This is a genomic window from Agrobacterium rubi TR3 = NBRC 13261 (assembly GCF_000739935.1).
In the GTDB taxonomy this organism is placed as follows: domain Bacteria; phylum Pseudomonadota; class Alphaproteobacteria; order Rhizobiales; family Rhizobiaceae; genus Agrobacterium; species Agrobacterium rubi.
On the sequence record NZ_BBJU01000030.1, the window covers coordinates 1 to 57671 of the forward strand.

The 57671-nt window shown below is 57.6% G+C and carries 52 protein-coding genes, 1 tRNA gene and 1 pseudogene (1 of these 54 running past the window's edge); 31 read left to right on the forward strand and 23 right to left on the reverse strand.

Features of this window, described 5'->3' with window-relative positions; translation table 11 throughout:
• Positions 1–763: 763 nt before the first annotated feature.
• The 4 genes and pseudogenes from RRU01S_RS26785 to RRU01S_RS22325 all read left to right on the forward strand — a co-directional run.
• Positions 764–937: pseudogene (locus tag RRU01S_RS26785) on the forward strand (GntR family transcriptional regulator); the annotation flags it as partial.
• Positions 938–1034: 97 nt separating this feature from the next.
• Positions 1035–1457, forward strand: coding sequence for a GntR family transcriptional regulator (locus RRU01S_RS26790; RefSeq protein WP_234936209.1), 423 nt, complete (start codon positions 1035–1037; stop codon positions 1455–1457).
• A gap of 8 nt (positions 1458–1465) precedes the next feature.
• Positions 1466–2377, forward strand: coding sequence for a dihydrodipicolinate synthase family protein (locus tag RRU01S_RS22320; RefSeq protein WP_045232491.1), 912 nt, complete (start codon positions 1466–1468; stop codon positions 2375–2377).
• A 36-nt stretch (positions 2378–2413) separates the two neighbouring features.
• Positions 2414–4060 (forward strand): acyltransferase, encoded by a 1647-nt coding sequence (locus RRU01S_RS22325; protein ID WP_045232442.1) that lies wholly within the window; start codon positions 2414–2416, stop codon positions 4058–4060.
• Positions 4061–4069: 9 nt separating this feature from the next.
• Here the strand turns inward: RRU01S_RS22325 and RRU01S_RS22330 are convergent, their stop codons facing one another.
• The 6 genes from RRU01S_RS22330 to RRU01S_RS22355 all read right to left on the reverse strand — a co-directional run bounded on the left by RRU01S_RS22330 (position 4070) and on the right by RRU01S_RS22355 (position 12080).
• Positions 4070–4948 carry an aldose epimerase family protein gene (locus RRU01S_RS22330; RefSeq protein WP_045232443.1) on the reverse strand — a complete coding sequence of 293 codons (879 nt, stop codon included), beginning with the start codon at positions 4946–4948 and terminating at the stop codon, positions 4070–4072.
• The gene (locus RRU01S_RS22335) at positions 4935–6122 is read right to left on the reverse strand and encodes a galactarate dehydratase (RefSeq protein ID WP_045232444.1); all 1188 of its coding nucleotides are present in this window, start codon (positions 6120–6122) and stop codon (positions 4935–4937) included. Before RRU01S_RS22335 ends, RRU01S_RS22330 begins: the two co-directional genes overlap by 14 nt.
• A 38-nt stretch (positions 6123–6160) precedes the next feature.
• Positions 6161–7888 carry an ABC transporter ATP-binding protein gene (locus RRU01S_RS22340; RefSeq protein WP_045232492.1) on the reverse strand — a complete coding sequence of 576 codons (1728 nt, stop codon included), beginning with the start codon at positions 7886–7888 and terminating at the stop codon, positions 6161–6163.
• Positions 7889–7896: 8 nt separating this feature from the next.
• Positions 7897–9021, reverse strand: a complete 1125-nt coding sequence (locus RRU01S_RS22345) for an ABC transporter permease (protein WP_045232445.1) — start codon at positions 9019–9021, stop codon at positions 7897–7899.
• 9 nt (positions 9022–9030) lie between these two features.
• Positions 9031–10017: an ABC transporter permease gene (locus RRU01S_RS22350; protein ID WP_045232446.1), complete on the reverse strand. Its 987-nt coding sequence runs from the start codon at positions 10015–10017 to the stop codon at positions 9031–9033.
• Positions 10018–10130: 113 nt separating this feature from the next.
• Positions 10131–12080 carry an ABC transporter substrate-binding protein gene (locus RRU01S_RS22355; RefSeq protein ID WP_045232447.1) on the reverse strand — a complete coding sequence of 650 codons (1950 nt, stop codon included), beginning with the start codon at positions 12078–12080 and terminating at the stop codon, positions 10131–10133.
• Positions 12081–12308: 228 nt separating this feature from the next.
• On the opposite strand from RRU01S_RS22355, the gene RRU01S_RS22360 reads away from it, so the two are divergent.
• On the forward strand, positions 12309–13028 hold the full coding sequence (locus RRU01S_RS22360) for a FadR/GntR family transcriptional regulator (RefSeq protein WP_045232448.1): 720 nt from the start codon (positions 12309–12311) through the stop codon (positions 13026–13028).
• 2 nt (positions 13029–13030) lie between these two features.
• Complete coding sequence (locus RRU01S_RS22365; protein ID WP_045232449.1) at positions 13031–13912, forward strand: SMP-30/gluconolactonase/LRE family protein; 882 nt, start codon at positions 13031–13033, stop codon at positions 13910–13912.
• A 34-nt stretch (positions 13913–13946) separates the two neighbouring features.
• On the opposite strand, the gene RRU01S_RS26265 is transcribed toward RRU01S_RS22365, so the two are convergent.
• The 3 genes from RRU01S_RS26265 to RRU01S_RS22375 form a co-directional block, all read right to left on the reverse strand.
• A complete protein-coding gene (locus RRU01S_RS26265) occupies positions 13947–14105 on the reverse strand; it encodes a hypothetical protein (RefSeq protein ID WP_165572264.1) in 159 nt (52 codons plus the stop codon).
• Positions 14106–14270: 165 nt separating this feature from the next.
• Positions 14271–14462: a hypothetical protein gene (locus RRU01S_RS22370; RefSeq protein ID WP_045232450.1), complete on the reverse strand. Its 192-nt coding sequence runs from the start codon at positions 14460–14462 to the stop codon at positions 14271–14273.
• A gap of 141 nt (positions 14463–14603) precedes the next feature.
• Positions 14604–15620 carry a substrate-binding domain-containing protein gene (locus tag RRU01S_RS22375; RefSeq protein WP_045232493.1) on the reverse strand — a complete coding sequence of 339 codons (1017 nt, stop codon included), beginning with the start codon at positions 15618–15620 and terminating at the stop codon, positions 14604–14606.
• A gap of 262 nt (positions 15621–15882) precedes the next feature.
• Between RRU01S_RS22375 and RRU01S_RS22380 the strand changes: the two genes are divergently transcribed.
• The 7 genes from RRU01S_RS22380 to RRU01S_RS22410 all read left to right on the forward strand — a co-directional run bounded on the left by RRU01S_RS22380 (position 15883) and on the right by RRU01S_RS22410 (position 23467).
• The gene (locus tag RRU01S_RS22380) at positions 15883–17148 is read left to right on the forward strand and encodes an ABC transporter substrate-binding protein (protein WP_045232451.1); all 1266 of its coding nucleotides are present in this window, start codon (positions 15883–15885) and stop codon (positions 17146–17148) included.
• Positions 17149–17214: 66 nt separating this feature from the next.
• Positions 17215–18186 (forward strand): carbohydrate ABC transporter permease, encoded by a 972-nt coding sequence (locus RRU01S_RS22385; protein ID WP_045232452.1) that lies wholly within the window; start codon positions 17215–17217, stop codon positions 18184–18186.
• Positions 18183–19016 carry a carbohydrate ABC transporter permease gene (locus RRU01S_RS22390; RefSeq protein WP_045232453.1) on the forward strand — a complete coding sequence of 278 codons (834 nt, stop codon included), beginning with the start codon at positions 18183–18185 and terminating at the stop codon, positions 19014–19016. The genes RRU01S_RS22385 and RRU01S_RS22390 overlap by 4 nt, the downstream gene beginning before the upstream one ends.
• Before the next feature lie 10 nt (positions 19017–19026).
• On the forward strand, positions 19027–20052 hold the full coding sequence (locus tag RRU01S_RS22395; RefSeq protein ID WP_045232454.1) for an ABC transporter ATP-binding protein: 1026 nt from the start codon (positions 19027–19029) through the stop codon (positions 20050–20052).
• 63 nt (positions 20053–20115) lie between these two features.
• Complete coding sequence (locus RRU01S_RS22400; RefSeq protein WP_045232455.1) at positions 20116–20901, forward strand: ThuA domain-containing protein; 786 nt, start codon at positions 20116–20118, stop codon at positions 20899–20901.
• 6 nt (positions 20902–20907) lie between these two features.
• The gene (locus RRU01S_RS22405) at positions 20908–21957 is read left to right on the forward strand and encodes a Gfo/Idh/MocA family protein (protein WP_045232456.1); all 1050 of its coding nucleotides are present in this window, start codon (positions 20908–20910) and stop codon (positions 21955–21957) included.
• A 220-nt stretch (positions 21958–22177) separates the two neighbouring features.
• Complete coding sequence (locus RRU01S_RS22410) at positions 22178–23467, forward strand: Gfo/Idh/MocA family protein (protein WP_052816209.1); 1290 nt, start codon at positions 22178–22180, stop codon at positions 23465–23467.
• Positions 23468–23785: 318 nt separating this feature from the next.
• On the opposite strand, the gene RRU01S_RS22415 is transcribed toward RRU01S_RS22410, so the two are convergent.
• Both RRU01S_RS22415 and RRU01S_RS22420 read right to left on the reverse strand, forming a co-directional pair.
• Complete coding sequence (locus RRU01S_RS22415) at positions 23786–24535, reverse strand: SDR family oxidoreductase (protein WP_045232458.1); 750 nt, start codon at positions 24533–24535, stop codon at positions 23786–23788.
• Between the two features lie 18 nt (positions 24536–24553).
• The gene (locus RRU01S_RS22420) at positions 24554–25135 is read right to left on the reverse strand and encodes a nucleoside 2-deoxyribosyltransferase (RefSeq protein ID WP_045232459.1); all 582 of its coding nucleotides are present in this window, start codon (positions 25133–25135) and stop codon (positions 24554–24556) included.
• Positions 25136–25295: 160 nt separating this feature from the next.
• Here RRU01S_RS22420 and RRU01S_RS22425 point away from each other — a divergent pair, with 160 nt between their 5' ends.
• Positions 25296–25922 (forward strand): ribonuclease D, encoded by a 627-nt coding sequence (locus tag RRU01S_RS22425; RefSeq protein ID WP_045232494.1) that lies wholly within the window; start codon positions 25296–25298, stop codon positions 25920–25922.
• Between the two features lie 280 nt (positions 25923–26202).
• Positions 26203–27795, forward strand: coding sequence for a hypothetical protein (locus tag RRU01S_RS22430; RefSeq protein ID WP_045232460.1), 1593 nt, complete (start codon positions 26203–26205; stop codon positions 27793–27795).
• Positions 27796–27872: 77 nt separating this feature from the next.
• Here RRU01S_RS22430 and rpsA read toward each other — a convergent pair whose 3' ends face one another.
• Positions 27873–29573: a 30S ribosomal protein S1 gene (gene rpsA, locus RRU01S_RS22435; RefSeq protein ID WP_045232461.1), complete on the reverse strand. Its 1701-nt coding sequence runs from the start codon at positions 29571–29573 to the stop codon at positions 27873–27875.
• Positions 29574–29739: 166 nt separating this feature from the next.
• On the reverse strand, positions 29740–30372 hold the full coding sequence (gene cmk / locus RRU01S_RS22440) for a (d)CMP kinase (protein WP_045232462.1): 633 nt from the start codon (positions 30370–30372) through the stop codon (positions 29740–29742).
• 228 nt (positions 30373–30600) lie between these two features.
• Between cmk and RRU01S_RS22445 the strand changes: the two genes are divergently transcribed.
• Entirely contained in the window at positions 30601–30990 is a 390-nt protein-coding gene (locus RRU01S_RS22445; protein WP_045232463.1) for a TIGR02300 family protein, read from the forward strand.
• Between the two features lie 151 nt (positions 30991–31141).
• Positions 31142–31217: transfer RNA gene (locus RRU01S_RS22450), tRNA-Ala, on the forward strand.
• A gap of 76 nt (positions 31218–31293) precedes the next feature.
• Here RRU01S_RS22450 and RRU01S_RS22455 read toward each other — a convergent pair.
• Positions 31294–32499: a low temperature requirement protein A gene (locus RRU01S_RS22455; RefSeq protein WP_045232495.1), complete on the reverse strand. Its 1206-nt coding sequence runs from the start codon at positions 32497–32499 to the stop codon at positions 31294–31296.
• A gap of 33 nt (positions 32500–32532) precedes the next feature.
• Positions 32533–32817 (reverse strand): hypothetical protein, encoded by a 285-nt coding sequence (locus RRU01S_RS22460; protein WP_052816211.1) that lies wholly within the window; start codon positions 32815–32817, stop codon positions 32533–32535.
• A gap of 276 nt (positions 32818–33093) precedes the next feature.
• Here RRU01S_RS22460 and RRU01S_RS22465 point away from each other — a divergent pair, with 276 nt between their 5' ends.
• Positions 33094–33765 carry a CHASE3 domain-containing protein gene (locus tag RRU01S_RS22465; protein ID WP_045232464.1) on the forward strand — a complete coding sequence of 224 codons (672 nt, stop codon included), beginning with the start codon at positions 33094–33096 and terminating at the stop codon, positions 33763–33765.
• Positions 33766–33769: 4 nt separating this feature from the next.
• Here RRU01S_RS22465 and RRU01S_RS22470 read toward each other — a convergent pair whose 3' ends face one another.
• From RRU01S_RS22470 to RRU01S_RS22505, 8 genes are all read right to left on the reverse strand, one after another.
• Positions 33770–34234, reverse strand: coding sequence for a heme-degrading domain-containing protein (locus tag RRU01S_RS22470; RefSeq protein ID WP_045232497.1), 465 nt, complete (start codon positions 34232–34234; stop codon positions 33770–33772).
• A gap of 181 nt (positions 34235–34415) precedes the next feature.
• Positions 34416–35828, reverse strand: a complete 1413-nt coding sequence (locus tag RRU01S_RS22475) for a coniferyl aldehyde dehydrogenase (protein ID WP_234936210.1) — start codon at positions 35826–35828, stop codon at positions 34416–34418.
• A gap of 148 nt (positions 35829–35976) precedes the next feature.
• Positions 35977–36777: an inositol monophosphatase family protein gene (locus tag RRU01S_RS22480; RefSeq protein ID WP_174447698.1), complete on the reverse strand. Its 801-nt coding sequence runs from the start codon at positions 36775–36777 to the stop codon at positions 35977–35979.
• A complete protein-coding gene (locus RRU01S_RS22485; RefSeq protein ID WP_045232465.1) occupies positions 36777–37661 on the reverse strand; it encodes a glycerophosphodiester phosphodiesterase family protein in 885 nt (294 codons plus the stop codon). Before RRU01S_RS22485 ends, RRU01S_RS22480 begins: the two co-directional genes overlap by 1 nt.
• Before the next feature lie 48 nt (positions 37662–37709).
• Positions 37710–38573 carry an ABC transporter permease gene (locus tag RRU01S_RS22490; RefSeq protein ID WP_045232466.1) on the reverse strand — a complete coding sequence of 288 codons (864 nt, stop codon included), beginning with the start codon at positions 38571–38573 and terminating at the stop codon, positions 37710–37712.
• Positions 38574–39428, reverse strand: coding sequence for an ABC transporter permease (locus RRU01S_RS22495; RefSeq protein WP_108722715.1), 855 nt, complete (start codon positions 39426–39428; stop codon positions 38574–38576).
• Positions 39428–40471 carry an ABC transporter ATP-binding protein gene (locus RRU01S_RS22500; RefSeq protein ID WP_045232468.1) on the reverse strand — a complete coding sequence of 348 codons (1044 nt, stop codon included), beginning with the start codon at positions 40469–40471 and terminating at the stop codon, positions 39428–39430. Before RRU01S_RS22500 ends, RRU01S_RS22495 begins: the two co-directional genes overlap by 1 nt.
• Before the next feature lie 62 nt (positions 40472–40533).
• Positions 40534–41763 carry an extracellular solute-binding protein gene (locus RRU01S_RS22505; RefSeq protein WP_045232469.1) on the reverse strand — a complete coding sequence of 410 codons (1230 nt, stop codon included), beginning with the start codon at positions 41761–41763 and terminating at the stop codon, positions 40534–40536.
• A 142-nt stretch (positions 41764–41905) separates the two neighbouring features.
• On the opposite strand from RRU01S_RS22505, the gene RRU01S_RS22510 reads away from it, so the two are divergent.
• The 13 genes from RRU01S_RS22510 to RRU01S_RS22570 all read left to right on the forward strand — a co-directional run.
• Entirely contained in the window at positions 41906–43054 is a 1149-nt protein-coding gene (locus RRU01S_RS22510; RefSeq protein ID WP_045232500.1) for an ROK family transcriptional regulator, read from the forward strand.
• Between the two features lie 140 nt (positions 43055–43194).
• On the forward strand, positions 43195–44106 hold the full coding sequence (locus tag RRU01S_RS22515) for a helix-turn-helix domain-containing protein (RefSeq protein ID WP_108722712.1): 912 nt from the start codon (positions 43195–43197) through the stop codon (positions 44104–44106).
• A gap of 216 nt (positions 44107–44322) precedes the next feature.
• Entirely contained in the window at positions 44323–45351 is a 1029-nt protein-coding gene (locus tag RRU01S_RS22520) for a ketopantoate reductase family protein (RefSeq protein ID WP_045232471.1), read from the forward strand.
• On the forward strand, positions 45348–47642 hold the full coding sequence (locus RRU01S_RS22525; protein WP_045232472.1) for a molybdopterin guanine dinucleotide-containing S/N-oxide reductase: 2295 nt from the start codon (positions 45348–45350) through the stop codon (positions 47640–47642). The genes RRU01S_RS22520 and RRU01S_RS22525 overlap by 4 nt, the downstream gene beginning before the upstream one ends.
• 377 nt (positions 47643–48019) lie before the next feature.
• Entirely contained in the window at positions 48020–49663 is a 1644-nt protein-coding gene (locus RRU01S_RS22530; protein WP_045232473.1) for an ABC transporter substrate-binding protein, read from the forward strand.
• Positions 49664–49697: 34 nt separating this feature from the next.
• Positions 49698–50708, forward strand: a complete 1011-nt coding sequence (locus RRU01S_RS22535) for an ABC transporter permease (RefSeq protein WP_045232474.1) — start codon at positions 49698–49700, stop codon at positions 50706–50708.
• Positions 50705–51553 carry an ABC transporter permease gene (locus tag RRU01S_RS22540; protein WP_045232475.1) on the forward strand — a complete coding sequence of 283 codons (849 nt, stop codon included), beginning with the start codon at positions 50705–50707 and terminating at the stop codon, positions 51551–51553. The genes RRU01S_RS22535 and RRU01S_RS22540 overlap by 4 nt, the downstream gene beginning before the upstream one ends.
• Positions 51532–53259 (forward strand): dipeptide ABC transporter ATP-binding protein, encoded by a 1728-nt coding sequence (locus RRU01S_RS22545; RefSeq protein ID WP_045232476.1) that lies wholly within the window; start codon positions 51532–51534, stop codon positions 53257–53259. The genes RRU01S_RS22540 and RRU01S_RS22545 overlap by 22 nt, the downstream gene beginning before the upstream one ends.
• A 171-nt stretch (positions 53260–53430) precedes the next feature.
• Positions 53431–54534 (forward strand): LLM class flavin-dependent oxidoreductase, encoded by a 1104-nt coding sequence (locus RRU01S_RS22550; RefSeq protein WP_045232477.1) that lies wholly within the window; start codon positions 53431–53433, stop codon positions 54532–54534.
• Positions 54535–54637: 103 nt separating this feature from the next.
• On the forward strand, positions 54638–55816 hold the full coding sequence (locus RRU01S_RS22555) for an acyl-CoA dehydrogenase family protein (RefSeq protein WP_045232478.1): 1179 nt from the start codon (positions 54638–54640) through the stop codon (positions 55814–55816).
• 206 nt (positions 55817–56022) lie between these two features.
• Complete coding sequence (locus RRU01S_RS22560) at positions 56023–56289, forward strand: DUF1488 family protein (RefSeq protein WP_045232479.1); 267 nt, start codon at positions 56023–56025, stop codon at positions 56287–56289.
• A gap of 291 nt (positions 56290–56580) precedes the next feature.
• Positions 56581–56952: an ArsR/SmtB family transcription factor gene (locus RRU01S_RS22565; RefSeq protein WP_065700429.1), complete on the forward strand. Its 372-nt coding sequence runs from the start codon at positions 56581–56583 to the stop codon at positions 56950–56952.
• 446 nt (positions 56953–57398) lie between these two features.
• Positions 57399–57671 carry the start of a Crp/Fnr family transcriptional regulator gene (locus RRU01S_RS22570; RefSeq protein WP_234936211.1) on the forward strand. The gene runs 477 nt beyond the window's last position, so only the first 273 of its 750 coding nucleotides appear in the window; its start codon is at positions 57399–57401; its stop codon lies off the right edge, out of view.

Below are 57671 nucleotides of genomic sequence, written 5' to 3' on the forward strand. Positions count from 1 at the left end.
CAAGTTGAGAATTCAATCATTGACTTAAATCACGTTATTCTGAATCGACGAGAACTTCACACCAATCCTTAAAACCAACCAAACGCTTCACAGCGCTCAATCAATCCAGCAATCCGAAGATCGCCAAAAGGACCAGGTGTATTCTCATTAAAACGTGACCGTCAAAGTCTCTTTCAAAGAACAGGCATCTCTACCCGTCCCGCAAGCCTCGCCGCCCACGTTTCTCTTTCTTCCATATTCAATTGTCAAAAAACAGACACACATCAGTGTCAAAAAAACCTAACCAAAACCAACCAAGGCCCTGATCCAAAAGACAAAACTCGTAAGCCTAATCTTCAGTTTTCTCAAGAACGAAGGACATCGTCGCTAGCAGCGCCGCCGCCCTCGTCAGTGAGCGGACTTATAGAGGAACACCCCGAAACAAGTCAACAGCCACCAAACAAGAAAAATCAGAAAATATCTAACTGTATGTTTTAATAAAGCTATTTTCCCTTTCTGCCAAAAACACCCCTTCGACTGCACAAGTTCCCCCCAAATCGCTAAAACGCAAGATGCCCACACCTTTGCTGGAGAGGTGGGGGTAGAGGTTGCTTCTGATATTAACGCTGCTGGTTCAAATAGCCCTCCTCCCGTCTGATCAAGGACCGTCCTCAAATCTCCATGTTTCTTCCATTGAGGATCGACACCAATCTGAAATCTGATATATCAGATTGGTGTTGCTGGCAGCGTATGTGGTATCGTGCAGGACAATAAAGGCTTGGCCATGGAGGCAAACAGGATATCGCGGATCGATCCGCAATTACTGACGAGTTTGCGTGACCATGTGCATCGCAACTTGAGAACAGCGATCCTGTCTAGGAGCTTTGCGCCGGATGAGCGGTTGAACGAGCGCCAGCTTGCGCAACAGCTCGGCGTGAGCACGACACCGATCAAAGAAGCCCTGCGGCAACTGGAAGCGGAAGGCCTGGTCGAGACGCTGTCACGGCGTGGCGTGATCATTCGTTTCAACGTCGATTGGGCCGAGGAAAACGATTTTGGCGCGTGCTGCGCTGGAATCAATGATCGCGCATCTCGCGGCCAAACGATTAGTGCCAGAGGCACGAGATGCGCTGGAGCGAACCATCGAGAAAATGCAGAGCGCGACGGCCGAAGGTGGTGTCGATGAGCTCATTGCCCTTAATGAGACATTTCACGACCAAATCCACGTCGCTTCGCAATGCCGGTACCTTGCCAAAATGATCGAGCGGCAGCGTTTCTATGATGCGAGTATTCGGCGCGTCATTCATCTGGACCCCAGCGAGTGCACCAAGGCGCTGGAAGAACATACACATATCGCACAAGCCATTATCGCCGGGGAAAGCGACTGTGCGGAAAGAGCTATGCGCGACCACGTTATGCGTTCGGGTGCGACATATTTGAAGATGATTTTTGATAAAACGGGAGGAGATCAGACGTGAACGAAGCAATGGAAAAAGTTCGCACCGCATTGAAGGGCATATCCGGTGTTCCGGTGACGCCCTATGGTGCCGACGGGAACATCGATACCGACAAACTCTCCGCACTCATCACAAAAATGGCCGATGCCGGCGTGCACAATCTGATGGTGGCGGGAAACACAGGTGAGTTCTTTACATTGACGCTGGATGAGGTTCGGGTGGTCCACCGCACAGCGATAAAGGCGGCGAACGGTAAATCTCTCGTCAGTGCGGCTGTCGGCCGTTCCCTGACCGAGGCCAAAGCACTTGCGCGCGATGCCATTTCCGAAGGCGCCGACGCCATTATGGGACATCACCCGATGGACCCGTTTGCAGGGCCGAGCTATCAGGCGAAATACTTCCTTGAACTGGCCGAGGCGTCGACCGTGCCCGTTATCGCCTATGTGCGTAGCGACAGTTTCTCCGTCCAGGACTTTCGCACGTTGGCGCTGCATCCCAATATCGCCGGCATCAAATTCGCCTCCGGCAATCTGATGCTGTTGGCCGAAGTCATCAGAGCGACAAAGGATGCACCCGCCATCTGGGTTTGCGGACTGGCAGAAGGCTGGGCACCGGCCTTTTATGCGATGGGCGCGCGTGGTTTCACCTCTGGTCTCGTCAATGTCTTTCCAGAGCGTTCGCACGCCATTCACCGGGCTTTGGAAATGGGCGATTACGAGACCGCACGCGGGCTGATCGATGGTATTGCCAGTTTCGAAGCCATGCGGACGAAGTATCACAATGGTGCCAATGTCACCGTCGTCAAGGAAGCGATCGGGATGTTGGGGACCGATGTGGGGCCTGTTCGCACCCCTGGCGTCGAGACGTTGAACGAGGCCGAGCGTTCAGAACTTCGACACATTGTCGAGCGTGTGAAGCGTGAGATTGCATCAATCGCTTGAGGCCGCCTGGATCACCTGTTGCCTTTGAGGTTTACAATGGACAATGACCCGGACCTTGAGGCCGAGCGTGAAAAGCGGCTTCAGGTTTTGACATGGGAGCGCCGACACGATGACATCAATGCCCCGGCGCAGGTGGCGTTCAAGAAACGTCTGACCGACATCGCCGGTGCTGATCTTGCTGACACCGCTTATATCGCCCGAGAGGCGCATGTGTTTGCCGCGCAATTGAGGCTCGGGGAGAACTCATGGATTGCGGGTCATGCCATCGTGCGCGGCGATGTGGAGTTTGGTGCCAATTGCACGGTCAATCCTTATGCCTGCATTTCCGGTAAGGTGCGATGCGGCAATGGTGTCCGCATTGCGTCTCTCGTCTCGATCGTCGGCTTCAACCACGGGTTCGATGATCCCGACGTGCCGATCTACCAGCAAAAGCACGAGACGTTAGGAATTACCATTGGCGACGATGTCTGGATCGGTGCCAATGCCGTGGTGCTGGATGGTGTGACCATCGGCAAAGGCGCGGTCATCGCCGCCGGTTCGGTTGTCGTGAAAGACATCCCGGACATGGCGATTGCCGCAGGCGTGCCTGCCAAGGTCATTCGCAAGCGTGGCGAAAAGGCTGCCACCGTCAAATCGCGTCGGGGCGAGGTATCGCAGTCATTGCAGCGGATCGGTAAGGTTGGGTCCGCGCAGTGGCGCGGCATTCTTGAGCGCGCGAAACGCGATGGCCGCTACGTCTCGGCTGGGGCCGATGGTGTGCCACAGACCAGCCTCAGACATGAATGTGACGCCATCGAAATCGCGGCCGGTTTTGGCGAGGTACCGGCGGGAGAAGAGGCAGCAGGTATCGCCACGCGTCTGCGCGCATTTCAGGACCCGGCCAGCGCGTTCTTTCCCGATCCATTTTTGCCGCCCCTGCCCGGCACCGATATTCGCGAGGATTATCCCGCTCTCTATAACGTGCTGGCAATTGGCTACGCGTTGGAAATCCTGGGGTCTCATCCACAACACCCGATATCGGGCGCGCAGATGGACACGCCATCTCTTTGCGCGTGGCTCGATCGCCTGCCCTGGAGCACCCGCGCGTGGCGGTGCGGAGACCGGATCGATGCCATCGGCACGGCGCTTTACTTCAACGCCCGCTACTTTGGCGCGGGTTCGGGACGGGAGGCCCTGTTTGGATGGCTGACGATGCATGCCGACCGCACCACCGGGCTCTGGGGTAAACCGACAGCGCAGGATGGTCTGCTGCAACCCGTCAACGGTTTTTACCGCCTGACACGCGGGACCTATGCCCAGTTCGGCCTGCCGGTCCCCTTCCCGGACGCTGCCATCAACTCCGTCATCACTCACTATCGAAACTATGCTGGTTTTTCGGGTGAGACCTATACGGCCTGCAATCTGCTCGACACGGTCCATCCGCTCTGGTTGTGCCTGAAGCAAACAGATGCGAGGCGCAAAGAGGCGGAAATAATGGCCGAAACCATTATCTTGCAATGCGCTGACCAGTGGCAGGAGAATGAAGGCTTTGCCTTTGCCGCAGGTCAACAACCAAGCCTGCAAGGCACGGAGATGTGGCTGTCGACCCTGCACATTGCGGCAGATTTGCTGGGATTTGCCGACGAATTTGCTTTCGTGCCCAAAGGCATCCACCGGACGCAGGCTGTCGGCATGGGATTGTGACGTGAGGTCTTAATCAGAAGAATTGTGAATGTGCAGGCATATTGTGCCGGTCAGGCTGTCTCCCGGTGACAGGATCGTGAGCCCCCAATCGGCCCGATGCTGTTCCGGCTGGTGCAGAGCACCGGCTGCCATGGAAACCGGCTCGAGGCAGACATAGTTTTCCGTGCGGTGCGCAGCCAGATGGTGGAAGACCGGATCTGCCTCTAAGACCAGATGGAAGCCTCCGTCCAAGCGAATCCCTGCCTTGGACCAGTTCGCCAGATGCTGGGTATAGCCTGCCGCGGCGGGGAGCGTCGACGCTGCGCGGGCGCAAGGCGGACTGCCGGTGGGGACGTCATGCGCATCCAGCGGATAGGCAAGAGACGCATCTGTCCAAACATCGTCCTCCAGCCCGACGGCGAAATAGGGATGCCAGCCGATACCAACGGGTGCCGGAACGGCTGCGCGGTTCGTGATGGTGAGCTTCACTGAAAGCTCCTGCCCGTTTAATGAGAATGACTGTTGGGCTTCGAAAGCAAACGGCCATTCGGCATCGGCTGCATATTCGAGAGACAGCGTGGCCTGATTGGCTTTGTGGCTTGCAATGCGCCATGGGCGACGATGCGCGGGGCCGTGCATGGCATCAGGACCGAGTGCTGGGTGCGGCATCACATGATACTCAACGCCGGCATGGTCGAAAGATGCACGGTAGAGCCTGTTATGGTAAGGAAAGAGCGGATAAGCCCCGGCCTTCGGCCAGTCCAATGGCTCGAACACCTCTGCTGTAGTCGGCACAAGCAGATCGCCAACATCCGCATGAGCGAGATGCATCATGCGTCCACCCCATTCAGGGCAGATGCGGGCCGAGAACGGCCCGCTGGCGATCGAAATCACATTAGGCGAAGGCATAGGAACCGTCTGGCCGTTTCGGGACGCGGCGCTGCCAGTGGACGTAACCATCCTCTTGCATCGCCTTCTCATCCATCTCGACACCCCAGCCGGGGCGGTCTGGCCGCAATTCGAGGTAACCGTCCTTGGGCAGATAGGGATCGACGACGTAACGGGTCTCGTCCTCGCGTTTTTCCAGATCCGTGCCACCATAGACATAGCATTGGCCCTTGGGCAGGCGGTATTCCAGAATGCGGAAATTCTGCTGGGCGGCAGAGAAATGGACGTTGGCGGCAGTGGCGAGCGGCCCCATGGGATTGTGCGGCGCGATGCTGACGAAATGTGCTTCCGCCAGCGTTGCGATGCGGCGCATTTCCGATATGCCGCCGACGACGCAAATATCCGGCTGAATGATATCGGCACCCTTGACCTGCAAGAGCCGCAGAAATTCATTGCGGTTATACAGGCTTTCGCCGGTGGCCAGCGTGCAGTTCAGCCCCTGCTTCAAGTCGCCCCACATCTCGATATTCTCAGGACGCAAGGGCTCTTCGAAAAACAGCGGATCATATGGCGCCAGCGCATTACCAAGCTGACGGGCCGCGGCGGGTTCAAAAATCTTGGCGTGGGCATCGAAGGCGATATCGTAATCCGAGCGCACGGTTTCGCGAAGCGACCGGAAATAGTCTGCCGAACTTTTGACGACCTCGCCCCAGCGATGGGCGTGGATATCGAGACGCCATGGGCTGAGCTTGAAGGCGGTGAAGCCCCACTCTTCGTTCAGACGGTCGAACTCCTCCTTCGCCGCCGGTGCATCCGGGGCGGTGTAGACACCGGCATAGACCTTGATGCGGTCACGAACTTCCCCGCCAAGCAACTTGTAGACCGGCACGCCAGCGGCCTTGGCGGCTAGATCCCACAGGCAATGGTCGAGCGCCGAAATGGCGGAAAGCCCCAGTGCGCCCGGAGGAAAACGGTTCTGCTGAAGCATGAGGTTATAGAGATATTCCACCCGCGTCGGGTCTTCGCCCGCAAGGAAGTTGTAGAGGTAATCGAGGATCGGCGGCAAAGCGAGATCGGGGCCGTGATTGTAGCATTCGCCCCAGCCGGTCAGCCCGTCATCGGTATCCAGCGCCACGACAACCCGCGGACGGTCCTTGTCGCGGGTAACGAATACCCGCATGCGATCGATTTTCATGCTCTTGTCTTCCTCATGAATTTCAGCCGGCGCACCGTTTATCCGGCTTTGCTTTCTGTCGTGATGGCAGGTGCGACGTAACGGAAACGGCGGGTGCGATCCCGGTCACGCGGATCGGGTCGTGGAATGGCGGAGAGAAGCGCCTGCGTGTAGGGATGATCCGGCGCGTTGCAGACCTTCTCCGCATCACCTACCTCCACCAGCTTGCCGCGATACATGACGCCGACGCGGTCACACATATATCTGATGACGCCGATATCGTGGGAAATGAAGATGTAGGCGAGACCAAGTTCGTCCTGAAGTCGCATCAGCAAATCCAGAACTTGGAAGCGAACGGAGACGTCAAGCGCTGAGGTCGCCTCATCGGCAACGATGATGCGCGGTCGAAGCGTGATGGCGCGGGCGATGCCGATGCGCTGGCGCTGGCCGCCAGAAAAGGCGTGCGGGTAGCGTTCACGCCCGGCAGGGTCTAGCCCGACCTGATCCATCAGCGCGCAAACGCGCTCGTCCAGTTCCTTGCCCTTGGCGATGCCATTGACAAGAAGCGGTTCACCGATGACCTGCGCCACCGTCATGCGCGGGTTGAGCGAACCGAACGGGTCCTGAAACACCATGCGCAATTCGCGCCGGGCGGTTTTGAGTTCAGCGCCTTCGATCTTGGCCAGATCGACAACCGTACCATCCACCTTACGATAGAGCATCTCGCCGCCAGTCGGGTCATAGAGACGCATGATGGAGCGGCCCATGGTGGTCTTGCCGGAACCGCTTTCCCCGACGATGCCGAGTGTTTCGCCGGGTAAAAGCTTGATGGACACACCGTCCAGCGCCTTCATATCGCCGAAGTGCATGGAGAGATCCTTGACCTCGAGAATGGGTGCGGCTGTCAGATCGAGCGGCGGCCGGGCGAGCCGTATTTCGGCTTTCTGCTCCAGCTTTAAAACGGAGCCGATCAGCATGCGGGTGTAAGGGTCCTGCGGGCTGTGGAAGATTTGCTCGACTGTGCCATATTCCTTGGCAACGCCGTGGTGCATGACAAGCACGTCATCGGCAATCTGCGCCACCACACCCATGTCATGGGTGATGAACAACACGGCCATGCCTTGCGCCTTTTGCAGACGGGCGATGAGATCGAGGATTTCTGCCTGTGTGGTGACGTCGAGTGCTGTCGTCGGCTCATCCGCGATCAGCAATTGCGGTTTGCAGGCAAGCGCCATGGCAATCATGGCGCGCTGGCGCATGCCGCCCGAATATTGAAAGGCATATTTGTCCAGCGCCGTTTCCGGATTGGGAATCTCGACCTGCCGCAGCAGTTCGATAGCTTCCGCGCGCGCCTGTGCCTTGCTCATCTTCAAATGCAGTCGCAGCACTTCGGTGATCTGATCGCCAACTGTGTGAACCGGCGACAGCGACGACATCGGCTCTTGAAAGATCATCGCAATGTCCGCACCGCGCACCGAGCGAATGGCGCGGCTACGCGGGTCGAGCTTCGCCAGATCCAGCGTCGTGCCGTTGGCGCGGTTGAGGATAATGGCGCCGGACGCGATATGGCCGGGGCTGTCGATGATTTGCAGGATGGATCGGGCGGTGACGGATTTGCCGGAACCGCTTTCGCCCACAACACACAATGTCTTGCCGGGTTCTATGGAAAACGAGAGATCGTTGACGGCGCGGAAGACACCATTGCGCACCGGAAACTCGGTGACCAGATTGCGGACTTCCAAAAGCGGCTTGGCATTGGCAGGCTTGATTGCGTGGATATCGCTCATCTGTGGCCTCACTTGTTGTAGGGGTCGGCTGCGTCGCGCAGACCGTCACCCAGCAGGTTGAGCGCCATGACGGCGACGACCACGGCAACACCGGGCAGGAACAGCCAAGGTGCAGTTGCGATGGAGCGAATATTCTGGGCTTCGCGTAGCAGCACGCCCCACGAAATCGTCGGAGGCTGAAGGCCGAGGCCAAGGAATGACAGCGACGTCTCCGCAAGGATCATTGCCGGGACGGCCAACGTGACCGAAGCGATGATATGGCTGGAGAAGCTGGGCAACATATGACGGAAAATGATGCGCCTTTCGGGCACGCCATCCAGCCGCGCGGCAGCCACGAACTCTTCCGTTCTAAGCGACAGGAAGCGACCACGCACAACGCGGGCAAGCTGTGCCCAACCGGTGAGCGACAGGATGATGGTGATCATCATGTATTGCAGTGTCGCAGGCCAGCCCTGCGGCAGTGCCGCGGCCATGGCGAGCCAGATGGGGATGGTGGGCAGCGACAGCACGAAATCGATCACGCGCTGCATGACGAAATCGATGCGTCCGCCATAGTACCCTGAGATACCGCCTAAAACGACGCCGAGCAGCAGCGAGAAAAACACGCCGACAAGACCGATGGAGAGCGAGATTTGCGACCCCTGCACAACGCGGCTGAAGACATCGCGCCCGAGACGATCCGCCCCGAACAAGAAGAGAGGACGTGTCTTATCGGTGGAGGCCAGAAGATGGATGTCGGTGTTGAACAGGCCAAGGACCGAATATTCGTACCCACGACCGAAAAGCTGAATGGGGATTTTCTTGCCCGTATCTTCCACGAACACGGCGGCCAGCGTTTCGGGATCGCGCGTCAGCTTCAGCGGATAGTAGTGAAGACCGACGGAGAAGCCATCTGTCGTATCGATGAAATGAACACGTTGCGGTGGATAGAAGGTGGCGCGCGCATTTTGCAATACCGGATCATTGATGGCAAAAAAGCCGGGCACCAGCGCCACGATATACATGGCAACGGTAATGAACAGCGCGACCATGGCCAGCCGGTGGCGTTTGAACGCCCACCAGATGAGCTGCCATTGCGAGGCGACGGCGGCGCGGTCTGGGCGGACAGCGGTGGTGATGGCAATGTCACTCATGACGCCCTCCTATTCGAGACGGATTCGGGGATCGACCAGCGCCAGCAGGATATCGCTGATCAGCGATCCGATGAGGGTCAGCGCGCAGATCAGGAGCACGAAGGCCCCGGCGAGATACATGTCCTGCGCCATCAACGACTGCAAAAGCAGCGGTGCGGCAGTGGGCAGGTTGAGCACGATGGCAACGACGACCGAGCCCGAAATGAGGTTCGGCAGCAGCCATGCAATGGTGGAAATGAAGGGGTTGAGCGCAATTCTCAAAGGATATTTCGTCAGCAGGCGAAACTCCGACAGGCCCTTGGCGCGCGCCGTGGTCACATAGGGTTTCGGCAACTCGTCCAGCATATTGGCGCGCATGACGCGGATGAGGCTGGCAGTAGAAGAAATGGCGAGAATGGCGACCGGCAGCCAGATATGCGCCATGAGATCCACCATCTTGGCGATGCTCCAGGACGCCGTTTCATATTCCGGCGAAAACAACCCGCCGACATCCGCTCCAAACTCGACCGCCGCGATATACATCAGCACCAGCGCCAGCAGGAAAGACGGCACGGAAAGGCCGAAAAAGGAAAAGGCGGTAAAGAGATAATCGCCGATGGAATATTTGCGAACAGCAGAGAAAACGCCGATGGGAAGGGCTATGGCCCATGTCGCCAGAAGGCTTGCGACAGCCAGAACCAGCGTCAATGCCATGCGTTCCCAGATCAGACCCGACACCGGCTGCTGCCACTCGAACGATATGCCGAAATCACCACGGCTGACGATGCCCCATATCCATTTCAGATATTGCAGGATCATCGGGTCATCGAGCCCGAAACGCTCTCGCAACTGGGCCGCCGTGTTGTGATCGATGACCTCGTTGGAAGCGGCCAGGGTCGCGATATAAGTCGTCACATAGTCGCCGGGTGGCAACTGGATGAGCACGAAGGCCAGAAAACTGACGGCAAACAGGGACGGGATCATCCACAGCAGGCGTTTCACGATAAAAATCAGCATGTCGCTCTCGCAATCATTTCACCGCGCGCACCGACCATACGAGAAGACGGATGACGGGCGGTCGACACAATCTGAACAGGCGTCGCTGTGGCCAGCGACGCCTGCGTGGCGCTTTAGCTTGTGAAGGTAAACTGTTGCGGCAGCGCCGGACCCGGGTTCGGCCACGACCAGCTATCGGGTTCCGTCTCCGGCACATTGCGCAGATTGTTGCGGATGATACCGAAACCACCCACTGCAAGGCAAAGACCGATGGTCTCGAATTCGTCCGCCGCGATATCGAAGATTTGCTTCATCTTCTCGCCACGGATTGCAAGATCGGCGGTGGAACGCGCCTCATCGAACAGTTTGAAGCGCTGCTTCTGACTTTCCGGCGGCTCCTCGCCCCTTTGGCCGTTGGACGTGTACCAGATGGCCCAGGGAATGGCATAACGCGACCCTTGAGGGTGGAACGCGAAGAAATCACGTGGGTCCAGCATCGGGTCAAGGCCGCCGGGGCCGGGCCAGACGGCCGCATCATGGGCATTGTCATCGCCGCGTGTGTAATAGAGCGCACGCTCGATGGTGTTGACCTTGATATCGACGCCGATCTGCGCCCACTGCGCCTTTACCAGTTCCAGAGCATCGACCAGATCAGGATAGAGCGTCGGGATGACGTCGATGGAGAAGAACACCGGCTGACCGTCGGGACGCAGGCGCATGCCGTTGTCGTTTTTCTTGTCGTAGCCAGCCGCGTCGAGAAGCTGATTGGCCTTGTCGGCATCGTATTCGATGTTCTGGCGGGCCAGTTTTTCGTGATACCAGGGGTGGGTCGGGCGCGGTCCGGCCTGATAGCCCTCGCTCTGGCCGAAATAGACGATATCAACGATCTCCTGACGGTTGAGAGCGATCGACAACGCCTGACGGAACGACTTGTCGGCGAACATCTTGCGCATCGCCGGGTCTTTATGGGTGATGTTGAGATAGATCTGGCACTGCTGCGCAGCCGATGGCACCAGCGTCAAAAGCCGGTAATCGCCCTTTTTCATGTTCTGCGACAGCGTCGGCTTGTTGGCGAGAACGCTGATATGGCGTTCCTGAATGTCGATCTTGCCGGAGATGACATTCAGCATCAGCGATTCCACATCCTGCGAAATGCCGAAATTGACCTCATCGATATAAGGCAGCTGGTTGCCTTCGGTATCGACCTGCCAGAAATACGGGTTGCGCGTCATGACGACACGGGTCGCCCCACCGGAATAGGGCTCCTTGACCACCCACGGGTCCAGCGTCGGTTTGTCAACATTCGACCAGCGCGAGGGTATCTCGATATCACCGCACTTGGCGCGGAATAGCTCGGTCCAGCTGGAAACACCGGCGGCTTTCACATCGGCATCCAGCGCCGTGTTGTATTTGGGCAGGAACTTGCTGCAGTAATGCTTGGCAAACATCGTCGGATGCTGACCGAGCGGTGTTGCGAGATTTTCGAGATAAAGCGCGTTGGGCGCCGCGAAGGTGAACTTGACGGTGAAGTCGTCGATCTTTTCGACGTTGACCGCCTTGCCCGCGACGGATAGCTGGGCTGGGGTGGCGCTGTAGAGCTCCTTGTTCTTGATGCAGTCCTCGATGGCGAACACCACGTCATCTGCGGTGAAGGGATGGCCATCAGACCATTTGGCACCCTGCAACAGATGGAACGTGAACTGCGTCGCGTCGGTGTTGATCTCCCACTTTTCGGCGAGGTTCGGCAGAACTTCCGTGAAGTCCATGTTCCAGCGCACAAGGCTCTGGTTGCCGACCATGCGCAGGATGCCGTTGTGGTCCGACGAACCGCGCAGACCGCGGCGAAGCGTTCCGCCATAGGTGCCGACCTTTTCGTGCGGCGTCACCACCATCGGATTTTTCGGCAAACGCTCGGCCAGTGGCGGCAACTTGCCGTCTTTTACCAAAGCTGCCAGCGCTGGCGCTTCCTTGCCTGCTGCGGCTTTGGCAGAGGTCCCCACGAGGGACATCGCAGCGACACCCCCAAGCCCGGCCACAAAGGTACGGCGCGTCACGCCCAGCGAAAATACATCACCAACGCTCATAGAATATCCTCCCAAAATCTCCCCGGCAGCGGCAAGGGCTCCCGCCCCGCCACAACGGCCCTCCCGGCCAGCCAGCGCACCGATCCTCCACCGGCATGCAGACCATATGAGCGTTTTCAGATGATTACAAGTATTGACAGATTTTTACAGATTTTTTATTGAGGTGAGCGAAACGCGGTCACTGAGAGGGCAAATGGCCAACTCGGTTTAACGGACAAAGGGGCGCTGATGCACAATCTGGCCACACCCGCCCCACCCAAGAGCGAAACGCGCTTTAGCGATATCATCTACGAAAAGATCGTCGGTATGATTTCGGATGGGCGTTTTCCCATCAACGAACGTTTGCCGTCCGAGCAGAATTTGACGGTCATGTTCGGGGCGTCCCGCCCGGTCGTGCGCGAAGCACTGGAACGGTTGCGCAATGACGATCTGATCGTGTCCCGCAAAGGCTCCGGCTCTTATGTGCGCCAGCAACCGGATCTCTCGGTGCTACAACAGGTGCCGGTCGGCTCGCTGGCAGACATTCAACGCTTCTTCGAATTCAGGTCCGGTCTGGAATCCTCAGCTGCGGAACTGGCGGCACGCAACTGGCAGGCCGCCGACAGAGCCCGTATGGAGGAGGCACTCGTCGCACTGGAACACTGTCTCGAACGTGGCGATCTCGGCGCGGACGAAGACTTCGCCTTGCACGAAGCCATCGCCATCGCCAGCCAGAACCAGTTTCACATCACGGTGCGAACATGGTTCAAACCGCATTTTTCGATCGGCCAGTCCGTCACGCGCAGTCTCAGCCTCAAGCGCACACCGCAGCATGTGCGCGACGTGCAAAACGAGCATACCGCAATCGTTGACGCAATCTTTGCCCGGCACGAGCAGGCTGCTCACGATGCGATGAAGAACCATATTTTGAAGGCCAGAGCGCGAATGTTCCAGGGCGTGGGAGGCTGATCGTGACCGCACCTCAGATATTCGAACCGACGTTTCGCCAAATCATCGACGTGCCCTTACATGTGGGCGAATCCCCCGTGTGGGACGAGCGGACCGGCGATCTGTGGTTCGTCGATATTCTCGCGCCCGCGGTCTTTCGCCTCCGGCAGTCTGGAAAACTCGATCGCTTCGATATGCCCGCAGCGGTCGGCTGTCTTGGCCTTTGCGAAAGTGAGACAATCGTTGTTGGCCTACAAACGGGTGTGCATCTGCTCGATCCTGAAACAGGCAAGATCGAGCGTTTGTGCAACCCGGACAACGGGCGCGCCGACAGCCGTCTGAATGACGGCAAGGTGGGACCGGACGGGCACTTCTGGGTTGGAACGCGCGATGAAGCGGTGCCGCCAACCGGCAACGCCCGTCTCTACCGCGTCTCGCCCAGTGGAGATGTTCAATGTCTGATCGATGGCGGAATGCTGACATCGAACGGACTGGCGTGGAGCCCTGACGGCCGGACGATGTATCATTCAGACAGCAGCGGCCTGATGTACCAAATGTTCGATTTCGATCCTGTTACCGGCAAACTTGGCGCTGCAACGCGAATGCACGATTTCAAACCGGGTGAAGGCAGGCCGGATGGTGCCGCAACAGACTGCGAAGGCTATTACTGGAGTGCCGGGGTCAGTGCTGGACGGCTAAATCGCTTCTCTCCCGAGGGAGACCTGGTGGAAGTGTATCGCTTCCCATTCAACGGACCAACCATGCCATGTTTCGGCGGTTCAGATCTCAAAACGCTCTATCTGACAAGCTTGAGAACGGAACAGGCTGGCGCTATCGTTCCAGGCACGGTGATAGCGTTCGACGCGCCGGTCTCCGGAACGCCAGCACATCGCTTCAAATTTTAGTCGTTCTCATGAGTTGAACACATCGAAACGACGATCAAAGCACGCTTGGTGGATTGTCGTTTTCGTCCGGATTCGGAACTGGGGATTCATCTGGCAGGTGATCGGGCTCCGGTTCCTTGATCGGCGGAATATCCTGCCCCGGCGGCGCGGGTGGAATTTCACCGGGAACCGGCTCAACTGGCAACATGCTCATTTGTCTTCCCTAAAACTATTAAGGCGGGCAGTGCTTCGTCCGAAATCGCCTATTGGTCCACCCCTAGGTTCGCCAATTCAGTCCATTCAGGCGAAAATCTGCCCGCCTCATCATTAGTCGTGTTTGAAAACGCGGTCGTCCTGCCAAGGTTCCAATACGGAACAGTCACGCGAAGCCGAGCGAGTTCCTCGCCACTTCGCGCTGGTCACCATAATCGCGCAGATGGGCCTCATGGCCGTATTCGCGAATAACGGCTTGATCAGTCTGCGCTTCACGCATTTGGAGCAGAGCGTCGGCATAGGTGCCGGTCTCATCTTCCTGGATCATTGTGTGCTGAGTTTTCAGAAAATCGAACATGGCTTCCTCCCATTCGAAATTGATAACGCATCGATTGGCGCTAGCGTTCCCTCCACATTAGCGCAAACATTGATGGGTTATGAATCAAACATCTAACACGATTTTTTTGATAATGTGTTATATCAAAAGGTGAACAAAATATCAGCTTGCAGGCCCTGATGATTGCCGCAGCACGAGGTCGACAGGCCAGAGCTCCTGACATTCCTGCACGGGACGGCCAGCGATGATTTGCAACAGCAAATCCGTGACCCGCTCGCCCGCCATGCGCTGGGAAGAACGGGTGGTGGAGAGGGATGGCAACATGCTTTCCGGGGTCAGATACGGAAACACGTCATCATGTGCGATGACAGACACATCCTTGCCGATGGACAGGCCAAGTTGGCTGGCGGCACGATAGACACCTTGGGCCGTCATCATTGCGCCAGCGACGAATGCGGTCGGGCGCGCGGCTTTCTCCAGCAGGGAGCGTGCAAATTGAAATGCCGTCTCTTCACTGAACGGTGCCGACAGCATCATGCGCGCTTCAGCGGCAATCGCCATCGTTTCCAGCGCGTCGCGATAGCCTTTTTCACGGTCGATGGCAAACGTCCGGCCCTGCGGACCGTTGATGAAGGCGATATTCCGATGGCCACGCTCCAGTAAATGGACCGTCGAGAGATAGGCGACCGAATGGTTGTCGATATCCAGCCATGCGTGTTCGAACTTGGTGGCGGAGCGCCCGTGCACGATGAAGGGCACACCAAGCTTGTGCAGCAATGCGATCCGCTCGTCATCTGGACGGGGTGAGTGGATGATGATGCCATCGACACGACCACTGGCCGCCAAACGGCTGAAGATTTTGAGCTCTTCGTTGAGATCATTGTCGGTCGTGACGCTGACGGTGATGTCGGTATCCTCACCAACCAGACGGCTGGCCATACCGCCCATGAATTCCGAGAAGAAATGTCCGCCCCCGCTTCGACCCATGACGACGCCGATGGCACCGGCCTTTCCCGTGACGAGGCGCACCGCATTCGCATTGGGCCGATAGCCCAGCTTGCGGGCAGCGTCCATCACCCGTTCGCGGGTTTCCTGCCGCACCTCCGGATAACCGCCAAGCGCCCTGCTGACCGTCGTGGGCGACAATCCCACTTTCTCCGCGAATTCCTTGAGTTTCATGAGCCCTGCCGTTTTCCTTTGCATGCGTTGATCGGCGCAAAGTTTCAAGCTCTGAAATTTGAAATCGCTTTCAACACACAATAAGCGAAATGCATAGAACCCGAACCGAAACGTGAAATTCGTCCATATAACCACCGATTATTTCCACAGACGGAGAAATCAATACCCGTTGACAGCGTGAAAAGAATTTGAGAGCTTCCAAAAAGTCGAAAGCGTTTTCAATTTAGAGGATGATTGAAAAACGCCATGGAGGAGTTTGACGATGAATATTTCAACGAGAATCTTGTATTTATGCAGTGGCGTCCTGTTGGTTGGGATAAGTGCCCAGGCAGCCGAAATTTCGATGGCTGCGAATTCCACTGGCAAAAACCTGAATTTCATCCGCGAGCAACTGGCGGCATTCGAGAAGCAGACCGGTCACAAGGTCAAGCTGGTGACTATGCCGCCTTCGTCCAGCGAGCAGTTCAGCCAGTACCGCCTGTGGCTGGCCGCCGGAAATACTGACGTTGACGTCTATCAGACCGACGTCGTCTGGGCACCTCAGCTGGCAGAACAGTTCGTGGATTTGACGGACGCTGCCAAGGATGTCGTTGCCAAGCACTTCCCATCCGTCATCGCGTCGCAGACTGTCGATGGCAAGCTTGTTGCCATGCCCATGTACACCGATGCTCCCGCCCTCTTCTACCGCAAGGACCTGCTGGAAAAGTACGGTAAGCAGCCACCCAAGACCTGGAAGGAACTGGCCGAGACGGCCAAGGATGTTCAGGACAAGGAACGCGAAGCCGGGCAGAAAGACATGTGGGGCTTCGTGTTTCAGGGCAGCGCCTATGAGGGCCTGACCTGCAACGCGCTGGAATGGATTGCATCAGCCGGTGGTGGGCATATCGTCGAGACCAATGGCGACATTAGCATCAACAACGAAAAGGCAGCCGCAGCCCTTGAAACAGCCAAGAGCTGGATCGGAACGATTTCTCCGCCGGGCGCTCTTGCCTATAAGGAAGAGGAAGCACGCGGCGTTTGGCAGACGGGCAATTCTGTCTTCATGCGCAACTGGACCTATGTCTATGCGCTGGGCAATGGCGGTGACAGCGCCATCAAGGGCAAGTTCGGCGTCGTGCCTCTGCCAGCGGGCACGGAAGGTGAAGCAGCCGCGTCCACTCTGGGCGGCTGGAATGCGGCGGTTTCCAAATATTCCAAGAACCAGGAAGCCGCGATTGCGCTGGTGAAATTCCTGGGCTCCGAAGAAACACAGAAAAAGCGAGCCGTCGAGCTTTCCAACATGCCGACCATCGCATCGCTCTATGATGACAAGGATGTTGCCGCAGCGCAGCCCTTCATGCCGCTGTGGAAGCCGATTTTCGAGACCGCCGTGCCCCGCCCATCTGCGGCAACGAAAATCAAGTATAACGAAGTTTCCGCCAAGTTCTGGGGTGCGGTTCACAACACGCTGTCCGGCACCGGTACGGCTGCTGAAAATCTCGAACTACTCGAAGTCGAGCTCACCGACCTCAAGGGTAGCAGCTGGTAATTCGGCCCGCCCCGTCAGGCGGCTGCCGATGGCCGCTTGACGTCATACGACATTGTGGGAAGCGACATGACCCAAATATCCCCTGACCGGCCCGCAGTGGCGGCGATCGGTTCCGATCTCCAATCGGAACGTCTTCGCTCCGCATGGCTGTTTCTGGCCCCGACATTTCTGACACTGGCACTGGTTGCCGGCTGGCCGCTGATGAGGACCGTCTGGTTCAGTCTGACGGATGCTTCGCTGACTAGCCTGTCCGATGCACATTTCGTCGGCCTGAAGAACTATTTCTCGTGGATTACGCTGAGCAGTGGCCGCACCGTCTATCGCGGTCTCCTGGCAGACCCCGCCTGGTGGGGTGCGGTGTGGAACACATTGAAATTCACGCTGGTCTCCGTGTCAGTCGAAACGGTTCTGGGGTTGATTGTCGCACTGGTGCTGAATGCCGAATTCAAGGGACGCGGCCTCGTTCGCGCCGCCATTCTCATTCCCTGGGCCATTCCGACCATCGTATCGGCGCGCATGTGGGCGTGGATGCTGAACGACCAGTTCGGCATTCTTAACGACATGATGCTGAACCTGGGCCTCATCTCGCAAAAGATCGCCTGGACCGCCAATCCCGAGACAGCGATGACGGCAGTGCTGATCGTGGATGTGTGGAAGACGACACCCTTCATGGCCCTGCTCATTCTGGCCGGTCTTCAGATGGTGCCGAAGGATATGTATGAGGCCGCCAAGGTGGATGGTATTCATCCGATCAAGGTCTTCTGGCGGGTGACGCTTCCGATGATCCGGCCTGCACTGATGGTTGCGGTAATTTTCCGCATGCTGGATGCCATGCGCGTCTTTGACCTCATCTACATTCTGACGCCGAACAATTCCCAGACCCGCACCATGTCTGTGCTGGCGCGTGAAAACCTGTTCGACTTCGACAAGTTCGCATATGGCGCAGCAGCTTCGACCATGCTGTTCCTCATCATCGCCTCCATCACCATCATCTATATGTGGCTTGGCCGGGTGAACACCGATGGAGGCGCAAAATGACCGCATCCAGCCTCATCAAGAACACGGCGTTTTACGCGCTGGTCGCCGTCATCGTCATCGTTGCGGTGTTTCCCTTCTATTACGCGATCCTGACGAGCTTCAAAACCGGAACGGCGCTGTTCGAGATCAACTATCTGCCGACGAACATTTCCTTCAGCAATTACAGCGATGTGCTGGGCAATGACAGCTTCCTGCGCAATCTCGGCAATTCGCTGCTGGTCGCGACATGCGTCGTGGCGCTCTCGCTTTTTCTCGCCGTTACCGCCGCCTATGCGCTGGCTCGGGTGCGCTTCAGAGGCCGCTCGCTTCTGCTGCTGACCATCCTGTCGGTTTCGATGTTTCCGCAGATTGCGGTGCTTGCAGGTCTGTTCGAGCTCATTCGCTGGGCCGGTGTCTTCAATACGCCGCTTGCACTGATCTTCTCCTACATGATTTTCACCCTGCCCTTTACGGTCTGGGTTCTGACGACCTTCATGCGGGATCTGCCGGTCGAAATCGAGGAAGCGGCAATCGTGGATGGCGCTTCACCCTGGGTCATCATTACGCAGGTGTTCCTGCCCTTGATGTGGCCCGCCTTGGTGACGACGGGATTGCTGGCCTTCATCGCGGCGTGGAACGAGTTCCTGTTCGCCTTGACCTTCACCTCGTCCAACGAACAGCGGACTGTGCCCGTCGCGATCGCGCTTTTATCCGGCAGTTCGCAATTCGAAATACCATGGGGCACGATCATGGCGGCCTCCGTCATCGTCACAGTGCCCCTCGTCATCCTCGTTCTGATCTTCCAGCGACGTATCATTTCCGGCCTGACGGCTGGTGGCGTCAAAGGTTAGGAGACCATTCATGACCAGCATTCAGTTGCGCAATATCAAAAAATCCTTCGGCGCTTTCGACGTGATCAAAGGCATCGACATGGACATTCGCTCCGGCGAATTCATGGTCTTCGTCGGCCCCTCCGGCTGCGGCAAATCCACCCTGCTTCGCCTCATCTGCGGGCTGGAGGAAATCACCGCGGGTGAGCTTTCTTTCGAAGGTCAGGTCGTCAACCGGCTGACGCCCGCCAATCGTGGCGTGGCCATGGTGTTCCAGTCCTATGCGCTTTATCCGCATATGACGGTTTTCGAGAACATGGCTTTCGGCCTGAAGCTTGCCGGATCGACGAAAGACGAGCGCCGCAAGCGCGTGGAGGCAGCAGCGGAGATGCTGCAACTGACGCCCTATCTGGAACGTCTGCCCAAACAATTGTCAGGCGGACAACGCCAGCGCGTCGCCATCGGTCGCGCCATCGTGCGCGACCCCAAGGTGTTTCTGTTCGATGAGCCGCTGTCCAACCTCGATGCCGCCCTGCGTGTGGCAACGCGTCTCGAAATCGCCAAATTGAACCGCAGTATGCCTGACACGACAATGATCTATGTCACTCATGATCAAGTGGAGGCCATGACGCTAGCGGACAGAATTTGTGTGTTGCGTGATGGCCGTGTCGAACAGGTCGGCACGCCGCTCGAGCTTTACGAAACACCCGTCAACACCTTCGTTGCGGGCTTCATCGGCTCACCCAAAATGAACTTCCTGACCGGTAAACTCGCCGAAGCCTATGGAGCCCATACCGTCGGCATCAGACCCGAACACATTACCGCTGCAGCGGATGCCGGGGGCTGGACCGGTGATATCATTCATTCGGAAATGCTGGGCTCCGACACCTATGTCTATGTGGATATGGGCACCGAGGAGCCGGTGGTGGTGCGCGAGGAAGGCGTTTCCGCCCGGCAACCCGGCCAGAAACTCACCCTCTCACCGCTGCCTGAACACATTCACCGCTTCGACGCACAGGGCGACGCCTTGCCGAAAGCCCAAACGCGCGCCGCCTGAACCCATCAAGACCCTCTTCACCGGCAGTCCTCTCACAACGCCGGTCCATCAAGGAGCATAAGCATGACTATCAACACCGTCGTTTGGGGCGAGAACATCCATGAGCACATCAACGAAACGGTGCGTTCGCTCTACCCCAACGGCATGCACACGACGATTGCCGATGCGCTTAACAAAACGCCTGAGATCAACGCGACCACGGCGACGCTTCAGGAGCCGGAACACGGGCTTTCGCAAGAACGGCTTGATAAGACGGACGTTCTCGTTTGGTGGGGCCACAAGGACCACGGCTCGGTTCAGGACGAGATTGTCGAGCGCGTTGCAAAGCGCGTCTGGGAAGGCATGGGCCTCATCGTGCTGCATTCCGGCCACTTCTCCAAGCCGTTCAAACGTCTGATGGGAACGCCTTGCGCTTTGAAATGGCGTGAGGCGGGCGAACGTGAACGCGTCTGGACTATCAATCCGCGGCATCCGATCGCAGCCGGTCTGCCCGAGCATTTCGAGCTGGAAAACGAGGAAATGTACGGCGAGCAATTCTCTGTGCCGGAACCACTCGAAACCGTCTTCATTTCCTGGTTCCAGGGCGGCGAGGTGTTTCGCTCAGGCCTGACATGGAGGCGCGGTGCTGGTAACATCTTCTATTTCCGCCCGGGCCACGAAACCTACCCGACCTATCACGATGCCAACGTCCAGAAGGTCATCAGCAACTCCGTCAAATGGGCTTATAATCCAGCCTCCGCATTGACCGGTATCCATGACGCCCCCAACGTTCCCGTCGATCAGGCCCCGGAGAAGATCGAAGAGCGTGGTCCGAAATTGCACGCGGCTGGTGAAGCAGGTTACAGGTAATCCATCATGAAACTTCTGATTCTCGGAACAGGCGGCATGGCCAACAGCCATGTCATGCATTTTTCTCAAATCTCCGGCGTTGAGCTCGTCGCTGCTGTGGATGTGGACGATGTCGTGGTGCGCGCCTTTGCACTGCGCCACAGCATCCCCCTCACCTTCACCTCGCTGGATGACGCCATTGCATGGGGCGAATTCGACGCGGTTGCCAACGTCACGCCCGACGCCATCCACCACCCTACAACACTCAAGCTGCTGGCCGCGGGCAAGCATGTGTTTTGCGAAAAGCCTTTGGCCGAAACATATGCCAAGGCGGCAGAAATGGCGGATGCGGCAGAAAAGGCCGGGCTCGTCGCCATGGTCAACCTCACCTACCGCAATGTCGCACCGCTTCAGGCAGCACGCCAGATGGTCAAGGACGGCACCATCGGCAAGCTGCGCCATCTGGAGGCCTCCTACCTGCAAAGCTGGCTGGTTTCCAAAGCTTGGGGCGACTGGATGACGGAGAGCAAATGGCTCTGGCGCCTGTCCACCAAACACGGCTCCAATGGTGTGCTGGGTGACGTGGGCATCCACATCCTCGACTTCGCGTCCTATGGTGCCGGCACGGATGTGGAGCGTATCTTCACGCGATTGAAGACCTTCGACAAATACGAAGGCAACAGAATCGATGTCTACGATCTCGATGCCAATGACAGCTTCACCATGACGGCCGAATTCGACAACGGCGCGATGGGCGTCATCCATGCCACGCGCTGGGCAACCGGCCATTTGAACGAACTTCGCCTTCGCCTCCATGGTGACAAAGGTGCGCTGGAAGTCATTCACACGCCTGACTACTCCAAACTTCGCGGTTGCCTTGGGGAAGACGTTGAGAAGGCGATTTGGCGCGATATCGAAGTGGAGCCGGTACAGACGAACTACGAGAAGTTCGCCAGCATCGTCATGCAGGGCGGCAAGGCAGACCCCGATTTCCGCCACGCCGCCAATCTCCAGAAGGTGCTCGATCTGTCGATCGTGACCGATCGCGAGCGCCGCGAGATCGCCGTCTCGGGTTAAGTTTTTGGCTGATAGATCCAAATGAAAAGGCGGCCTTTTGGGCCGCCTTTTTAGATTTTGGCAGCGCAATTTCCAAATCCCAGACATCCGCAAATCAGTGCAATGCAGCATGGGAAATCCACTTGCATTAAAATCATAATATGACTTAATGCTTAGGTAATATCAGTTTCTCGCCAAGCCATACGTCGCTCAAAATCTTTATGCAGCAAAGGGAAGAGCAGTGAAAATCGCCATAGTAGGATGCGGATCGCGTCACAAGATGTTTCGCGATTCCATCACGCAAGACTATCCTGATCAACATGAGATCGTCGCCTTGTGCGACAGCAACGCCCACCGTCTGGGTGAAGCGGCGAATGCCATATCGAAACCCGGCACGAATGGCGTTCCGACCTATCTGGCTGAAAATTTCGACCAGCTGATCGCAGAGCAGAAGCCCGACACGGTCGTCATCGCCACCCCCGACTTTCTGCATTCCGATTATATCGTCAAGGCCTTCGAGGCAGGATGCGATGTGATCTGTGAAAAGCCACTCACCATTGACCTTTCGCGGCTAAAGCAGATTATTGATGCGCAAAAACGCACCGGCCGCAAGGTGATGGTGACCTTCAATTATCGCTACTCCCCTGCCCGTACGCAGGTCAAGGAGATGCTGGCATCCGGCATTATCGGCAAGGTAACGGCCGTCGATTTTCGCTGGCATCTCGACCGTGTCCATGGTGCGGATTATTTTCGTCGATGGCACCGGCACAAGGAAAACTCCGGCGGTCTCCTCGTCCATAAATCCACCCACCATTTCGACCTGCTCAACTGGTGGCTGGCATCCGCACCAACGGAAGTGTTTGCATCCGGCCAACGCGCCTTCTACCGGCCGGAAACAGCCGTCGAACTCGGGCTGCAAGACCACGGCCCCCGCTGTGCGGACTGTCCGGTGGCGGAGAGATGCGATTTTCGCCTTGATCTCTCCGCTGACGAACAGTTGCGCGCGCTTTATTTGGAGGCGGAAGACGAGGACGGCTATTTCCGTGACCGTTGCGTGTTCGACGCCGATATCGGCATCGAGGACACGATGCAGGCTCACATCCGTTACGCTTCCGGGGCTACGGCCAACTACACGCTGACTGCCTATTCGCCATGGGAAGGCCTCGAGATACGGTTTCAGGGCACGAAAGGCGAACTCATCCACAAACACATTGAGGTGCACGGTGTGTTCGGCGGCGTCAGAGAACGCGCCGATGACGAAGCCGTGACAACCCAACTGCATATCGCAGGGCAAGCGCCGCGAATGATCGAGGTCACCAAGGGCAAGGGCGATCACGGCGGCGCCGACCCTGTGATGTTGGGTTATATCTTCGATCCGCAATCCATGGAGCCGGATCGCTTCAATCGCGCCTCCGACCATGTGTCCGGGGCATGGTCCATCCTGACCGGGATCGCGGCAAATGCGTCGATTGACACGGGATCGGCAGTCAACATCCAAACGATGCTGACCTCGCGCGGCATTCAAATCTGACGGCTGAGCACACGAAAACATAACGGCAGCTGGATATCCGCCGCCGCATTTCAAAACAAATTTGGGAAGACCTAGAAAAGGAAAAGCCTGCCGCGGGAGGAGGTGCGGCAGGCTTTAAACTTGATCGACAACTGGGAGGAGGAGTGTTGTCGATCCACATCTCGCGACGCTGGGAGGAGGAGTGCGTCGCTTCGATGATTTGAATATAGCGCGCTCAACGAAATTTAACAGAGCGAGTATCGCAATGCAGCGATGCATTTTTTGCATAGCTAAGACAACGATGCCCGGTTTTTCATCAATCTGGCATCATCCAGGCGATCATTGGTCGCGGTGGACCTGAAAGCCTGCGAAGGATTGGTTGACCGGCATCAACTCTATGCTGTTGATATTGATGTGTTTTGGCTGCGACGCGACCCAGTGAATGGTGTTGGCGATATCATCCGGGACAATGGGATTGACGCCCTTGTACAATTTGTCGGATGCGTCCTGATTGCCGCCTGTGCGCACCACGGTGAACTCCGTTTCGCACATTCCGGGCTCGATGGATGTTATACGAACGCCTTTTCCGTGCATGTCTGAGCGTAGCCCCAGGGAAAACTGACGCAGAAACGCTTTCGTCGCCGCATAGACATTGCCGCCGGCATAAGGCCAGTGAGCCGCAACCGACGACAGATTGATGACGATGCCGCGCCGCTCGATCAGCGTGGGCAGCAGGTGATGCGTAATGTTGAGGAGGCCGGTGATATTGGTGTTCACCATCGTGTGCCAGTCCTTCAACGGCACGTCCGGTGCAGACGCCGTACCGAGTGCGAGACCCGCATTGTTGACCAGAACATCAATGTCCTGAAACTCTGGGGGCAATGTCTTGAACGCCGACGCCATCGCCTCTTCGTCGGTGATGTCGAACACCATGCCGTGGAACGAAGAACCCAGGTCTGCCCCCAACTCCGTAAGGCGCTCAGCGCGGCGGCCGGTGCCGATGACCTTCCAGCCATCCTTTGCGAAAAGCTTGGCCGTTGCCAGCCCAAAACCCGAGGTCGCACCCGTAATCAGAATTGTTCCGCTCATGTCACTGTCTCCGCTTTGTCAGTCTGTCTGTGATGTCAGTGCCTTCACCGCGAGTGCCAGGCACTCCTTGAAGGCCGTAAGGTCGGTGTAGAGCGCATCCGCTGGCGCGTTGCCCACGACGACAGCCCCACCGCGCCGGATGATGCCACCATGCAGCATGAGATTGTCCGCCATGTCGAAATTCTCGATGGACAGCCCGTCGGCGCCACGGTAACGCCCGGTCTCATCTTGCGTTGCCACGCCGCCATAATAACCCATGATGCGGGTGAAGTGGTTGGCAGCAACATTGGTATAGGCAAAGACCGGCTTGCCCAAAGCGCACATGAACCCGAGTTCATAGCTGGTGCCGGTATCGGCAGCGATGCCGCGAAATGGCGTCAGATTGGCGATGACGGCATCCGCCTCCAGCATCATCTGCTCGTCGATAGCGTTGATGTTACAGCCGTGCCCCAGCTTGGTATCCGCTGGTGGTATCTGCAGATCGCCCGGCGAAAGAGGGATCAACCCGGCTTGGCGCACTAACTCTGCTTTTTCATCGAGCATGTCACGGGCATTGGGCAGAAAGACTTCCGGCCCGGCAAGATAGATTTTGATTGGCATGAATCTGAAGCGCTTTTCATTGCTGGAAATATTTGGGCAAACTAGCCTGCCAAACGACCACGATGCAAGGCCATCTCAAGGATAGAAAAACGGCGTAACTGGTATCGCAGCACGGCAGTTTCGGTTATAGCGGCTCGACAATCCAGCAGTGGAGAACAACATGGCCGTGAAAATTCGTTATCATGAAGGCGATATTTCCCTCAATGACGCAGCGCGCTACACCGGTGCTATCGCCATCGATACGGAGACGCTCGGTCTGGTCCCGCGACGCGACCGGCTCTGCGTCGTGCAGCTTTCGCCAGGCGACGGCACGGCGGATGTCATCCGCATAGCGCAAGGCCAGAAAGAAGCACCGAACCTCACAGCCATGCTGGAGGACCCTAGCCGCCAGAAGATATTCCACTACGGCAGGTTCGACATCGCCGTCCTCTTCCACACATTCGGCGTCACCTCATCACCGGTATTCTGCACGAAAATCGCATCCCGCCTGTGCCGCACCTATACGGATCGCCATGGCCTGAAAGACAACCTCAAGGAAATGCTGGAGGTGGATATCTCCAAAGCACAGCAATCATCCGATTGGGCTGCGGAAAAACTCTCCTCGGCCCAACTGGAATATGCAGCCTCCGATGTGCTTTATCTCCATGCCCTGCGCGAAAAACTGACGGCACGCCTTCTGCGTGATGGCCGTTACGAACACGCCGAAGCCTGCTTTGCGTTTTTGCCGACGCGCGCCAAGCTCGATCTGCTGGGTTGGGAAGATACCGATATCTTCGCTCATAGCTGACCTACCGAAGATCAGATTTTCAAGTTTGAGAGAACGTTACCCTTCCAGTCAGGCCTGCCACAGTTAGCAAATCGTTAATGCGTTTCCGTCATCCTACAGCATGATGATTCGACACGCTTTTCCGCAGCGAGATCTGATAATGACGTTGAATCAGCATCGGCCCGCATGAGCGGACGTGACTAACACCTGCGACGTCGCCAAGGTCCGGTTCAAGCCCACGACCATCACGCTGATACGTGCCGGCAAAGGCTGACACCTGTCGCCAAGAAGGAAGCGCACCATGCTGCCGCCCGTCAGCGCCGTGTCCTCGGTCGATCTTTCCTCTTCGACAGCTGCTCCGCGTCAGGAAGCTCCTCAACCTGCCAAAAACACAGCTGTCGTACCAGCAGAGCCTGCAGACGTCCCCCCCATCACGTCCGACGCCAACATACGCGCTGTCTCGGGCGAACTGCGGTTGAGCCAAAATGTCAGCGTGCTTGCGGAAACCCTGGGCAAATTGATGAACATCGCCCGCATGGATGGCGAGTCGGCGGAAACCTATGTCAACCGTCTGGTGGCAGGTCTTCAGACGATACCTGCGGATCAGAAGGCCATGCTGGAAAAAGCATTGGGCACCATCTTGCGTGGCATAAGCGTCGATATGCTGGCGAATATCCTGAAGAGCTCATCTGGACCGGAAGCCGCGCGACTGGCCGTCATGTTTGAACTGTCACGCTCAAGCCCTGCTGCGGCAAGCACGCCAAAGCCGACGATCACGCCATATCTTCAGGATATTGTGCCGGAAAGCAGGATCGTCATCCCCCAGATCAAGAACGCAAACCCACCCTCGCCTATCGTCGCTACTACGCTGGCACCGGCTGGCGAAGCCGATCTGCTGCTGAGCACCGATGTGAAAATCACGTCACCGAGCATGAAGCAAACCGTCTCGTTCGCGACAGTGCCGAGCGATTTATCTGCGCCCTTTTTACCGACTACCCCAAATTCGTCAGCGAGGGTGGCCCCTCCCCTGCCTGAATCCGGTTCAGCGCCTAGTAAACCCCCGCAGCAACTTGCAGGTTTACTGGCGGCAACGGTACCTTCGGCAGCGGCGACGGTCCAGGAAAATGCCCTGCTTGAGACCGCAAGACCGTTACTTGCGCCAAACCAGACGAGCCCAAACCTCGTTCCACAAATCGGCGTTGAGCCAGATGAGAGCATGAACAGCGCGCGGATGCAGCAGCCACTGACGCCACAAATCGTCAACCGAGAGATCCTGTCGTCGATCACTAATGCCTTCACTGGTGCGACTGCCAAGGAAATGGAGACGCTGCTTCTGACCGTCGTCACCGCGAAACTTCCGGCTCAAGCCGATGTTTTACTACCATCGACACCGCTGCTGACGGCAGCGACCATCGATAGTGACCACGACACCATGAAGCTGCTGCCGCCGCATGCCGCAGTCCCACCTGGTAACTCTGATACCGCAGAGGCAGATAGCACCCTGACCTCTTCTCTTCGCCCGGAGATGGTCGCTGCGCACAGAGCAGCCGCTGCGTTGGATATCAACGCCGCAGTCCTGGACCAGCCAGCATTGCACGGTGTCATGGCGGCAATGGTAGCCAAGGAAGGTATCCCTCTTCCCTTCGTCAATTATCCAGCAGCCGGAGACGAGCCGGAATCCGACGCCCCTCCGCGCGGGCGGTGGCCATCGTCCGAGGGGGAATCAAGCGAGAGTGACGGAGATCAGGAGCCATCGGACCAGAGCTCTGGTCAGGAAGAGCGCACAGCCGATAATGACGAAGTCATCGATCATTCGCTGTCGCAAGGTGCCAATGACGACGGATCGAACGGAGGCGCGGAATCCTATTATCTTCGAATGAGCAGTCTGTCCTGAAGGATTGATACGACCATAGAACGAAAAAACCCGCCGGATCGCTCCGGCGGGTTTCTCATGTCAAATCGTCTGGACGATTACTCGGTGCGACCCTTGAGAGCCGCGCCAAGGATGTCGCCGAGCGAAGCGCCGCTATCGGACGAACCGAACTGAGCAACAGCTTCCTTCTCTTCTGCGATTTCCAGAGCCTTGATCGACAGCATGACCTTACGATCCTTCTTGGAGAAGTTGACGACGCGGGCGTCGAGAACCTGGCCAACCGAGAAACGCTCTGGACGCTGATCGTCACGATCGCGGGCCAGGTCGTTGCGGCGGATGAAGGACGTGATGTCTTCATGGGCAACGAGCTTCACTTCGATGCCACCTTCGTTCACGCCGATAACTTCAGCGGATACAACGGCGTTCTTGCGAAGTTCGCCAGACGTTGCGGCTTCACCGACAGCGTCCTTGCCGAGCTGCTTGATACCGAGCGAGATGCGTTCCTTTTCGACGTCTACGTCAAGAACAACAGCCTTTACGGTGTCACCCTTGTTGTATTCTTCGATGACCTGCTCGCCTGGACGGTTCCAGTCGAGGTCGGACAGGTGAACCATGCCGTCGACGTCGCCTTCGAGACCAATGAACAGGCCGAATTCGGTCTTGTTCTTGACTTCGCCTTCGACTTCAGTGCCGGCAGGATGGCTGAACGCAAATGCCTGCCATGGGTTTTCAAGCGTCTGCTTGAGGCCCAGCGAAATACGACGCTTGGAAGGATCGACTTCGAGAACGACAACGTCGACGTCCTGTGTTGTGGACAGGATCTTGCCGGGATGTACGTTCTTCTTGGTCCAGGACATTTCGGAAATGTGGATCAGGCCTTCGATGCCTGGCTCCAGCTCAACGAATGCACCGTAGTCTGTGATGTTCGTGACCGTACCGGAAATCTTCTTGCCAACTGGATACTTGGCAGAGATGCCATCCCAAGGATCGGACTCGAGCTGCTTCATGCCGAGCGAGATGCGGTGGGTTTCCTGGTTGATGCGGATGATCTGAACCTTGACCGACTGGCCAATGTTGAGAATTTCCGAAGGATGGTTGACGCGGCGCCAAGCCATATCCGTGACGTGCAGCAGACCGTCGATGCCGCCGAGGTCAACGAACGCACCGTAATCGGTGATGTTCTTGACAACGCCGTCAACAACCTGGCCTTCTTCGAGGTTCTGAACGATTTCAGAACGCTGCTCGGCGCGGGACTCTTCGAGAACCGTACGGCGCGATACAACGATGTTGCCGCGACGCTTGTCCATCTTGAGGATTTCAAACGGCTGCGGGTTGTGCATCAGTGGTGTCACGTCGCGGATCGGACGGATGTCGACCTGCGAACGTGGAAGGAACGCAACAGCGCCATCCAGATCGACGGTGAAGCCACCCTTGACCTGATTGAAGATAACGCCTTCGACGCGTTCGCCAGCTTCGAACTTGGCTTCGAGCTTGACCCAGCTCTCTTCGCGGCGAGCCTTCTCGCGCGACAGAACGGCTTCGCCTAGAGCGTTTTCAATACGCTCAACGTAAACTTCGACTTCGTCGCCGACCTTCAGGCCGCCGTCTTTCGAACGTGCACCGAATTCCTTGAGCGCGATGCGGCCTTCAACTTTGAGGCCGACGTCAACGATCGCAACGTCCTTTTCGATCGCCGTGACGATACCTTTGGCAACATAGCCTTCGGCAAGGTCATTGGACGCAAAGGACTCTTCCAGCAGGGCTGCGAAATCGTCGCGCGTGGGTGTAGCTACTGACATTCAATCTCCTGAGAGTATCCACGATGGGATACAAAGCACCGGGGGTTTGTGTTGATCATTCCCAAAATCCATGCCCGCCTCTTTCCATGAGGCTTTCCGGCGCAGGGCATGCTTTTAGGATATTCCAGTCTAAACGGGGGCCAGACATTCCGGTTCCCCGCACATATTATCTCTTCAAGGCAGCATCGATAATCGACTTGGCCGCTTGAAACGCCGCCTCTATACCCATTTTAGACGTATCAAGCAAGTGCGCGTCTTCCGCTGGTTTCAAAGGACTGTCGCTGCGGCCCATATCACGCGCATCTCGTTTTTTCACATCCGCAAAGACCGTCTCGAAATCGGCGTCTCCCCCGGCGCCCAAAATTTCCTCGAAGCGGCGACGGGCGCGCACCTCGGGCGAGGCCGTCACATAGAGTTTGACGGGGGCGTCAGGGCACACCACTGTTCCGATGTCGCGACCATCCAGCACCGTTCCCGGCTCTTTGAGTGCGAAAGCACGCTGTGCCTCGACAAGGGCACGGCGAACCGCCGGCATCACGGCGACCTTGGAGGCTGCTTCGCCAATCTCGTGTTTCGCCAGTTCACGACGATCCAGTCCTGCCAGATCGAGTTTGATCGCCGTCTTTTGCGCAACCGCCTCGTCATCCAATGGCAATCCTGCATCGAGCAGCGCCTTTGCCGTTGCGCGATAGGTCAATCCCGTATCGAGATGATGAAAACCATAGACCTCGGCAATCTTTCTGGAAAGTGTGCCCTTGCCGGCAGCGGCCGGTCCGTCTATGGCGATCGTGAATGTCATTATAAATATATCCCGCTATAACTCGCAGACCATGGAGAACGGGATCGTTCTTATAAGCACCCGCATGCATCTTCAATGCCTTCCTGGCCCGGATGTATATGCGCTTTGCGAAGTTTATCTTTGACACGAAAGACATCAACGATTAATGGGACCGGCTAGAAATTTACCGTCTACTGCCGGAAACACGGCGTACACACCGAACCCATCTCAAAATTTGAGGCTTAGACAGTGGCAAAAGCGGACCTTGGAACCAAGCGTACAGACCCGGATACCGGCAAGAAATTCTACGACCTGAATCGCGACCCGATCGTTTCTCCTTATTCCGGCAAGTCCTGGCCGCTTTCCTTCTTCGAGGAAACGACGGCAGCCAAGAAGATGGAACAGCAGGCCGAAGAGGAAGAGGTTGCCGAAGTCGATACCGAAAACACGGAAGTCGAGCTTGTGCCTCTGGAAGACGCAGACGGCGACGCGAACGCCGAAGACATTCCTGACATCGACGGCGACGACGATGTCGAGCTGGATGATGACGACGACACGTTCCTGGAAGCCGACGAAGATGAAGACGACGATGACGTCTCTGACATCATTGGCGTAAATGGCGACGACGACGAGACCTGATATCTCAACGATTTACCGCCCGACGTCAAAAAAATGTCGTCGGGCGGAATTTTCAGCTTGCCATCTTCCGGAAGCGGAAGTATCAAGCGCCACCGAACGCAGACAAGCGCGTCGGTTCCCGGAACCGGATCAAGAATGCCGGAACCCTTATGGGGCTATAGCTCAGCTGGGAGAGCGCTTGCATGGCATGCAAGAGGTCAGCGGTTCGATCCCGCTTAGCTCCACCAAATCTCTTTTTGAAATATCATGCACGTCCACGCTGTCCGGTCTCCTTTCAAGAGAACCGACCACCTATGGCGTTAATCACGCAGACTTCGGCGCGTGGTTTTTGAGAGCGACATACTCCCAGATGGCGACGAGGGCCAGAACACTCGCAGACGCGATCTGAAGGGCGTAGAGTGGCATGCCTTGCAGGATGAGCAGGGCCAGCAGAACACCGATACCGACGAAATGCGATATGGGCCTGATGTAGGATGCGGCCACTTTCACGCCGATGTTTCCGGCCAGAAACAGGATGGGCCCACCCGCGATCGCCAAGGCCTCTCGCCATGTCGACTGGTCATGGCTGTGCGATAGGCTGAAGTCTTCGCCGACTGCTGTCAAAATGATTCCCGCAACGATGGGGAGATGGCCATAATTGAAGAGATTTTGGGCGATCTTTTCCGGCTCGGCCGTATCCTCGGCCTTCTCAGACGCTTTCTCCTGACCATGATGAAAGTAGATCCACCACATGAGGATCGTGCTTGCAAAGGCCGAGCAAAAGACCACGAAGGTGAGGTTTGAATTCATGTAGTCGGTGGCAGTGCGGCCCGTCGTGAGAATTGTTTCCCCTAGGCAAATGATCACAAACAGCGCGCAGCGTTCTGCCAGATGCTCTCCCGAAAGATGCAGCCGCTCATCCTCGCCCGTCTTCAACCCTGGGAAATAATATTTCACAAGGGGGCCGAGATATTCGATACCGATGGCGACGGTCCAAAGTGCGATCTGCCATTCCAGCGTCGAGGATAGGCCGCCCAGAATCCAGAAAACGCAGGATACCGCAAGCCATAGAGCCATACGCGAAAAGGTGAGAGAGTTTTCGTGATCGACGCCCTTAAAGACATAGAGCGCAAACAACGAACGTCCGATCTGCATGATGCTGTAGATTGCAGCGAAGATCAGCGCCTGATCGTCAAATGCCTTGGGTAGGGCAATGGCAAGCAACACCCCTGTAAACATCATCGCGAACAGGAACAGCCGCACAGGGCCAGCTTCCGTATTCAGCATATTCGTCAGCCAGGTGATCTGGACCCATAGCCACCAGAGCGAAAGGATGATGATGGCCGCCTCGGCAAGAGCGGTAGAGCCGAAGTCTTTTGCCAGCGTGTGAGACAGCTGGATGAGAGCAAAAACGAAAACAAGATCGAAAAACAGTTCTGGAAATGTGGCCTTGCCCGCATCGGCATCATCCTGCCGAATGAGGTTTGATTTCGCTTTGGCTTCAGCTTCAGACGCCTTGGAGTTCGCCATACGCGTCATGTCCCTTTACCGCGATTATGATCTTCACTTCGATGCCACTTGAGCCCGTGCATCTTCTCTGGCAAGCGCCTGGGTGCGGCCAAACAGTTCGACTTCCTTGGAATTATCGGGGAAAAAACGCGGTCCCACAAGTCTGACCTGCTTTCCGCTGACATCGACAATGTATCGACCATCCGGGCTCGCGGCCTTGACCGTTTCAACAGTCGTCCGGCGAATATCGAGGCTGCTCACCTCGATGTCCTGAGCCACTGCGGCAGTGACAAGACACAGAACTACGCTCACGCCAGCGCCCACGGCAACCCGTCTCATCGACAATCTCCTGAATATATTGAGCTTTTGTGCCCCAACAACACGGCAGGGGTCTGTTTGGTTCCAAAACGTTTCGCAACGCACCAATTGACCACAGATCTGCATAGGTTCTCATATTTTCAAAGCGAACGCCGATGCCGAAGGAACCGCCACAGCTCGTGTGCGATTACGGTCCACTTGGCAGTGTCATCCACTCCGTGCGATGTTGGCAGCGTTCACTCCGTGCGATGTTGGCAGCGTTATAGGGAAGTGGGCAATGGAAGATGGTAACGTCTCATGAAGCAACCGAGCGGCTGGTCCTGGAACTCGCTTCGCCAGAATTATCTGACAATGCCGACTTTGCTACGCTCGATCCCAGTGGGTATCGTCATCGCAGCCGGGGTGCTCGCCACAAGCTGGACCCACACGCTTCTCAGCGACCATCAAGGCATGGTTGTGCACACCTACGAAGCAATCGATACGACAAAGGATGTGCTCATCGCTCTCGATGATGCAGAGACGGGGCAAAGGGGTTATCTGGTCAGCAGCGACCGGCGATACCTTGCCCCCTATGAGAAAGCGCTGGGCCGGCTGCACACGCTCCAAGCCGATCTTTTGAAAAGGATATCCGACAATGGCAGTCAGGTGGCTCGGGTCCAGACGCTCAACGGACTTATCGATACAAAGCTCGTAGAGCTCAGCCACTCCATAACGCTCCACGATCAAGACAGCGCGGAGGCCGCACGGGTGCAGGAGAGCACCTATATGGCAACGGCGACGATGGACCGCATTCGCGACGTCATCGGCGAGATTACGGTCAGCGAGCGCAATCTGTTGGAGACCAGGCAAGCCGAAGTGGAAGCCGACGAATTTCGCGTCCGGCTGGTCGCAATCATTATAGGACTGGCCTCGTTTCTGACACGGGCCGGTGTCGAGATGTATCTATCGAGACGACAGCGTTCGACGTGATGCGTTACAGCAGCTCCTTCAAGGACGCGGTGATCAACGCATGATCCTCGACATCGGGAAGTCCACTGACGGCAACGGAACCAATGAGCGTTCCGCCCCGCAACGTCAGCGGAAATCCGCCGCCGCTTGCGACGAATTGTGCCGATGGCAAGCCGAATTTGGCATTGAAATCATAGTCGCCCGCTTCCGCTTGAAGCCGAACGCGCAGCGAACTGCGATGGAAGCGGTGAACGACAGCGCATTTGCGGCTTGTCCAACCAAAATTGTCGATTGTCGCTCCCGGCAGCAGGCTCGCGAAAACGACATCCACGCCGTGCCTGACTTCAATGGCGACCGGAAGCTTGAGGGCCGCCGCGTTTTCCCTGATGTGGCTGCCCAGTTTCCAGGCGAAATCATAGTTGAAGCTATCCAGCTGGAGGGCATCTTCCTCGGCTTTTACGATCTCTAAGGTCGGTGTCTGTATGACCATGGTCTGCTCTTCATCCAATCGCGCGCGACATTCATTTCAACCTCCTTTCAGATGTTGGAAAAGTCAAAGGGTTGAGACAACCTTTTTGGTCTTACTGTGATGAAAAGGCACCCACCAGTGCCAGAAGTGTCCGCTCAGTTGCCACCTAGGCAGGATCAGCACCTCCCCCTGCCAACCGGCATCATCGTCCCATAAACCGCGCCAGCAATTTCGTAAAACCACCATAGGGCGGCGTTACCAGGCGTGCGGGGTTGAACAGCCTGACTTTCGCAATTCCGCGTGCGTGGGAAAATCGTTTGAAACCCTCATGTCCATGGTAGGCGCCAAGCCCGCTTGGCCCCACGCCACCAAAGGGCAGATCGTTTTGCGCGATGTGCAAAACCGTCCCGTTGATCGTGACATTGCCGGAGATTGTTTTCTCCAGAACCTCGCGCTCTTCATCCCCGCTGTGGGTGAAAATGTAGAGTGCCAGCGGACGAGGACGCGCGCGGACGAAAGCGATGGCATCGTTGAGCGTATCATATGGCACGATCGGAAGGATGGGTCCGAAAATCTCCTCCTCCATCAAGAGGCAGTCGGCAGGGGGGTCGATCAGCAGGGTCGGCTGGATGCTGAGACCCGATGTCGGCAGCTCTATATTTACAGTGACGATCTTAACGCCACGCTCCCGGCACTCCTCCAGTCCCCTGGTCAGGCGTTCGTGGGCATGTGGGCCGACAAGGCTGGTGAAATGCTGCGATGCCGTGGCTGCCGGGTAAAAGTGTTGAGCCTGAGTTCCGAATGCCTCGACAAAAGCATCCAATTTGCCTCTTTGGACAAGAACATAGTCTGGGGCGATGCACGTCTGGCCTGCATTCATCAACTTGCCGAATGCAATGTCCTTCGCAGCACTGGCGACCGGATAGTCCGGCGCAACGATCGTCGGGGATTTGCCCCCCAGTTCCAGGGTCAGCGGCGTCAAATTGGCAGCGGCGGCGGCCATCACCTTCTTTCCAATGCCGGTCGATCCGGTAAACAGCAGATGATCGAACGGCAGTGCGGAAAATGCGGCTGCCACCTCAACGCCACCCACTGCCACCGTCACCTCGTCGGGCTTGAAATAGTCAGGGATGAGCTTTGCCAGCAATGCAGACGTTTCTGGAACAAGCTCGGATGGCTTGATCATCGCGCGATTTCCTGCCGCCAGAATATCGATCAGTGGCCCAAGCGCCAGAAGCAGCGGATAGTTCCAGGGCGCCATGATGCCGACGACGCCCAGTGGCTGGTACTGTACCCAGTTTTTCATTGGCAGAAATTCGATCGAGCGCCCACGCCGCTCTGGTTTCATCCATCCCGGTAGATGGGAGCGGGTATGACGCAGGGCGGCCATGAGCGGCACGATCTCGAGCATGGTCGTTTCGTGTGGAGAACGATGTCCGAAATCCTTGGAAACAACCGCACATAATTTGTCGCGATGGTCCCCAAGCAAACGACCGATCCGCTCGAGCCTGTCGCGCCGAACGGCCAATGACGGCGATGGCTCCTGTTCGAATGCGGCACGCTGGTGCGTTAGCATCGTCTGCAGGTGCATGTATTCTTCGCCATGATCGCCCAAGCTTCACTCCAGTCTAGCAGCGACGAGAGGCTGCGATGAAGATACCTTGATACCAGTATGGCGAAGATGGCCGCAACCGCCAACGGCGTGAAGCCTTGGAAACGCTCGCCGCCGTCATTGACGCGGCAGCGATGCGAACCAAACAGCTTTATTCAGCCGCTGCAGCCGTTGAGCGACCGTTTTTGATTTCCGGCCACAATGCTTCTGTCGCGCTCATGAGAGATGGCGTTGCAGCGGCGACCCAAGGAATGTCACTATCGGCGCGTGTTCCGATGCGCACATCAAGGCCGGCCTCCCTCGCCAGCACGACGCCGCCGGCGATGTCCCACATGGTCGTCAGTTTCTGCAAATGCCCATCGAAAATGCCACGTGCCGCAAAAGCCAGGCCAATCGATGTAGAGCGGATGGATTCGACGACCCAGCCCGCATGTCTTAGCCCGACATTGAGAGTCGCCACTTCCTCGGCATCGAAGGCTGCGCTGTCTCCGAGCGACATGACCTGCACATCCTCAAACGGCACGTGCCGGGCAAGCGGCTTGCCGTTCAGCAACAACCCGGTTCCGTCGGCGGCTGCGTAGATATCGCGGAAAACCGGAACCGCGACCACGCCGAGTTCCGGCCGACCGTTGCGCACGAAGCCAAGCGAAATGCCCCAGAGCGGCGAGCCGCGCAGGAAGTTTGCCGTGCCGTCGATGGGATCGATGATCCAGTAGGCATCGTCAGCAACGCCGCCCATTTCCTCGCCCAGCACGGTTTCTCCCGGAAACGCCGCGCCCAGCCTGTCCCGCACGAGCCTTTCGACGCTGGTGTCCGCTTCAGACACGAAATCCTGAAAGCCCTTCGTCCTTGTCGCAATGGTGCTGCGCGCTTCGAAAAAGTGCAGAGCGAGTTCCACCGCCTCCTCGATGACGGTGACGGCGCGTTCGAGGCGCGTGTTCATCGCGTCCATCACTTGGCACCATGATGGCCGCTGATGTGCAGCCAGTGTTTAAACGCATCCACCTCGTCGGTCTGGATGGCACCCACGCCTGCCTGCACAAGTGGTGCCCATACAGAATCGGGGTCGCCAAGCGCTCGTGTATCGTTGAAGTCGAGGCAATAGGAGACGTCGAGCGTGTTAATCCAGAGGCGGATATTCTGACGCTCCAGTTCTTCGCGGCCAGCGGCGAGATCGGCGATGTCGGAGAATTTCACCTCGATCATCGGTGCATGCAGCGCCTCGATCTTGCGCAGATCGTCAACGAAGTGGCCGGGTCGCACGTCGAACATCGGCATATGCGGTATCTTGCCGAACCAGTCGGCGTCGAGAATATCGAAATGCGCAGCTTGCGGATCGATATCGGTTTTCACCAGCACCTGATCCTGAATGCCGAGCTTCAGCACCGTCTCCATCACCTGCGGCAGATCGCGCGTGAATTTGGTGTCGATGTTGACGGTGATCTTGCCGCGGATTTCTTCCAGCAACTCTTCCAGTGTCGGCACGCACTCGTCGGTGATGGCTGCATCCTTGCCGCCAGCCCCTGCCCGCAGCTTCGCAGCCCTCACGATATCGAACGGCAAGGCACTGACCGTTCCCGTTCCCGTCGTCGTGCGGTCGAGCGTCTCGTCGTGAATGACGACAAGTCTGCCATCCGCCGTGGATTGCGTATCGATCTCGATCATCTCAACACCAGCGGCGACGGCCGCTCGCACCGACGCCAGCGAGTTTTCCGCCGTGGTTTTCCAGCAGCCGCGATGGGCGATCGTCAGGATGGCGGGGTTGCTTCGCGAGGATAGAGCCCGGACATCACAGACGTTGCTGGCTAGAAAAGAGGCGGCGCGTGTTTGAGACATGGTTTTGACTTTCGGATGTTTCGTTTGGGAGATTGACGCAAGGATTGTTCAGAGTTTGCCCATTCCGGCTGCCATCAGGTCGTCGCGCAGAATGCGACCGGCGATGATGAAGACGACAAGGGCGGGGAGAAGCAGGATGAAGGAGACGATGGAGGCCAGCGGCAGCTGCATCGAATACGGGTCGAGGAACATGTAGAGCTTGATCGGCAAGGTCTCGACGACGGGCGCGCCGACGATGAAGGACTTGTCGAATTCCTCGAAGCTGCCGATGAACGACATCAGGCCGCCCGCCAGCAGGCCCGGCACGGCAAGCGGAAGGATGATGTGGAAGACGATGCCGAACGTGCCCGCACCCAGCGAACGCGCAGCATGGATGAGGTCATCGGGAATGGTTTCCAGCGCCGCCGTCATCAACCGGATCATCAACGGCAAGGTGCCGACGATCTGAACGAGGATGACGCCGGGAACCGAATAGGCAAGACCCATGACCATGAACACCTGCCCGATGCCCACGGCAACCACAATGCCCGGAATGATGATTGGCGCCAGGATGAAGATTTCCACCACCCGCTTCAGCCGGAATGGAAACCGAGCCATGGCCCAGGCTGTGGGCAGGGCAATCGCAGCCGTTGCAAAGGTTACCACAAAGGCGATGACAATGCTGTTGAAGGCAGCGCGTATAAGACCGCTATCTCCCAGAATGCTGGCCCAACGCGCTGTCGTATAATCCTTTGGCACCACCAGCGGCGGAGCCCAACCATCGGCCACGCTCCACAGGAACATCAGCGCAAGCGGTACCAGAATGGCAAGGCCCAGCGCCGTGTAGAGCCCAATCGAAACGAAAATCCGGTCTTGCGGGTGGAAGGTGCGGCGACGGGGAAGACCATGGGTTTCGGTGATGACGGCGGCCATTTATGTGTCTCCCCGGTTCTGGCCAACACCCATGCGGGATGTCAGCGTGTAATAGGCAATGAGGACCAGAATGGCGAAGGTGCTCAACACCATGCCGATCGCGTAGACCTGATTGAACCGACCCTGTTTGAACTCCTGCACCATGAGAACGGACAGTGGACGGGCCGTCGGTGGGCCGACAATATCCGGAATGGCATAAGAGCCCATGGAACCGATGAAGGTGAGAAGAATAGCGGCGGTGATACCGGGCATGGCCAGCGGCACCTCCACGAACAGAAAGGTCTTCAGCCGCGATGCGCCAAGCGTGCGGGACGCATAGCGGATATCTTCGGGAATGGCGGCAAACGCGCTGGTGATGATCAGCGTCATGAACGGGATCTGCTTCCAGACGCTGGCGATGATAACGCCGATGCCCCAGTCGTCCCGCACCAGCTTCGGTAACGCAATCCCCAGCGGCGCAAAGAGGCGGTCCATAAATCCACCGCGTTCGAAAACAACGATGACCATCAGGCCGACAATGATGCCCGGCACCGCCATCGGCAGCTTGTAAAGTCCGCTGAACAGCTTTCGACCAAAGAAGCTTTTGCGGATCAGAAGCGCGAGCGGCACTGAAACCGCAAGCGAGACGATGACCGGCATCACCCCGTAGTAGATCGAAGTCGTCAGGCCGCGGATCATCGAAGGACGGGTGAAAATCCGCTCGTAAAGAGACAGGGTGAAACTACCATCCTCAAGGCGGAAGCTGCCGATCAACGCCGACAGAAGCGGGCTGCCGAAAAAAACGAGGAGATAACCGACACCGGGTGCCAGCAAGACAAGCAGCTGAACGCGCCGGTCGCGAAGAAGGCCGCGCATCATGCAGCCTCCTTCACCGGTTGGTCATCGAGAAGATGGACCAGACCCGGAAATTGCACCGAAACGCGGCTTCCGACATTGATCAGGCATACGGCACCGGACTGGTTGATGCGTATCTGTTCCTTGCCGATCTCGACGGTGTAGAGCGCATTCGGCCCCATGAACGAAACGGCAGACACCGTGCCCGCACCCTTGGCGTCGGCAGCGATGACGATGTTTTCCGGTCGCACGGAAATTTGTGCCGGGCCTGCGGCCCGTCCGTCCAGCGTGACAAGCTGACCCCAGGGCAAGCACGCCTCCTCGGTGCCATCCGTCTTAACCGGGAGCAGGTTGGTCTGTCCCAGAAAACCGGCCGTGAAGGCGTGTTTGGGCGCACGGTAAAGCTCGAGCGGTGTACCGATCTCCACAACACGACCCGCATTCATCACGACGATCCGATCCGACATCGCCATGGCTTCGGCCTGATCGTGCGTGACGTAAATGCTGGTGGCGCCTATCCTTTTGTGCAGTTCCGTCAGCTCGTGGCGCAATGTATCACGCAGCTTGGCGTCGAGGTTCGATAGGGGCTCGTCGAACAGCAGCAGGCTGGGCTGCATGACGATGGCGCGCGCCAGTGCCACGCGCTGCTGCTGACCGCCAGACAATTGGCGCGGCATGCGGTCCACGAGAGCCGTTAAATTGCAAATTTCCAGCGCGTGGGCGATGCGGCGGATACGCTCGTCCTTGGGCACGTTCTTCATGCGCAGACCAAATCCAAGATTTTTCGCGACCGACATATGCGGAAAAAGCGCGTAGGACTGGAAGACCATGGCGATATCGCGCGCTTCGGGCGGCGCCTGATCGATGCGTTTGCCACCCAGCCAGATTTCACCGCTGGATGGTTCGCTGATCCCCATCAGGATACGCAGAAGCGTCGATTTTCCGCAGCCGGAGGGGCCGAGGATCGTGACGAATTCGCCGCGCTCCACGCTGATCGACACGGGGTGGAGCGCACGGCTTGCGCCATAGTCCTTGGTGATGTTGTTGATGTCGAGTTCACTCATGACGATCTTCCTTGGCGAGTGCGACAGGCCGGAACCAAGCCCGGCCCATGCGGGATTGAGCGCTACTGGTTGAGCACCTTTTCATCCAGCGCTTCGCCCAGCGCCTTGGCCATGTCCCAGAAGGCGGGAACCGAAAGGCGCGGATAGACCTCCTTGGGCAGGACATGCAGCTGCGCATCCTTCGGCATCATGTCGTTGGTGACGTCGAGACGCGGTGACCGCGAGGCCTTGTGTTCCAGCTTCCATGTCTGGAATTCCTTGCTCATTGCCATGTCGATCAGAAGCAGGGCAGCGGCCACGTGTTTGGCATTGGCAGGCACGAACATGGCATCACCGGAGCCGACTTGACCCTTTTCCAGCAGCGTCAGCCGGAAGCTTTCGGGCAGTTGCTTGTTGCCCAGGAACGTCATGACCTGATCTTCCCAGACCGTGCCGATATAGAGCTGCTGGTTGTTGATGAGGTTCAGCGTATCGGCATTGCCGTTGGTCAATTCGGCAACGGGCAGCAAGCGCTTATAGTAGTCCCAAACCGGGTTCAGGCATTCGGACGTCATCGCCCAGTCTTCGGCCTCCTGCAGCGTCTTGCTGTAATCCGTCAGCTGCGTGCGGCAGTCGCCGGTCAGATAGTTGAGCGCGACCGAATAGATGAAACCGCTGCCGGAACCGCCTTTTGCCGGAAGAGTGACGCCGAGACGCTTTGGGTTCTTTTCCGCCCAAGTGAGCAACTCTTCGAAGCTTTTCGGCAGATCTTCGGGCTTCACGAAAGCCGAGTCATAACCGATCGCCGTCTGGTTCATGTGCACCAGCGGATAGGTGCCGCCATGGTCCTTGCCGAACAGGTTTTTTGCCAGAACCGGATCGTAATTGGCCATGTTGGGCAGGATGTCCGTCAATGCAATCTTGCCCACGACACCTTTGGAAGACAGAAGCGGGTACTCACCGCCGCCGGCGAAATACGCATCCACCGGCGAATCCTGGCCCGCTGCATGCACGGCAATCAGCTGCTGGTTCGCCTGATCGCCGTTTACGTCGCTATAGGAGACCTTGATGCCATATTTGGCCTCGAAGCTGGTGATCAGTTCCTTCCAGGTATCGGCAAAACTGCCGGCGAAATTATACATCGTCACCGAGCCCTCGGCTTTGGCAGCGGGAACGACGATGTCATAGAAATTTTCGCGTGTGACCTTCGACAGATCGAAGTCGAGGTTCTTCATATTGGTGTCAGCGGCCAGACAAGGCGCTGCTGTCGTCGCCAGTGCAAGCACGGCGATCGCAAGATATTTCATAGGCATTGATGGCTCCTCCTGGAGGTCCGTGGTCACTGGTTGCCTATTAATACACTTTAGGTGTAATATTTATGACAGTCCTGTGAAGAATTCTCTTGGGCGCACTTCGCCTTATTGCAGCGGCCCTGTGCAGCCGCTATCCAAGGCCATGACCCTCGACCCCAAACCACGCCTGATACTTGATCGCCATCCGCTTGCCAGCGGCAACGAGCGTCTGATCCTGGATATCGTCAGGCGTTATGGACCGATCTCGAGGGCGTCGATCACCGGCTACACCAACCTGACGCAACAGTCCGTGCACCGGCTGATCGACGGGCTGCTGGAACGCGGGCTTCTGCGCACCGGCGCGCCTTTCAAAGGTACGCGTGGCCAGCCGAGCCCGACCATCGAGCTGGTGCCTGAGGCCAGCTATTCCCTCGGCATTTCCATCAACACCGACTCCGTAGTGATTTGCATCGCCGATTTCTGCTGCAACATCGTCGTCGAGGAAAAGTTGAAGATACTTCCGAGTGATCGGGAGATGACGCTTGTCGCACTGGCCATGGCCCTGGAACGATTGCTGGCGGATCACGCCATTGCGCGCGACAAATTGCTGGGCCTCGGTTTTTCCATGTCAGGATTTTTCGTCTCGGAAGACCGCGCCTTCAATGCGCCGGAGCCCCTGCGCGACTGGTCGCTGATGGACCTGAAGCCGATCCTCGAAGAGAGATTTGGCTTGCCGGTCTGGCTGGAAAACAACGGCACCACTGGGGCAATCGGCGAAAGCCTGCGCGGCGTCGGCTCATGGTGCCAGACCTTTGCCTATCTGTCCTTCAACTATGGTTTTGGCGGTGGAGTTGTTCTCGATGGCCAGCCGTTTCACGGCTTTCACGGCAATGCCGGGGATTTTAGCGGCATATATAATCCCGATGAATCGCCCAAACGACCGGCACTTCAATATCTGATCGCCAAGCTGCAAAATAATGGCATCGATATCCAATCGATCGAAACGCTCTATCACCAGTTTGATCCAGAGTGGCCCGGCGTTGAGGAATGGCTTGCAAATACAATGCCGCAGGTGGACCGCCTGGTGGCAAGCCTGATCGCAATCCTCGATCCGCAGGCCATCGTTTTCGGCGGACAGTTGCCGCGGGTGCTTGGCAGGATGATGATCGAACGTGCGCATCTGCCCTCGCAGCGAGACCACCGTTACGGCGTAGGACCCAAGGAAGCAAAACTTGTGCTGAGCGAAACGCAAGGGGATGCCGCCGCCATCGGGTCTGCCCTGTTGCCACTCAGGCTTCGTTGGTTTGTTTAGTCGCGCCTACAAACTTGCCACATCGAGAAAACCTGATAAAGTTAATCATAATAACTATTCATCAGTGGTGAGCGATGATCCGGCATGCGCAAGGCGCAAACCGGGTGCTGTCATCAAACCAATGAAACAGGCTTTTCTCGGTGACATATCTTCACTCCATGACATCGTTTACCGAGGGCATCCGCGCCGTTGGGCCTGCCAAATGGCGCGCGCTTGACGGGCTGGTGGGAGTGTTCTGGGATGCGGAGGGTATGGCCGGGGCATCCGGCTATTATCTTTCGCCGGATCCGCGCATCGTTATCTTCTTCAATGATGTCTCGTCGCATATTCACATGACGAACCGGGAAACCGGCGCTACCGAACGCTATCGCCCGATGAAACGGGCGATATACGTTCCCGCTGGCGTGCCTCTATGGACCACGTTCAACGCCTTCCATCGCTTCTCCCACCTCGACATCCACCTGCACAAAGACAAGATGATGCGGTATCTTGCGCCCTCGGTGGGACAATCGGTGGCGAAATCGGCCTTGCAGCGGCCTGTGGAGATACAGGATGCGGGCGCGATCGAGGCGATTGCGGGTCTGTTGGTGAGTGAAGTCTCGAGCCCTTCCAAACACTCCATCTATGCCGAAAGCCTCGTCGGCAGCATCGTCACGGGTCTGCTCGATCTCACCGAAGACGAGGTCGAACACACCAATGCACGGCTGACGCAGGCGCAGATGAACAGGCTCATTGCGGTCGTCAACCAGCGGGCCGATTATCGCATGACGATCGGTGAGATGGCTGAAACGGTCGGATTATCGGAAAGCTGGTTTGCCAATGTGTTCAAACAGACGACCGGCAAGACACCGCTTCAATGGCAATTGGGAAAGCGCATCGGTGTTGCGCAGAGCCTGTTGAGCCAAAGCGATCTCAGCGTTGCGGCGATTGCCGCGCAGCTGGGTTTTTCGGATCAAGCGCACCTCACCAAAACCTTTCGGCAGGTTGCCGGCGAAACGCCCGCCGCATGGCGCCGGATGCAGCAACGCGGTGTGATGCTGGATTCCGGCTGAAAAACGGGCTGCCGTGTGATGCTGACGTGCTGCGGGGGAAAACCGTTGCAGAGTTCCAACCAGCGTCTCAAACAATATTCTACGAAACGAACAGGAAAGGAACTGTCTGCCTTTGTGAGATAGCGGCGATGACCTAGTCTTTACCCTGGAATCAGGGTTCGACTCCTGAGTGTGTGAAACACGCCTTCTCTCCTGCAGGCTTGTCCGAGGAAACATATGACACGCTATATCATCATCGGAGCGGGTGCCGTCGGCGCAAGCTTGGCTGCACAATTCGAGCTTTCAGGCATAGACTATGCACTGGTCGGGCGCGGCGCGCAGATCGTCCATATCAGGGAGCACGGGTTACAGTATCAGCGCCCGTCAGGCACGCGGCGAATCAAGCTCAAAGCCTATGATCTTTCCAACCCACCGGCATTGACACCCGACGATATCCTGATGTTGACCGTCAAGTCGCAGGATGCCGCTGGCGCACTTTCATTCTGGTCTTGGCAAACGGTGTCGGATGCCACTGCCGCCGAAACACTTCCCATCGTGACGTTCCAGAACGGACTTGCCACCGAAGCCGCGGCACTTAGAACCTTTGCGCATGTCTACAGCGCCAGCATTCTGACCCCGGCCCGCTTTACCGAAACCGGAACCGTTGTCGTCGGTGGAGACCCGCAGGTGGGTGTCGTTACCGTTGGGCGTTTCCCGCAAGGGCAGGACGAAACGAGTAACCGCGTTGTCGATGATCTGAACGCTGCCGACTATCTCGCTGAAGCAACGACCGTTATCCGTGACTGGAAATCGGCAAAGCTGCTCCACAATGTGCGCAACGTGCTGGAGCTGTTCGCGGGCGACGACGCTCTCAGAGCGTCCATCGGGCAGGCCCTTGTGGATGAAGCTCAAAACGCTCTTCACGCGGCGGGATATACGCCTGCGTCTCACGATCAACGGACGCTGGATATTTCGAAGTGGCGCATCGCGCCGGACAGCGGTATTCAGGCGGGCCAGCAATCGACCTGGCAAAGTTTCAAGCGCGGCGCCTCCAGCGAGGTGGATTTCCTGAATGGCGAGATTGTTCTGCTGGGCCGCCTTCACGGGCTAGCAACGCCCTACAATGCCGCGGTTCAGACACTGGCGGGCAGACTTGAGCGCGAAGGCCGTTTTGTCGAAGCACTGCCCATCGAGGCGATTTCACAACGGGTCGATAAAACCTCAGGCGGTGTGAAGAACAAGTCCCGCAGCGACGTGGCGGCATGAACGCCTTCAAACCCCACAGCTCCCATTGGGGTGCGTTTTCGGGCCGCCACGAAAACGGCAGATTGGAAATACGCCCCCACCCGGACGACCCGCATCCCTCTCCCCTGCTGGGCAATCTTTCCGCAGTGGCCGACAGCCCTGTCAGGGTCAGGCGCCCGGCGATCCGTCGTGGTTGGCTTGAAGGCACACAGGGTCACGCGCAAAAACGCGGTGCAGACGAATTTGTCGAGGTCAGCTGGGCTGAAGCCTCCGATATCGTGGCCAAAGAGCTTGATCGCGTCTACACGGATTTCGGTGCAAAAGCCATTTTCGGCGGCTCCTACGGCTGGTCCAGCGCCGGGCGTTTTCACCATGCGCAAAGCCAGATCCACCGTTTCTTGAATGTTCTGGGCGGCTATGTCAGGTCCGTCAACACCTACAGTTCCGGCGCGGCCATGGTCATCATCCCGCATGTGCTTGGGCCCTATGACAGCGTCGATCGCAAAAGCGTCACGTGGGATGCCATTGAGCGCAGCACCGAACTGGTCGTTGCTTTCGGCGGCATGGCGATAAAGAACGCCGATGTGCATGGCGGCGGTATCAGCAAACATATCGTGTTGCCGAAACTCAAGGCGGCAAGCGCCCGTGGTGCCAGTTTCAAACTGGTTAGCCCGCTTGCAGACGATTTTCCCGCCGATGTAAACGCCGAATGGATGCCGATCATTCCCGGCACCGATGTTGCGATGATGCTGGGGCTGGCGCATGTGCTCGTGTCGGAAGGATTGCACGACCGCGCTTTTCTTGACCGATACACCGTTGGTTACGACCGCTTCGAAGCCTATCTCCTTGGTCGTACTGACGGTGTAGCGAAAACCCCGGAATGGGCTGCCGATATCTGCGGCATCGGCGCGGAAGAGATCGCAAAGCTCGCGCGATCCATGGCAGGCTCCAAGACGCTCATCACTGTCAGCCACTCCTTGCAGAGAGCAGATTATGGCGAACAGCCCGTTTGGATGGGCATCGTGCTTGCAGCCATGCTGGGGCAGATGGGACTGGATGGGTCCGGTTTCTCCTATTCGCTCGGGGCGCTCGGCAATATCGGCAAGAATCTTCTGGCCGTTCCCTTACCGACGCTCCAGCAGTTCAAAAATCCGGTCCCTGACTTTATTCCCTGCGCGCGCATCGCCGATATGTTGCTGCACCCCGGCGAGGCGTTTCATTACAACGGCCAGACGCTGACCTATCCCGATATCCGCCTCGTCTATTGGGCCGGCGGCAATCCGTTTCACCACCATCAGGACATCAACAGGCTGCGAAAAGCCTTCCAGCAGCCCGAAACCATCATCGTGCACGAGTCGGCATGGACGTCGACCGCCCGCCACGCGGATATCGTGCTGCCCGCAACCACCACGCTCGAGCGCGACGATATCGGCGCGGCAGACCGCGATCCGTTGATGATCGCCATGAAACGCCTGATCGAGCCGGTTGGCGAGGCACGGGACGACTACGAGATTTTTGCGCAAATCGCCCGGCATCTGGGGAAAGGCGAAGCCTATACCGAAAACCGCAGCGGTCGCGAGTGGCTCTCCTTCCTGTATGAGACGACACGACAGGCGCTGGAGACGGGTGGATATGACGCCCCGGATTTCGAAACATTCTGGCAGCAGGGCGAATTGAGGCTGCCTCTGAAACCAGACGACGGTGGCCTTGCAGGGTCTTTTCGCGAGGACCCGGATGCATCCCCGTTGCAGACGCCATCCGGAAAAATCCAGATATTCTCCGAAACCGTCGCGAGCTTCGGTTACGACGATTGCGGCGGTCATCCGCAGTGGTATCCACCAAGAGGCGAGACCCCTTATCCGCTGCATCTGATCTGCAACCAGCCGCGTCAACGGCTGCACAGCCAGCTGGATTATGGTGATTTCAGCCGTTCAACGAAAATTAACGGGCGAGAGCCGGTGCGCATCAATCCCAACGATGCGGGGGCCCGCGATATCTCAAACGGAGATATTGTCCGCCTGTTCAACGCACGTGGCAGCTGCCTTGCTGGCGCGGTCTTGAGTGAGGATGTGAAGCGGGGCGTGATGCAGCTTGCCACCGGTGCGTGGTTTGAACCGCATGATCCCCAATCCGAAAGCGCCATGTGCCTTCACGGCAATCCGAACATTCTCACCCGCGACGTCGGCACGTCGAAACTCGCGCAAGGCTCCACAGGCCAGATCACGACGGTGGAGGTCGAGCGCTTTACGGGCCGATTACCGCTCGTTCGGATTTTTGAAGCGATGCAATTTGTCGAACGCATAAAGAGGTGACTGCGGCACGTCTAAAATGCAGATGCTCAGCCGGATCAAAAAGCGCGGAAAAATAATCCATAAAATCGGTAGAAATAGAACAACCAGTCTTTCTACCCTGAGTACAGCTGTTAATCTTGGCGTCATCATCTGCGCAGGAACCGAAGGATAGCCTCATGATCGCAAAATGTATCCCCGCGCGTGCTGGATAACTAAGCCCGCGTAACGGCGAACCTTTCGGCACCGCGCCGTCGCTCGACGGCAACACTCCATCACTCCGTAACAGACAGTCGCCTCCGCTCGGAACACCCGTGCCGGAAAGGCCTCTCTATGCCCTCGATCTCAAGCATCCTCTCAAGCCGATTGCGCGAGCACGACCATAATCTTCAGGAAACAATATGACCGAACGTCCTTCTCGTTTTTCTCTTTCGCGCCGCCACCTGCTGATCACGACAGCTATCGCAGGCCTGGTCGCGACAACGGGCTTGAGCCCTTTAAAAGCGGCTGATAGCCCGCGCGATGGCGGTGACATTACCTTCCTCATCGATTCCCTTGGCGATACCTGGATACCCAACAACAGCGCGATTTCCAGTTTTCAGGGCCATATCTGGGGGCATGTGACCGACAAGCTGCTTTACGTCGATGCCGAGGGCAAGGTCAGCCCATGGATCGTCGAAAGCTGGGAGCAGAACGACAAGGCCACCGATTTCACACTTCACCTCAAGAGCGGTGTCACCTTCTCGGATGGGACACCCCTGGATGCGGCGGCTGTCGTTGCCAATCTCGATATCTGGTATGCTGGTCGCAAGAGTGAGGGCATCAATCCCATCGGTCTGTTTCCCAAGACCTATGACCGTGCCGAGGCGGCCGATGCCCGCACGGTCAAGGTCTTCTTCAAGAAACCCACGCTCGGCTTTCTGCCGACGCTGGGCTACCATGGCTCGATCCTCATTTCGCCGAAAAGCATCGCACAGCCTGCCTCCCAACAGGCAGATCTCAGCAAGACGGCGGGCAGCGGTCCCTATGTGGTGGAGTCCTGGAAGGAGGGTGACCACGTCACGCTGGTCAAACGCAAGGACTACAATTGGGGTCCAGCAGCGGTCGGCCACACAGGCCCTGCCTATCTGGATTCCATCACCTACAAATTGGTGTCGGAACCGTCCCTGCGCGTTGCTTCGGTGCAATCAGGCCAGGCGGATGTCGCCTACAATGCCTCGCCCCAGGAGCTGAAGTCCCTGAAGGAAGAGGGCTTTAACGTCGCCACGCCGCGCTATCTCGGCTTCGTCAATGGCTGGGCGGTCAACACGAAACTTCCGCCCTATGACGACGTGAAAGTGCGCCAGGCGCTACAGGCCGGCATCGACCGCCAGGAAATCATCGACACCGTCTATACGCCGGACTGGAAGCTTGCGACATCGTTCATCCAGAGCAACGTGCCGGGAGCCACCGACCACAGCAACCTCTTGGCCTACGATCCCGGCAAGGCCGAAAAGCTTCTGGACGAGGCGGGTTGGGTGAAGGGCGCCGATGGCATTCGCGCCAAGGATGGCAAGCAACTGACGCTGACGATCCATTCCAACCCCTATCTCGCCACCTCCAAATCGGTCGATGAACTCATCGCCCAACAGCTTGGCAAGATCGGCTGGAAAGTCGCCATTCGGGCCTATGATGTCGTGACATTCGGCGAGAAGGTCAAATTCGGCGGCGCTGCGATCCCGGCTTACGAGGTGACCCGCAGCTTCATCGATGCCGGAACCGTGGCGGGTATTCTCACCAACGCCAACAATGGCGAAAACTGGTTTGCTCTCGACGATCGCGACGCCAGGATCAACGATCTGCGCGACAAAATAGCAGGTGCAGGCTCGATTGAAGAGCGCAACCCGCTTCTCGATAATTTGCAGGAATACGTCCTCGACCAGGGCTATTTCATCCCCCGCACCCAGATCGTCCAGCGCATTTACGTTCAGTCGCCCACGCTTCAGGGGGAGGTCTATAACGGTGTTGCCTATGCCAGCTACTACACGGCCTTCATTGCAGATTGAACCGCGTCGCACCGCAACCATGTGAGGAGCCGGCATGACCAGTCCCTACCTAACCTACGCCGCCAAACGGCTTGGCCAATCGGTCGTCGTCATCCTGCTGGCCTATGTCTTCACGTTCGTGGTCGTCAGCATTCTGCCTGGCGACCCGATCACCAGCGTCCTGCGCAATCCCCAGAATGGCTTTACCGAACAGGAGATCGCCGAGATCATTTCGGCGCAGGGTCTGGACAGGCCAGTCATCGTGCAACTCTGGAGTTCCTTATCCGGCTTCCTGACGGGTGATCTGGGCATGTCGATGCGCTCCAACCGACCGGTCGTGACGCTGATTGCCGAAGTCCTACCTTCGACCCTCATTCTGGCGGCGGCAGGACTGGCCGTTGCACTGATGCTGGCCATGCTGGTCGCCTATGGCACCCAGATCGTACCGAAACGTTATGGCCAAGACTTGCTGCGGGCATTCCCGTCGCTGTTTCTGTCGGTCCCGAATTTCGTGATCGGCCTCGTGCTCATCCATGTCTTCGGCTTTCAGATCGGCCTCTTCCGCGTCATCAACCCCGATAGCTTCTGGGCAACGCTGTTTGCGGCCATCGCGCTCGGTATCCCCGTCTCAGCACAGATTGCCGAAGTGCTCATCGCCAATCTCGACAAAGAAGCAGAGCAGGAATATGCCGCCGTCGCTCGCAGCCGTGGCCTTGGCCAATTCCGTCTGTTTGCCAAGCACCTTTTGAAACCAGCGTCGCTTCCCGTCGTCACGGTCGTTGCCCTGACCATCGGCGAGTTGCTCGGCGGCTCCCTGATCACCGAGACCGTTTTCGGTCGCACCGGCGTCGGCAGCCTCGTGCAGCGCGCGGTCAGCACGCAGGATCTGCCTGTGCTGCAGGCCATCGTCGCCTTGGGCGCTGTCGTCTTCGTGGTCTTTAATCTCATCGCCGATTTGCTCTACCCCTTGCTCGATCCGCGCGTGAAAATTCTGGGTGGCCGCAAGCGTCGTCCAACCACAGCCGATGAACCCATGCTGGGAACTAGCAAGGCGGTGAACCCATGAGCTATGTTCATCCATCCACAGCTGGCAGCAACAGACGGCTGGATTGGCTTTCGGCATTGCGCGTTCCGCCATCCGTTGCTCTGGCGCTTCTGGCCATCGCCATCGTCATCGCTTGGTCGGTAGCGCCTCAGCTGTTTACGACCCATAGCCCGGTTGCAGGTGTTCCGGCAGACAAGTTCCTGCGCCCGAGCCTTCAGCACTGGTTCGGCACCGATCACCTCGGACGTGATGTCTACGCCCGCGTTGTCTATGGAACGGCGTCCTCCGTCTCGAGCGCCTTCGTGGCCGTCATCATCGGCGTGGTCGCTGGCGGTCTGATCGGGCTTTTGGCGGGCTTCCTCGGCGGCTGGGTCGATGTCGTCGTCGCCCGCCTGGTCGATGTCCTACTGTCCATCCCGAAGTTTCTGTTGGCGGTCATCGTCGTCACTGCCATCGGCTTTGAGACCATCAATGCCGCCATTGCCACGGGCGTTTCAGCGGTCGCGTTCTTTGCCCGTGTTACGCGCTCCGAGGTCATCAAGACCCGGCAGGCCACTTTCGTCGAGGCGTCGTTTCTGCTGGGTGGATCGCGCTGGTACATCCTTTTGCGGCACGTGCTTCCCAATGCGTCACGCTCGGTTCTGCCTCTTGCCGTTTTGCAGTTCGGCGAGTCGATCCTCGTCATCGCAAGCCTTGCCTTCCTGGGTTATGGCGACCCGCCGCCTGCATCCGACTGGGGCCTGCTGATTTCCATAGGCAAGGATTACCTCAAATGGCCCTGGCTGGTTTATGCCCCCGCTTTCGTCACGATCGTAACCGTCCTCTCTGTGAACAGGATCAGCCGATGGCTTCGCAATTCAAACTGAACGAAAACTTTGCGCGTCCCGAATTCAAGGTGCCTGCGCCGCAGCGCGCCACTCCTCTTCTTCAGATCGACAATCTGTCGGTATCTTATGGACGGCAGGAGGTCGTCCACGATGTCGGTTTCGAACTGGGGCGCGGCAAGAGCCTTGCTTTGATCGGTGAATCCGGCTCCGGCAAATCGACCATCGCGCGTGCGGTCTTACGGTTGCTTCCAAGCGCCGCCAAGGCTAGCGGACGTGTCCTGTTCGGCGGGCAGGACATATTGGCGCAATCGGAGCGCGGTTTTCGCCCGCTGCGGGGTCGCCAGATCGGCTTTGTGCCGCAGGACCCGGGCAACGCGCTCAACCCTGTGCGAACGATTGGTGCACAGGCCATGGAAGCGGCAGCCTTGACCGAGGACGTCGATGTCGCCGCCCGCAAGGCGCACATCCTCGAAACATTCGCCCAGGTTGGCCTCGATAATCCGCAGCGCATCTACGAATCCTATCCGCACCAGCTGTCGGGCGGCATGTTGCAGCGCGTGCTGATAGGCCTTGCGGTCCTGCCGCGCCCGGCACTTCTGGTTGCCGACGAGCCGACATCGGCGCTCGACGTGACGATCCAGAAACGGATTCTCGATCTTCTCTCGCGTTTGCAGCAAGACCTGAACATCAGCCTGCTCCTTATCACCCACGATCTGGCGATTGCAGCCGAGCGTGCGGATGCCATCGTCGTGCTCAAGAACGGCGCGGTGCAGGAGGCGGGCAAGACTTCAACGGTGTTTTCGTCGCCATCATCCGCCTATGCCAGAAAGCTGCATGCCGATGTGCCTGCCCTCAATCCCGACCGTTACACGACCTTGCGTGAACGGGGTTTTCATCGCTTGGAAGCAGGCGCTGAAACACCGAAGATCGCCGTCAGCGGCGTTACCAAACGTTTTTCTGTCGATGGCAAGGTTCTGACCGCTGTCGACGACATCTCGTTTGCTGTTCCGACTGGCACCACCCATGCGTTGGTCGGCGAATCCGGCTCCGGCAAGACGACGACGATCCGGCTTTTGATGGGTCTGGAAGAGCCCGACAGCGGCGAGATTTCCGTTGCGGGTGATCAAGTCTCCGGGAAAAGCCATGCGTCGATGCATGCGGTCTGGCGCCATCTTCAGCTGGTCTACCAAAACCCCTTCACCTCACTCGATCCCACGTGGAAAGTCGAACATCTGGTACGCGAGCCGCTTGATCGGTTCAAAATCGGAACACGGAGCGAGCGAACTGAGCGCGTCCGCGAGGCGCTGGACAATGTCGGCCTGACTGCGCATCTGCTGGATCGTAAGCCCGGCGCCTTGTCCGGCGGTCAGCGCCAGCGCGTTGCCATTGCCCGTGCCCTGGTTTTGAAACCCGATGTCATCGTACTGGACGAACCGACCTCGGCACTCGATGTCAGCGTTCAGGCCGACATCGTCGGTGTGCTGCTGTCGCTTCAGGCCAAACTCGGCCTCACCTACATTTTCGTGTCCCACGATCTCGCGCTCGTCCGGCAGCTGGCGCATTCCGTCTCCGTCATGCAGCGCGGCCGCATCGTCGAACATGGTTCTGTCGCTGAGGTTTTCGACAGACCGACACACCCCTACACGGCATCGCTTCTGGGTTCGATCCCATCTGGCATCACGGGAACCATCCACCCTGCCAAACCATCCCCTCCACGGATCGTCCGGCAAGAGCAGATCGCATGACCATCGCGTGCCGACCCGGAGGTTACCGTCTCGTGTCGTCTACCCACCTGCCTGACCTCAGCCTAGGGAATATTTTTTACGGAATTTATAGAAATAGCATGATTTACCTTCCGCGCGTGTCTGCCGCCACATAGGTTTGCTGCACGGACTTACAGCTTAAAGGAGCTTCCCATGACTGCGGAATTCATCAGCGTCAGCTTTCCAAACGAGTCGAACGATCTCAATCCGTTGCCGGATGCTCCTGTCGATCCTCTTTTTCTGGAACGTTATGCACGCGCACTGGACGATTACGGTTTCAACTACACGCTGATCCCCTACTCCTCCTCGTCCTTCGATCCCTTCACCATCGGCGCGACGGTGCTGGCCCATACCAAGCACATCAAGATCATCGTTGCCCTTCGCCCAAACACCGTCTACCCGACGGTCGCGGCAAAATCGCTGGCGACGCTCGATCAGCTCAGCGGCGGCAGGGTCGTGGTCCACTTTATCGCCGGCGGTAGCGACGAAGAGCAGGCGCGCGAAGGTGACTTCCTCAACAAGGAAGAACGCTACGAGCGACAGGAAGAATACATCAAAATCCTGCGCCTCGCCTGGAGCTCGAAAGAACCCTTCGATTTCGACGGCAAATATTACCAGTTCAAGCAGTTCAGAAGTGCCGTGCGTCCAACCAACGGGCTCATTCCGATTTCGCTCGGCGGATCGTCGGATGCCGCCTACCGCATTGGCGGGTCGCTCTGCGATATCTTCGGCCTGTGGGGCGAGCCGCTTGCAGAAACCAAGCAGCAAATCGACCGTATCTATGCGGAAGCCAAGAAAGCCGGACGAACGGACCGCCCGCGCATCTGGGTCACCTTCCGCCCCATCGTTGCCGAAACCGACGAGTTGGCATGGCAAAAAGCCCATGGCATTCTCGATCAGCTGAATGCAAACCGCCAGAAGGGCTTGGCCCGCGCACCCATCAACGCCGCGCCACCGGCCAATGTCGGCTCGCAGCGACTTCTCGATATCGCCAAGCGTGGCGATGTGCATGACCGGGCCCTGTGGTACCCGACGGTGACCGCAACGAATGCCAGCGGCGCAACCACAGCGCTCGTCGGATCGCCACGCACCATCGCCGATTCCATCCTCGACTACATCGATCTGGGTGCCGATCTGATCTCGATCCGTGGCTATGACAATTACAATGATGCGGTTGATTATGGCCGCTACATCCTGCCACTGGTGCGTGAAGGCATTCGCGAACGGGAAGAAGCGCGCAAACAAGCGGCAGCGTGACGCGAAACGGGGCCAGACAGATCTGTCGACACTTACTCTCTCGAAATCTGCCCTTTGCTGGGGAAATTCCAGCGTCCAGACCAGCCAGAAAGCTTTGACACCAATGCCCTATGACGCCGCCCTCCTTGATGAAACCGTGCGCATCGTAGAACAGGCAGCACCCGAGGCGGATCGCACCGGGCAGTTTCCATGGGCGGGTATCCGTGCCGTTCATGCCAGTGGCCTGCTCGAAAGCACGGTAGCGACCCGATATGGCGGCAAGGGCGCGTCACTGGGTGATGTCGCCCATATTCTGGCAGCATTGGGACGGGGTGATCCCTCGGTGGCGCTGATCAGCGCCATGACGATTTTCAATCACCTCGGCCAGGCCACGAAAAGCCATTGGCCTGACGATCTCTACCGTCGCCTGCTGGCGGACAGCAAACAGCGTCCCTTACTTCTCAACGCTGCCCGTGTCGAACCCGAGCTCGGCTCTCCCGCACGCGGCGGCCTGCCTGCGACGATTGCGCGGCGCACGGCCGATGGCTGGTCCATTTCCGGTCGCAAGCGCTTTGTCACGGGCGCGCTAGGCCTCACGCATTTTCTCGTCTGGTCTCATACCGACGAGACGCCCGAGCGGGTGGGAACCTTCGTCGTTCCCAATGGTCACAAGGGCATTCATATCATCGAGAACTGGAACAGCCTTGGCATGCGCGCCACAGGCTCCCACGATGTCGAATATGTCAATGTCGAGATACCTGCCGACCATGTGATCGATCTCGTTGATCCATCCGTAGCTCAGCAGGATAACCGCGCACATGCGGCCTTCAACCTCGCGCTGACGGCGATCTATCTCGGGGCTGCGGAAGCAGCACAGGCTGCCTTTATCCGCTTTGCCCATGAGCGCGTCCCCGCCAATCTGGGTCATCCCATCGCCCGCACCGAGCGCTTTATCACGCTGTCAGGTGAAATCGATCTGCTGGTATCAGGCGCGCGGGAGATCATTTTCAGCGCTCTGGACAATCACAGCAGCGCGGAAAGAATCATACGGGCAAGACTGATGGCCGGTCGTCAGTTGCGGGACGCCGTGCAGATTGCAGTGCGCGGCATCGGTAATCCGGGCTTGAGCGCCGACCTTGGGCTTGAACGCCACTTTCGGGACGTCCAGTCCGTGCTGGTTCATGCGCCGCAGGAAGACACATCCATTGCCATTCTGGGCCGTGAGGCATTTGACCAATGGAACAGGCAAGAAGCGGATCGTGCATGTGCAGAAACGGTTCAAACGGTCCGCAAATCAGCCTGATGCTTCTGCAAAACGCAATGACACCAGCATCTCGACATAGGCTGAAGACTACCTTTCCTTGTAATGTCTGGATTCATGACCACTTATGGTGATGGTGGCAGCTTCACTCCTGGCGTTGTCATTGGGGGATATCGACGTTTCCCCGATGAGGAGAGCAACGTGTATTCCACACCAGCAGCGACATCTCTGAATGGAAGGGCTCAGCAATGAGCATTTCCTTCCCGAACCAGTCCCGCAGTTTCGATGATAGAAACCGTTGCGTCCGTTTTACCGGATATGACGGCATGTTCGAGGTCAAATTCTACGTCGCCACGGAAATCCTGCAGTGTGACAAGCCGCCAAGAGATGCCACCGAGGGTGATTATCTGGCCTGCTTCGACGCCTTGCGACCCAAAATCCTGAAAGCCGCCACCTCGGCCTACGCCAAATCCAGAAGCAATGCGATTACCTTGGATCAGGCAAATTTCCGCTGAAGGTCCGAACAATCGTTGCAGATGCTTAGTACTTGCGGCCATCTGCCTGCATTTTGAGCAGACAGAACAGGTTATTCGTTTCAAAGAGCGCTAGACCTATAAACATTTGTCCGATATCGGACAAATTTACCAAGGCACCTATTGCACCAAAGTGTTGACAGTGTCAAAGTGTCACTTGTTATTGGGGTGAACTGGCGACGAGATTGACGTGTCTCGTGAGCATCCAGGTAGTTCCCCGCTGAAAATGCTGGTTCTGATAGAGAACTTGACGTCTCTCGCTTGGAGTTATCGATGCTAACAACGCTTTCCACGGAGAAAGTCGCGGGTCAGGCAGCAAAGCTGTTGGCCGCAATAGCGAATGCGAGGCGTCTGGTGATTCTGGATATCATCAGCCAGCAGGAGACCTCCGTTGGGTCCCTGGCCGAACAGGTTGGGCTCAGTCAGTCCGCATTGTCCCAACACTTGGCCAAACTTCGCAGTGCCAAACTGGTCAATACCAGACGTGACGCGCAGACGATCTATTACTCCTGCAACTCCGACATCGCCAATCGCCTCCTGGGCACGGTGCATGAAATACTCGGCCTGCCGTTACACTCCGTCATCATCGGCCATTCCGCTCCAGGCACCGACATCAAACGCCAGATAGTGTCGACAACTGCGTAATATCAGTAGCTTTTCACTCTACGCGCTGCTGACCGTCCCCAGTAACAAATACCGGGAAAGGGTTTCCGTCCGACACCGGACACAGAAAACCGGCGTGAGTGAAACAACCACCCAGCCATCATTTTTCTTTCAGCTTCAGGTCGCATAACATTAGAATTATCTAAGTTATGTAACGTGATATCGGAATGCATCGGGAACAGGTGCGAAACAACGGTGGTCGTGTCTGCGCCCTCAGCGTGTTGGAAAAAGATACCGATATAACGCGGTCATCCGATCGAGCGCATATCATACTACCACCATCATCCCCAAATTTGGCCGATGAAGTCCGGTAGCGGACATCCCGAAAACCCACCTTGCATGCTGACTCCGGGGTGGCCATACATTAGCCACGCAAGGAGCTTACGAGCAACACATCGTTCGCAACGTCTGGCGCGAACGGCTAGGAGATGATCATTGCTCTTGCCCTCACTGAGGTTGAGAGAATGACCCAATTGCTGCAAACTGCGATTCGCAACAAACTTCTCTCGGCGTTGAGTCCCTTTGATTTTGCTCGTCTTTCTCCGCACCTTGAACCTGTGACGCTTCCGCGGCTCTACGAGCTGGCATCCCCCGGCTTGATCGCCAATTACTGCTATTTCCTGGAAACGGGCATCGGATCGATCGTGGCCGAGGCGCATAACGGCCGCAAGGCCGAGATCGGCATGTTCGGCCGCGAAGGC

Bases quoted from the DNA above. Each gene is read 5' to 3' on its own strand.
- RRU01S_RS22320 (WP_045232491.1), top strand. From the start codon at position 1,466: ATGGAAAAAGTTCGCACCGCATTGAAGGGCATATCCGGTGTTCCGGTG.
- RRU01S_RS22325 (WP_045232442.1), top strand. From the start codon at position 2,414: ATGGACAATGACCCGGACCTTGAGGCCGAGCGTGAAAAGCGGCTTCAG.
- RRU01S_RS22330 (WP_045232443.1), bottom strand. From the start codon at position 4,948: ATGCCTTCGCCTAATGTGATTTCGATCGCCAGCGGGCCGTTCTCGGCC.
- RRU01S_RS22335 (WP_045232444.1), bottom strand. From the start codon at position 6,122: ATGAAAATCGATCGCATGCGGGTATTCGTTACCCGCGACAAGGACCGT.
- RRU01S_RS22340 (WP_045232492.1), bottom strand. From the start codon at position 7,888: ATGAGCGATATCCACGCAATCAAGCCTGCCAATGCCAAGCCGCTTTTG.
- RRU01S_RS22345 (WP_045232445.1), bottom strand. From the start codon at position 9,021: ATGAGTGACATTGCCATCACCACCGCTGTCCGCCCAGACCGCGCCGCC.
- RRU01S_RS22350 (WP_045232446.1), bottom strand. From the start codon at position 10,017: ATGCTGATTTTTATCGTGAAACGCCTGCTGTGGATGATCCCGTCCCTG.
- RRU01S_RS22355 (WP_045232447.1), bottom strand. From the start codon at position 12,080: ATGAGCGTTGGTGATGTATTTTCGCTGGGCGTGACGCGCCGTACCTTT.
- RRU01S_RS22360 (WP_045232448.1), top strand. From the start codon at position 12,309: ATGCACAATCTGGCCACACCCGCCCCACCCAAGAGCGAAACGCGCTTT.
- RRU01S_RS26265 (WP_165572264.1), bottom strand. From the start codon at position 14,105: ATGAGCATGTTGCCAGTTGAGCCGGTTCCCGGTGAAATTCCACCCGCG.
- RRU01S_RS22370 (WP_045232450.1), bottom strand. From the start codon at position 14,462: ATGTTCGATTTTCTGAAAACTCAGCACACAATGATCCAGGAAGATGAG.
- RRU01S_RS22375 (WP_045232493.1), bottom strand. From the start codon at position 15,620: ATGAAACTCAAGGAATTCGCGGAGAAAGTGGGATTGTCGCCCACGACG.
- RRU01S_RS22380 (WP_045232451.1), top strand. From the start codon at position 15,883: ATGAATATTTCAACGAGAATCTTGTATTTATGCAGTGGCGTCCTGTTG.
- RRU01S_RS22385 (WP_045232452.1), top strand. From the start codon at position 17,215: ATGACCCAAATATCCCCTGACCGGCCCGCAGTGGCGGCGATCGGTTCC.
- RRU01S_RS22390 (WP_045232453.1), top strand. From the start codon at position 18,183: ATGACCGCATCCAGCCTCATCAAGAACACGGCGTTTTACGCGCTGGTC.
- RRU01S_RS22395 (WP_045232454.1), top strand. From the start codon at position 19,027: ATGACCAGCATTCAGTTGCGCAATATCAAAAAATCCTTCGGCGCTTTC.
- RRU01S_RS22400 (WP_045232455.1), top strand. From the start codon at position 20,116: ATGACTATCAACACCGTCGTTTGGGGCGAGAACATCCATGAGCACATC.
- RRU01S_RS22405 (WP_045232456.1), top strand. From the start codon at position 20,908: ATGAAACTTCTGATTCTCGGAACAGGCGGCATGGCCAACAGCCATGTC.
- RRU01S_RS22415 (WP_045232458.1), bottom strand. From the start codon at position 24,535: ATGAGCGGAACAATTCTGATTACGGGTGCGACCTCGGGTTTTGGGCTG.
- RRU01S_RS22420 (WP_045232459.1), bottom strand. From the start codon at position 25,135: ATGCCAATCAAAATCTATCTTGCCGGGCCGGAAGTCTTTCTGCCCAAT.
- RRU01S_RS22425 (WP_045232494.1), top strand. From the start codon at position 25,296: ATGGCCGTGAAAATTCGTTATCATGAAGGCGATATTTCCCTCAATGAC.
- RRU01S_RS22430 (WP_045232460.1), top strand. From the start codon at position 26,203: ATGCTGCCGCCCGTCAGCGCCGTGTCCTCGGTCGATCTTTCCTCTTCG.
- rpsA (WP_045232461.1), bottom strand. From the start codon at position 29,573: ATGTCAGTAGCTACACCCACGCGCGACGATTTCGCAGCCCTGCTGGAA.
- cmk (WP_045232462.1), bottom strand. From the start codon at position 30,372: ATGACATTCACGATCGCCATAGACGGACCGGCCGCTGCCGGCAAGGGC.
- RRU01S_RS22455 (WP_045232495.1), bottom strand. From the start codon at position 32,499: ATGGCGAACTCCAAGGCGTCTGAAGCTGAAGCCAAAGCGAAATCAAAC.
- RRU01S_RS22460 (WP_052816211.1), bottom strand. From the start codon at position 32,817: ATGAGACGGGTTGCCGTGGGCGCTGGCGTGAGCGTAGTTCTGTGTCTT.
- RRU01S_RS22465 (WP_045232464.1), top strand. From the start codon at position 33,094: ATGAAGCAACCGAGCGGCTGGTCCTGGAACTCGCTTCGCCAGAATTAT.
- RRU01S_RS22470 (WP_045232497.1), bottom strand. From the start codon at position 34,234: ATGGTCATACAGACACCGACCTTAGAGATCGTAAAAGCCGAGGAAGAT.
- RRU01S_RS22480 (WP_174447698.1), bottom strand. From the start codon at position 36,777: ATGGACGCGATGAACACGCGCCTCGAACGCGCCGTCACCGTCATCGAG.
- RRU01S_RS22485 (WP_045232465.1), bottom strand. From the start codon at position 37,661: ATGTCTCAAACACGCGCCGCCTCTTTTCTAGCCAGCAACGTCTGTGAT.
- RRU01S_RS22490 (WP_045232466.1), bottom strand. From the start codon at position 38,573: ATGGCCGCCGTCATCACCGAAACCCATGGTCTTCCCCGTCGCCGCACC.
- RRU01S_RS22495 (WP_108722715.1), bottom strand. From the start codon at position 39,428: ATGCGCGGCCTTCTTCGCGACCGGCGCGTTCAGCTGCTTGTCTTGCTG.
- RRU01S_RS22500 (WP_045232468.1), bottom strand. From the start codon at position 40,471: ATGAGTGAACTCGACATCAACAACATCACCAAGGACTATGGCGCAAGC.
- RRU01S_RS22505 (WP_045232469.1), bottom strand. From the start codon at position 41,763: ATGCCTATGAAATATCTTGCGATCGCCGTGCTTGCACTGGCGACGACA.
- RRU01S_RS22510 (WP_045232500.1), top strand. From the start codon at position 41,906: ATGACCCTCGACCCCAAACCACGCCTGATACTTGATCGCCATCCGCTT.
- RRU01S_RS22520 (WP_045232471.1), top strand. From the start codon at position 44,323: ATGACACGCTATATCATCATCGGAGCGGGTGCCGTCGGCGCAAGCTTG.
- RRU01S_RS22525 (WP_045232472.1), top strand. From the start codon at position 45,348: ATGAACGCCTTCAAACCCCACAGCTCCCATTGGGGTGCGTTTTCGGGC.
- RRU01S_RS22530 (WP_045232473.1), top strand. From the start codon at position 48,020: ATGACCGAACGTCCTTCTCGTTTTTCTCTTTCGCGCCGCCACCTGCTG.
- RRU01S_RS22535 (WP_045232474.1), top strand. From the start codon at position 49,698: ATGACCAGTCCCTACCTAACCTACGCCGCCAAACGGCTTGGCCAATCG.
- RRU01S_RS22540 (WP_045232475.1), top strand. From the start codon at position 50,705: ATGAGCTATGTTCATCCATCCACAGCTGGCAGCAACAGACGGCTGGAT.
- RRU01S_RS22545 (WP_045232476.1), top strand. From the start codon at position 51,532: ATGGCTTCGCAATTCAAACTGAACGAAAACTTTGCGCGTCCCGAATTC.
- RRU01S_RS22550 (WP_045232477.1), top strand. From the start codon at position 53,431: ATGACTGCGGAATTCATCAGCGTCAGCTTTCCAAACGAGTCGAACGAT.
- RRU01S_RS22555 (WP_045232478.1), top strand. From the start codon at position 54,638: ATGCCCTATGACGCCGCCCTCCTTGATGAAACCGTGCGCATCGTAGAA.
- RRU01S_RS22560 (WP_045232479.1), top strand. From the start codon at position 56,023: ATGAGCATTTCCTTCCCGAACCAGTCCCGCAGTTTCGATGATAGAAAC.
- RRU01S_RS22565 (WP_065700429.1), top strand. From the start codon at position 56,581: ATGCTAACAACGCTTTCCACGGAGAAAGTCGCGGGTCAGGCAGCAAAG.